The organism is Pseudomonas sp. P106(2024) (genome assembly GCF_057480815.1).
The window spans coordinates 56,554-112,702 of the sequence record NZ_JBLIYU010000012.1 but is presented as its reverse complement, the minus strand read 5'-3'; the positions used below and the strand labels follow the sequence as shown (position 1 = coordinate 112,702).

Here is a 56,149-nt window from a genome sequence, read left to right as displayed (position 1 = left end):
GGTAAAGCTGCATGAAGGTCAGGTCCAGCCAGCGCCCGAACTTCACCCCCACCTGCGGCATCTGCCCGGTGATGCTGAAGCCCAGGCGTTCGTGCAGGCGGATCGACGCGGCATTGCCGCTCTCGATGGCGGCGACCATCACATGTTTGTCGCAGTGGCGCGCGCGCTCGATCAGCGCGTCCATCAACACCGGGCCCAGGCCCTTGCCGCGTTGGTCGCCACGCACGTACACCGAATGCTCGACGGTGTGGCGAAAGCCCTCGAACGGCCGCCAGTCGCCAAATGAGGCATAGCCCAGCACGCCGCTGTCGTCCACCGCCACCAGGATCGGATAGCCCTGCTGCGCACGGGCCTCGAACCAGGCCTGGCGGTTGCCCAGGTCCACGGGGGTTTCGTTCCAGATCGCCGTGGTGTTGGCCACGGCGTCGTTGTAGATGTCGAGGATGCCCGGCATGTCGTCGATCAGGGCGTCGCGGATCTGGTAACTCATGACAGCGTCTCGCAAGGGAAGTGGCTGCAGATTAAATGGTAACCAGGCCGCGCACACCTTCGGCCTGCATGTTTTCACCCCGGCCGCGCTGGACGATCTCACCGCGGGCCATGACCAGGTATTGGTCGGCCAGCTCCTCGGCGAAGTCGTAGAACTGCTCCACCAGCAGGATGGCCATGTCGCCCCGGTCGGCGAGCGTACGAATCACCGCGCCGATTTCCTTGATCACCGACGGCTGGATGCCTTCGGTGGGCTCGTCGAGGATCAGCAGGCGCGGGCGGCTGGCCAGGGCGCGGCCGATGGCCAGCTGTTGCTGCTGGCCACCGGAGAGGTCGCCGCCACGGCGTTGCTTCATCTGCTCCAGCACCGGGAACAGTTCGTAGATGAAGGCTGGCACTTCCCGGGCCTCGCGGGCGGGGAACCGCGACAGGCCCATCAGCAGGTTTTCCTCGACGGTCAGGCGCGGGAAGATTTCGCGGCCCTGCGGCACGTAGCCGATGCCGGCCTGGACCCGTTGCTGGGGCTTGAGCGTGGTAATGGGTTTGCCTTCCCATTCCACGCGGCCCTCGCGGGCCGGCAGCAGGCCCATCAGGCAGCGCAGCAGGGTGGTCTTGCCCACGCCGTTGCGGCCCAGCAGGCAGGTGACCTCGCCGACCTTGGCCTCGAAGGACAGGCCGCGCAGGATGTGGCTGCCGCCGTAGTATTGGTGCAGGGTGTCGATTTTCAGCATGTTCTGCCCTTGAGTCGTTCAATTCGTGGGTGCGGGCCTATCTACCGAGATACACCTCGACCACCCGCTCATCCTCCTGCACCTGCGCCAGCGACCCTTCCGCCAGCACACTCCCCTGGTGCAGCACCGTCACATGGTCGGCAATGCTGCCGACGAAGCCCATGTCATGTTCCACCACCATCAGTGAATGCCTGCCCGCCAAGGAGCGGAACAGCTCGGCGGTGAACGCGGTCTCGGCATCGGTCATCCCCGCCACCGGCTCGTCGAGCAGCAGCAACCTCGGCTCCTGCACCAGCAGCATGCCGATTTCCAGGAACTGCTTCTGCCCGTGGGACAACAGCCCCGCCTGGCGCTGGGCCAGGGGCAGCAGGCGCAGGGTGGTCAGCACCTCCTCGATGCGCTGGCGCTGCTCGCCGGACAACCGCGCCACCAGGCTTGCCCACACCGACTTGTCGGCCTTGAGCGCCAGCTCCAGGTTCTCGAACACCGTCAGCGCCTCGAACACCGTGGGCTTCTGGAACTTGCGGCCGATGCCGGCCTGGGCGATCTGGCATTCGCTCATGCGGGTCAGGTCGAGGGTGTCGCCGAAAAACGCGGTCCCCGTGTCGGGCCGAGTCTTGCCGGTGATCACGTCCATCATCGTGGTCTTGCCGGCGCCGTTGGGGCCGATGATGCAGCGCAACTCACCCACGCCGATGTACAGGTTCAGATCGTTGAGCGCCTTGAAACCGTCGAAACTGACGCTGATGCCCTCCAGGCTCAGCACCGTGCCGTGGCGGGTGTCGAGCCCAGTCTCGCGGCGCCGACCGAGGCCGATCGCCTCGCGACCGCTGCCGATCTGGTCGAAGATCGGCTCCAGCATGAATTCCGGATGCACCGGGGGCACGCTTCTCATGGCTGGCTCCTTTTCTTCACAAGGCCGACCACGCCCTTGGGCAGGTACAGGGTGACGAGGATGAACAGCGCGCCGAGGAAGAACAGCCAGAACTCGGGGAACGCCACGGTGAACCAGCTCTTCATGCCATTGACCAGGCCGGCGCCGAGCAGAGGCCCGATCAACGTGCCGCGCCCGCCCAGGGCCACCCACACGGCGGCCTCGATGGAGTTGGTCGGCGACATCTCGCTGGGGTTGATGATGCCCACCTGCGGCACGTACAGCGCCCCGGCCAGGCCGCACAGCACGGCGCTGAGCACCCATACCAGCAGCTTGAAGCCACGCGGGTCGTAGCCGCAGAACATCAGGCGGTTCTCGGCGTCACGCACGGCAGTGAGCAGGCGCCCGAACTTGCTCTGGGTCAGGCGCCAGCACAGGAACAGGCTGCCCAGCAGCAGGCCGACCGTGAGCAGGAACAGCACGGCCCGGGTGCCCTGGGCGGCGATGTCGAAACCGACGATGGTGCGGAAGCTGGTGAAGCCGTTGTTGCCGCCAAAGCCTGTCTCGTTGCGGAAGAACAGCAGCATCCCGGCGAAGGTCAGGGCCTGGGTCATGATCGAGAAATACACGCCCTTGATCCGCGAGCGGAACGCGAAGAAGCCGAACACCAGCGCCAGCAGCCCCGGCGCCAGCACCACCAGGCACAGCGCCCAGGCGAAATGCTGGGTGCCGGCCCAGTACCAGGGCAGCTCGCTCCACGACAGGAAGGTCATGAACCCCGGCAGGCCGTCGCCGGCCGCCTGGCGCATCAGGTACATGCCCATGGCGTAGCCGCCCAGGGCGAAGAACAGGCCATGGCCGAGCGACAGCAACCCGGCGTAGCCCCAGACCAGATCCAGGGCCAGGGCGACGATGGCGTAGCAGAGGACCTTGCCGACCAGGGTCAGGGTGTAGGCCGAGACCTGCAAGGCGTGCCCGTCGGGCAGCAGCGACAGCAGCGGCAGGGCCAGCAGCACCAGGACGACAACGGCGCCGACGGCCATTGAAACCCGGGTGCCGGCCTTGCGCGTGGCAGTGACAATCAATGGCTGGTTCATCAGTCGATTACCCGTCCCTTGAGGGCGAACAGGCCTTGCGGGCGCTTCTGGATGAACAGAATGATCAGCGCAAGGATGAGGATCTTGCCCAGCACCGCACCGATCTGCGGCTCCAGCAGTTTGTTGGCGATGCCCAGTCCGAAGGCTGCCCACAGGCTGCCGGCCAGCTGGCCGACACCGCCGAGCACCACCACCAGGAACGAGTCGATGATGTAGCTCTGGCCCAGGTCCGGCCCCACGTTGCCGACCTGGCTCAAGGCCACGCCGCCGAGCCCGGCGATGCCGGAGCCGAGGCCGAAGGCGAGCATGTCGACGCGCCCGGTGGACACCCCGCAGCAGGCGGCCATGTTGCGGTTCTGGGTGACCGCGCGCACGTTCAGGCCCAGCCGCGTGCGGTTGAGCAGCAGCCAGGTAAGCAGCACCACCGCCAGGGCGAAGCCGATGATCACCAGGCGGTTGTACGGCAGCACCAGGTTGGGCAGCACCTGGATGCCGCCGGACAGCCAGGCCGGGTTGCTCACCTCGACGTTCTGCGCGCCGAAGATCAAGCGCACGGCCTGGATCAGGATCAGACTGATGCCCCAAGTGGCCAGCAGGGTTTCCAACGGCCGGCCATACAAGTGACGGATCACTGTGCGCTCCAGCGCCATGCCGACCCCCGCGCTGACGGCGAAGGCCACCGGCAAGGCGATCAACGGATAGAACTCGATGGCGCCGGGGGCATAGCGTTGCAGCAGCACCTGGACCATGTAGGTGCTGTAGGCGCCGAGCATCAGCATCTCGCCGTGGGCCATGTTGATCACCCCGAGCAGGCCGAAGGTGATCGCCAGACCCAAGGCCGCCAGCAGCAGGATCGAACCCAGCGACAAGCCGCTGAAGGCCTGGCCGAGCAATTCACCGACCAGCAGCTTGCGCTGTACCTGGGCCAGGCTGGTTTCGGCGGCGGTGCGCACGGCGGCGTCGGTTTCGGCGTCGGGTTGTAGTAGCGCTTCAAGGCGGGTGCGTGCCAGTGGGTCGCCGGTTTCGCCGAGCAGGCGCACGGCGGCCAGGCGGACCGCGGGCTCGCTGGCGCCCAGTTGCAGGTTGGCCAGGGCCAGGCCGAGTGCGGCGTGCACGGCGGCGTCGGGTTCGCTGGCGAAGCGGCGGTCGAGGAAGGCCATTTGCGCCGGTTGTGCGGTTTTTTGCAGTTGTTGGGCGGCGGCCAGGCGGATGCTGGCTTGGTCGCTGAATAGCCGATGGCTGGCCAGGGCGTTGTCGATCAGGCCGCGCAGGCGGTTGTTCAGGCGCAGTTTGCGGGTGTCGTTTTCGGCGATGCGGCCTTGGCGCAGGTTGTCCAGCAGCGGCAGGCGGGCGGCATCGGGTTGCGCGGCCCAGGTTTCGAGCAGGCGCGCCTGGTCGGCGGGCTTGGCGCTGAGGAAGAACTCGCCTTCGCTGGCGTGGCTGGCCAGGGGCAGTAACAACAAGAGGGTGAGCAGGAATCTGAGCATTAGTTATTCCTGTGTAGTCAGGGTAAGGCGAGGGCTTCGCCCTCGATCGCGACACAAGGCCGCTCCCACATGGGAACGCGATCTACCTGTGGGAGCGGCCTTGTGTCGCGAAAGGGCCGCAAAGCGGCCCCTGGTCACTCAATTACCTTTCACCGCATAATCCGGCCGCTTGTCATTCCCCGGAATGAACGGGCTCCAAGGCTGCGCCCGCAGCGGCTCCTCGGTCTGCCACACCACGCTGAACTGTCCGTCATCCTGGATTTCGCCGATCATCACCGGCTTGTGCAGGTGGTGGTTGGTCTTGTCCATGGTCAGGGTGAAGCCCGACGGCGCCTTGAAGCTCTGCCCGGCCAGTGCCTCACGCACTTTGTCCACATCGGTGGACTTGGCTTTTTCCACCGCTTGCGCCCACATGTGGATACCTACGTAGGTGGCCTCCATAGGGTCGTTGGTCACCGCCTTGTCGGCCCCCGGCAGGCCCTTGGCCTTGGCGTAGGCCTTCCAGTCGGCGACGAACTTCTGGTTCACCGGGTTATCCACGGACTCGAAGTAGTTCCACGCCGCCAGGTGCCCCACCAGCGGCTTGGTGTCGATGCCACGCAGCTCCTCTTCACCCACCGAGAAGGCCACCACCGGTACATCGGTGGCCTTCAGCCCCTGGTTGGCCAGCTCCTTGTAGAACGGCACGTTGGAGTCGCCATTGACCGTGGAGATGACCGCCGTCTTGCCGCCGGCGGAGAACTTCTTGATGTTGGCGACTATGGTCTGGTAATCGCTGTGGCCGAACGGCGTGTAGACCTCTTCGATGTCCTTGTCGGCCACGCCCTTGCTGTGCAGGAAGGCGCGCAGGATCTTGTTGGTGGTGCGCGGGTAGACGTAGTCGGTGCCCAGCAGGAAGAAGCGCTTGGCGCCGCCACCGTCCTCGCTCATCAGGTATTCCACGGCCGGGATTGCCTGCTGGTTAGGCGCGGCGCCGGTGTAGAACACGTTCGGCGACATCTCTTCACCCTCGTACTGCACGGGGTAGAACAGCAGCCCGTTGAGCTCCTCGAACACCGGCAGCACCGACTTGCGCGACACCGAGGTCCAGCAGCCGAACACCACCGCCACCTTGTCCTGTGTCAGCAGCTGGCGGCTCTTCTCGGCGAACAGCGGCCAGTTGGACGCCGGGTCCACCACCACCGCCTCGAGCTGCTTGCCGTTGACCCCGCCCTTGGCGTTGATCTCGTCGATGGTCATCAGCGCCATGTCCTTGAGCGAGGTCTCGGAAATCGCCATGGTCCCCGACAGCGAATGCAGGATGCCGACCTTGATGGTCTCGGCGGCCTGGATGCTCCAGCTCAGGCCCATCGCGGCGATCGATGCGCTGAGGGTGAAGGCCTTGATCAGACTGCGTCGCTTCATGTGCTCACTCCGATGTGATGGTAGGTGTTGGCCTAGTCGGAGATTGCAAAGGCTGTGCCGAGCGATGGAAGGTGCTTGGTAGAGCGGTTGTGCGACGAATCGGGGCGCGAGGAGGAGCCAGGATGGTGCTTGCAGGTTGGGCTTGCACAGGATTGGGTCGAAGGCGATGAACACTTTTGACACATAAGCGGTACTTGAGTACCGTGCCGCACCGCAGTAGTTTCTGCGGTTCGGGATTGGCGTCCCGCTGTCAGAACCGGGCACATCGCACCTGCGATAGCGTGTCCTGCATGGTTGCACCCGTTATGGGCGGAGCCGTGTGTGGGAGCCTTCGGGCTCACCGGACCTTCTGACCGGCAACGCCAACCCGCACGGCTCCGTCCACCCATATTGGCGTATGGGCACGGAGATACACTTCAGAAGGCTGCAAGGAGTCGCACCATGCTCAAGAAGATCGTTCCAGATCCACCGTTCGTATTTGTCGAGATCGCCACCTTTCATCGAGAGGTGCAGCCATGAACCAGGAATCGCTGGTCAACCTCACCCCGCGCAAATCACGTCCCGTCACCGCTTGTTCCCACTTTGGCACCTGCAATCACGCCCATGATCCGATTCTCTCGGTACGTGCTGGCGTTGATAGCGAGGATGCGCTGGTGTGCGCCGTGGCGGCGTTGAAGGCGGCGTATGAGACCAATGCTGCCGCGTTGGAGAAGGCGGGGGAGCCGTTGCGCAGTTTGCTGACGGCGACGGAGAACTCGCTGGAGAAAGGCCTGGCGCTGGCCGAAGCCGTGCTTGAAGGGTTGGAGCAAGGCTAGCGGGCCTCATCGCGGGGCAAGCCCGCTCCCACGCCGACCTCACACGGCAGGCGTGGGAGCGGGCTTGCCCCGCGATGGGTTCAGGATCAGTTGTTCGACGCCCCACGCACGGCGGTACGCGGCTGACGCCTGCTGCGTACGAACTGATAGGTCACCGCCAGAATCACGAACCAGATCGGCGTGACCACCAGCGCCGAGCGCGTATCCGCCTCCAGGCTCAACAGCACCAGAATGCCGGCAAAGAACACCAGGCACACGTAGCACATGAAACGCCCGCCGGGCATCTTGTAGGTGGACTGCTCATGCAGCGCCGCGCGCTGTTTGCGGTAGCTCAGGTACGACAGCAGGATCAGCGTCCACACGAACATGAACAGCACCGCCGACACCGTCGTCACCAGGGTGAAAGCTTCGATCACATTGGGTACCAGGTAGATCAGCACCGCGCCCAGCAGCAGGCAGGTGCAGGAGAAGTACAGGCCGTTGGCCGGCACCGCGCGGCGCGAGAGTTTCTCGAACGCCTTGGGCGCATCGCCCTCCTGGGCCAGGCCGAACAGCATGCGGCTGGTGGAGAACACGCCGCTGTTGGCCGACGAGGCCGCAGAAGTCAGCACCACGAAGTTGATGATGCTCGCCGCCGCCGGCAGGCCGGCCAGCACGAACAGCTCGACGAACGGGCTCTTGCCCGGCACCACGTCGCGCCATGGGGTGACGGCCATGATGGCGATCAGCGCCAGCACGTAGAACACGATGATGCGGACCGGGATCGAGTTGATCGCCCGCGGCAGGGTGCGCTCGGGGTTCTTCGCTTCGGCGGCTGTGGTGCCCACCAGTTCGATACCGACGAAGGCGAACACGGCGATCTGGAAGCCGGCGAAGAAACCGAGCAGGTCGTTGGGGAACATGCCGCCGTCATTCCACAGGTTGGCCAGGGTGGCGGTATGGCCGCTCGGCGACTGGAAGCCGGTGATAACCATGTACAGGCCGGTGGCGACCAGGCCCATGATGGCGATGATCTTGATCAGGGCGAACCAGAATTCCATTTCGCCGAACATCTTCACCGTCACCAGGTTCAGCGACAGCAACAAGGCCACGCAGCTCAGCGCCGGTATCCACTGCGGAAGGTCCGGGAACCAGAATTGCGTGTAGGCGGCGATCGCCACCACGTCGGCGATGCCGGTGACCACCCAGCAGAACCAGTAGGTCCAGCCGGTGAAGTAGCCGGCCCAGGGGCCGAGCAGGTCGGCGGAGAAATCGATGAACGACTTGTAGTTGAGGTTCGACAGCAGCAGCTCGCCCATGGCGCGCATGACGAAGAACAGCATGAAGCCGATGATCATGTAGACGAAGATGATCGACGGGCCGGCCAGGCTGATGGTCTTGCCCGAGCCCATGAACAGGCCGGTGCCGATGGCGCCGCCAATGGCGATGAGCTGGATGTGACGGTTGGTCAGGTTGCGTTGCAGGTGCTGCTCTTCGGAGGGTGTCTGGGAGGTCCGGGTCATAGGCTGCATTCCATTGAGGGTCAGTCTTTTTGTGAGCGAAAGCCGCGTAGGCTATCACGTCGCGTTCCAATCGCGGGTGTGGCAGATCGGCACGATCTTGGCGGTACAGCGCGGTGCTCGACATGACGGGAATCAATGGTTGTTGGTGCCGGCCTCATCGCGGGGCAAGCCCGCTCCCACGCTGATCTCACAGGGCAGGCGTGGGAGCGGGCTTGCCCCGCGATTGCGATATCAGGCCCTGACCATGATCTGGCGTCTCACCACCAGGCTATCCACCCCCCACATCACCACCATCGAAATCCCCACCAGCGGGAAGGCGACGCCCAGCACCACCATCACCCCTACTGCCGTCTTCCAGCGCGGCAGGTCATGACGCAGCGGCGGCACGCCCAATCCACCCGTGGGCTTGCGCTTCCACCACATCACCAGCCCGCTCACCGAGCCCAGCAGGATCATCAGGCACACCAGCAGGATGACGATTTGGTTCAGCGGCCCGAACATCTTGCCTTCGTGCAGCATCACCCCAAGCTCGGTGGCGCGTGCCACCGGGCTGTAGTCCTGCCAGCGCACATCGGCCAGCACCTTCCCGGTGTACTGGTCCACATGCAGGGTTGCGTCGTTGCGCGGATCGTCAGCGAATACCGCAATGGTGAAGACCCCGTCAGCACTGCTTGGCAGGGTGATGCTGTAGCCCGGCTCGACCTCGCGCAGATTGGCGATGTTCTCGACCTGCTGCAGGCTCACCTGCGGCGCCGCCGGGGCGTGATCCATCATGTGATGCCCGGCATGCTCGGCATGGGCGCCGGACACTGGCATCGGCGTGTTCTCCATCGCCCACGGCACGGTCTGGCGGTGGGCGCTGTTGAGGTCGCGGGCTTCTTTGTCGGACTTGGGCACGTCGTTCCACATGGCCGCCGGGAAGCGGTTCCACAGGTCGGCATACTGTTTGCCCCACAGCCCGGTCCAGGTCATGCCGCTGAGCAGCATCAACAGCAGCAGGGCCGAGCCCCAGAAACCGGTGACGGCATGCAGGTCGCGCCACAGCAAGCGGCCGCGCGCGCTGAAACGTGGCCACAGCACCCCGGCGCTGCTGCGCCCGCGTGGCCACCACAAATAGAGGCCGGACACGACCAGGACAATGCCCCAGCCGGCCGCCAGTTCCACCAGCCGGTCACCGACCGTGCCGACCATCAGTTCGCCATGCAAGGCGCGTGCGATGGCCTGCAGGTTCTGTTTGCCATCCTGGTCGCCCAGTACCTGGCCGCTGTACGGGTCGACGAAGACATTCAGCTCGCGCCCGCCGTCATGCACCACGAACTGTGCGCTGCGCTCGGCGCTCACCGGCGGCAGATACTGTCCCACCTGGCCTTGTGGATAAGCCTGGCGCACGTTGGCCAGCAGCGTGTCGGCGCCCTGTCGGTGATGGCCGGCCTCGACCACCATCAGCTCGCGGTACATCAACGGATCGAGTTGCGGCTTGAACAGGTAGATGATCCCGGTAAGCGCCAGCAGGACCATGAATGGCGCCACGAACAGTCCGGCATAGAAATGCCAGCGCCACGCAAGGTTGTAGAAGGAAACGTTTGGTTTGCTCATTAGAGCCTCCCGTAGACCTTAAGTGGGCGCGGTCAGGTCCCGCGCCCGTTTGTTGTTGTCAGAAGCTGAAGTCGACCTTGGTCCAGAAGGTCCTGCCTGGCTCGTTCACCGGGTCCGTGGCGCTGGCCGGGTAGCCGAACCCGGCGTTCCCGGCCAGGTTCAGGTGCTCGGCGTAGGCCTTGTCGAACAGGTTGTCGACGCCCGCGCTGAGCTTGAGGTTGTTGTTGACCTTGTAGGCGCCGTTGAGCGAGAACACGCCGAAGCCTGAGCTTGTGTCGTAGTCCTTGCCGACCACGTTGCCCTGGTTTTTGGCAATGCGGTTCTGCTCGGCGACCAGGCGCCACAGGGCACCGACGCTCCAGGTGTCGCGGCTGTAGGTCAGCCCCAGGCGGCTTTCCAGCGGTGGCATCTGTGGCAGGGCCTTGCCGTCGCTGCTGTTCTTGCCCCAGGCGTAGGCCAGGGTGGCGTCGGCCTTCCAGTTCTCGGTCAGTTTGTAGGCCGCGCCCAGTTCGCCGCCCATGATGCGGGCGTCGACGTTCTGCGCCTGGGAGGTGAGCGAGCCCATCATGTTGCGCTGGTAGTCGAACAGGATGTAGTCGCGGACCTGCCCGACATAACCCGAGGCCCAGGCCTCCAGGCGCTCGTCGCGGTACTGGATGCCGAAGTCGAGCTGGGTGGTCTTCTCCGGCTTGATGCCGTCGAAGGCGTTGACCGAGCCGGCCGGGGCGCGCTTGGGCGAGAACAGCTCCCAGTAGTCGGGGAAGCGCTGGGTGTGGCCGAGGCCGATGTAGGTGGTGGCCGGAATCGCCGCCAGGTCGTGCTCGTAGCGCACGAAGCCGCTGGGCAGGGTGTCGGCGCGGGTGTCGCCTTCGGTGGCGCTGCCCTTGCGGAAGTCGCGGGCCGAGGCACGGTCCAGGCGGGCGCCGGTGACCAGGCGATCCTCACCGGTCGCATACCAGGTGAGCTCGCCGAAGGCGCCGTAGTTGTGGAAGTCGGCGTCCTTGGTCCAGGGCTGGCCCTTGTGCGCGTTGACGCCCATGCCGCCGCGCTGGCGGTGTTCGTTGGTCTGCGCGTCGATGCCGCTGATCAGTTGCACGTCGGCCCAGCGCCAGGTGGCCTTGATCCGTGCGCCCATGGTACGGCGGTCGACGTTGCTGACCATGGGCATGCCCATCATGCCGGTGCCCGACGGAGTGCGCAGGGTGTAGTTGTCCATCACGTGGTCAGCGTAGTTGTAGTAGACCTGCGCCTCGACCTTGTCGAGCACCTCGCCCAGGTTGGACTTCTCGAAGCGCAGCCCCAGGCTCTCGCGCTTGAACTGCGAACCGTCCATGCCGCGTCCGGCGGAGCGAGCCTCGCCGTCGCCCTTGCCAGCGGTCAGTTCCAGCAAGGTGTCGGCGTCCGGGGTCCAGCCGAGGCTGACGTCGCCGTTCCACTTGTCCCAGCGCGACGGCACGGTATCGCCGTTGCCGTCCTCGAAGTCGTCCGAGTGCGACTGGTTACCGATGAAGCGCACGTAGCCGAGCTGGTTGCCGGCCGCGGCGTCGAGGACCTTGTCGAAGCGGCCGTTGGAGCCAGCCAGTACGCTGCCGTTGACCCGGCTACCCAACTCGCCGAACTTCTCCGGCTCACGCTCGAAGAGAATGGTGCCAGCCGAGCCGCCCGGCCCCCAGATCACGCTCTGCGGGCCCTTGATCACGGTGAGGCGGTCGTAGGTTTCCGGCGAGATGTACGAGGTTGGCGCGTCCATGCGGCCCGGGCAGGCGCCGAGCATCATGCCGCCGTTGGTGAGGATGTTCAGGCGCGAACCGAACATGCCGCGCAGCACCGGGTCGCCATTGGTGCCGCCAGCGCGGATCACCGAGAACCCGGGGATGGTCTTGAGGTAGTCACCGCCGTCGCTGGCCGGCACGGGCTGGCGCGGGTCCTTGGGGTTGGTGACCACGGTCAGCGGCGAGCTCGGGGCGATGGCGGTGATCACCGTCGGGCTCAGTTCGGCCGTGTTGTGGATGTGGCCTTCGTGGCCGGTTTCGGCGGCAAGGGCCAGTGGCGCGAGCAGCGAGCCGCAGAGCACGGCGATGGTGCCGCGCAGGGAAAGGGCAAAAACAGGGGTGCAGCCGGACATAATGATTCCAGTCGATCAGTCATGAGTCAGCGCGAAGCCTCCTGGCTTCGGGCGTTTAGCGTGTGGTGTTCAGGCGACGATCGATCGGGGCGGTGCGCGGCTGCGGGCGCCGGGGAATACAGCCTGCCGGGCATGGCCCTGGCGCGTGGCGACGGTGAGGTGGGTGGGTGGGGTGACGCTGCCCGCGCTGAGCGGGCTGAGGCTTTGGGGCAGGGCGGGGCAGTTGAACAGCAGGCTGCAGTAGCCACACTTCTCCCACATCACATGCAACTGGCCATCGTTGCCGTGGCCGTGGTGCTCGTCGTGACCGTGCGCCATCGGCATGCTCATGTCCATGGGCATGCCCATGGCGGCGTGGTGCTCCATCGGCATCGACTGGGAAACCAGCGGGCCGATGAAGATCATCCACATGGCGAACAGGCTCAGCCAGCCGCCACCGACGCGCCTGCGATCAGGGCGGGTAGTGCGGACGGAGCTGTAGCGCGGCAGGCTCATGGCGAGCGCCAGTCAGTCGATCAGGTCAGTGCGCGTGCTCGTGCGCGGCCTGCTCGGCCGGTGGCTGCTTCTGCACGGCGACTTCGACGGTGATGTCACCGGCCTTCTCGAAGTGCAGGGTCAGCGGGAAGCGCTTGCCGTCGGTCAGCAGGCTGCGATCCTTGGGCTGCATGATCATCACGTGGTAGGCGCTGGGGGCGAAGGTCAGGTCCTTGCCGGCGGGCACCACCACGCTTTGCACCTGTTGCATCTTCATGGCGCCGGCGGCGCTCATCGCATGCTCGTGCAGCTGGGCGTCGGCGCTGATCGGCGTGTCCGCCGAGAGCAGACGGTCGTCGGTCTTGCCGTTGTTGTGCACGACGAAATAGGCCGCGACGTTGGGCGCGTTCGGCGGCAGCTCCAGCGACCAGGGGTGGGCGATGTGCAGGTCGCCTTTGCTGTACTCGTGGGCGTTGGCATAGGCGCCGGGCAGCAGCAGGGCGGCCAGGACGAGGGCTTGCTTGAGCATGGGGGAGTCTCCGATCTATTGAGGTTCAGGCAGGCAGCGTAGTGAACTCAGGCTGGAGGAGAGGCTCGGGGATTGAGCGCGGGCCATAGCTGGCGCGGCGTGGGTTGGTAGTCGGCGAGTTGCGGCGAGTGCCCCGCTGGCAGCACGGGCGGGTTGTGCAACTGCGGCGGATAGCTGGGCAGGGCCAGCAAGGGCGCGGCACCCAGGCAGCACCAGCAGTTCATCATGCTGGCGCTGTCGTCGCTTTGCGTACCGAGGTCGATCTTGGCCAGGGCCTGGACATCGACCTTGGCCTTGTTGGCCATGCTGGAACAGAAAGCCCCCCACAGCAGCTGTTCGGCCGGGCCCTTGGGCGCGGCAGAAGACAGCGGCATGGCCAGCAGGTTGAACAGCACTGCGAAGCAGGCTATCCAGGCGATGTGCCGACGTGGGGGCATGGAGAGATCCGGTCAGGAATCGTGATGGCTATTGTACGGCGGAGTATAGGTAAAAAAGCTGGGGTGCGGTGAAGTGCCGCACCAGGGGCTGCTGCGCAGCCCATCGCGACACAAGGCCGCTCCCACAGGAGGATACGTTTCCCTGTGGGAGCAACTGTCTTGCTCACATGCTAAAAGCTGGCGCAATTACTGTGGGAGCGGCCTCGTGTCGCGAAAGGGGCGCAAAGCGCCCCGGCGTTATCAGACCTTGCCACGCCCCAGCAGTCCACGCACGGTTTCCTGCAGGTCAGCCGGCAGCACCACCACTTTCGAATTGTCGCTGCTCGCCAGGTTCTCCATCGCGCCAATGTAACGCTCACCCAGCAGGTACATGGCCGGCACGGTCTCGCTGCCCACCGCTTCCTTGACCAGGGTGATCGCCCGCGCCGATGCCTCGGCCAGGTTGACCTGGGCCTCGGCATCCAGCTTGGCCGCCTGCAGGCGCGCCTCGGCTTCGAGGATGGCAGCCTGCTTGTTGCCTTCGGCGCGGGTCACGTCGGCTTTACGCTCACGCTCGGCAGCCGCCTGGCGTTCCATGGCGGTCTGCATGCTCGGCGAGGGCTTGATGTCCTGGATCTCCACCGAGCGCACGGTCACGCCCCAGTCTTCGGTCTGCTCGGACATCGCCTCGCGCAGGCGCGCCTTGATCTGCTCGCGGCTGGACAGCGCCTCGTCCAGGTCCATGGCGCCGACGATGGCGCGCAGCGAGGTCATGGTCAGGCTGGTGACGGCGAACGAGAAGTTCTGTACGCCGTACGAGGCCTTCTGCGGGTCGACCACCTTGGCAAAGCACAGGGCGTTGGCGACGATCACCGCGTTGTCCTTGGTGATGATCTCCTGCTGCTGCACGTCGAGGATGATGTCCTTGGTCGGCAGGCGGTAGGCGACTACGTCCATGTACGGGATGACGATGTTCAGGCCCGGCTTGAGGGTGCTGTGGTAGCGGCCCAGGCGTTCGACGATCCACTCCTCGCCCTGAGGCACGATGCGCACTCCCTTGAACACGGTGATGAGAACGAATGCGGCGAGGGTGCCGACGACGATGAGGCTGGTCATGGTGCGAACTTCCTTTTAGTGCGGATTCAGGCCCGGGTGACCCGGGCGGTGTTGCCTTCGATGGCGGCCAGGCGCACGCGCTCGCCGGCGGGGATGTCGCTGTCGGCGACGCAGGTCCATTCCTCGTTGCCGAGGATCGGTTTCTGGAAGCGCACCCGGCCTTTCTGGAACTGCGACACGTTGGCGGTCAGCAGGCCGACCTCGCCGATCACGCTGTCGGCGGTCCAGCGCACGTCTGGCTTCTTGCGGCGGAACACCTTGAACCAGAGCACGGTGGTGATCGATGAGAACACCACCCACAGCAGGCCCTGCATATCGAGTTGCAGGCTGGGCGCGAGCAGCGAGACGAGCGACACCAGCACGGCGCCGATGCCGAACCAGAGGATGAAGAAGGTGGGGAGTACCAGTTCCAGCAGGATCAAGGCCACGCCGAAGACGAGCCAGATCCACCATTGCATTTCCATATGGGTGGAGCCTTCCAGAAGGGGAGAGGTGATTTTACGGCAGGATCAAGGCACAGGGCCATCTCGCGACCGTCAGCGTGGATGTGTCACCCAATCTTCCACACGCAGCCCCGGAACACGCTGGAACTCGCGCAGGTTGTTGGTCACCAGCGTGAGGCCGCGCGCGCGGGCGTGGCCGGCAATCATTCTGTCGTAGGGGCCGATGGGCGTGCCGGCCTTGGCCAGTTCCGCACGTAGCTGCGCGGTGTGAGCTGCGCCCTGAATGTCGTAGTCAAGCACATCGAGCCGTGCGGCGAACCCCTCGACAATGGCCAGATTACGCTCCGGCGCGGCGGACTTTTCCGCACCGTAGATCAACTCCATCAGGGTTACCGTGCTGATGGCCAACTGGCCGTGGTGCCGATTGAATGCCTCGCGCACCACTTGTGGCTTGTTCTTGATGGTGAAAATGCAGATGTTGGTATCGAGCATGTACCTGAGCATCAGAATCCTTCGCGCTCCTGGTCGGCTGGCTGTTCCCTGCTCGCCATGAAGTCCGAACTCACATCGTCACCCTCGAACCAGCTGTCCCAGCTTTCGCCGGCAGGCGAGATGATACGGGAACGGCCCACCGCGACGATGTCCACTCGGGTGACGTCTTCTGGAAGGGCGAGGGCTTTTGGCATGCGGATAGCCTGGCTGCGGTTGCTTTTGAAGACTGCACCTTGCTCCATGATGGGCCTCCTTGAAAGCGCAAATGTATGTCCGGAGTTTAATTCCAGGAGTGGATATGTCAATGGGATATACGTAGCATGATCAGGCCTTGAACAGGCCGAGTGCCTCTAGCAGCGACCCTGCATCGTGAAATGCCCGATCCACTTCCGGCAGCACCGGCCGCTCGAGCACCAGTACTGGAATCCCGCGCTCCCGCGCCACTTCCAGTTTCGGCTCGGTGGCCGTGCTGCCGCTGTTCTTGCTCACCAGCACGTCGATCTGCCGACGTTCGAACAGGGCACGTTCATCGTCGATGAGGAAGGGCCCGCGCGCACCGATCACTTCGCAGCGGTCATTGCCGGGGCACGCCTCGAGGGCGCGCAGGGTCCAGAACTGGTGTGGCGGGATTTCGTCCAGGTGTTGCAGGGGCTCTCGACCCAGGGTGAACAAGGGGCGTTCGAATGGGGCCAGCGCCGCGATCAGCCCGGCCCAGTCCTCGACTTCGCGCCAGTCATCACCGGGCTGCGCCTGCCATGCCGGACGGCGCAGGGCCCAGCAGGGAATGCCGGCGCAGTGTGCGGCGAGGGCGGCGTTGCGGCTGATCTGCGCGGCATAGGGATGGGTGGCGTCGATCAGCAGGTCGATGCCTTCGGCGCGCATGTACTCGGCCAGGCCTTCGGCGCCGCCATAGCCGCCGACTCGCACCTGGCAGGCCAGGTCCTGGGGAATGCGGCCGATGCCGGCGAGGCTGTAGACATGTTGCGGACCCAACTGGCGGGCGATGGCCAGGGCTTCGGTGACGCCGCCGAGGAGCAGGATGCGCCCGTTCATGCCACACCCGCCTTGCCGACGATGCCACCCTGGCGGTCGATGGCGAACACTTCCACCTGCACCTGGGCCGGCACCACGCTGCGGGCGAAGACCAGGGCGTGGCGGCACACCTCGTCACCCAGGGCGATGCCGGCGGCATGTGCCAGGGCGAGGGCCTGCTGGCTGGTGTTGGCGGCGACGATCGCCTGTTGCAGGGCCTGGTCCGCGCCAATGGCCGCCGCCCAGCCCGCCAGTTGCGGCAGGTCGATGCTCGAATGACGGCTGTGCAGGTCCATGTGCCCGGCGGCCAGCTTGCTGATCTTGCCGAAGCCGCCGCACAGCGTGAGGCGCGGCACGGGTACCTTGCGCAGGTGCTTGAGCACGGCACCGACGAAGTCGCCCATCTCGATCAGGGCGATCTCCGGCAGGTTGTAGACCCGGCGCATGGTGTCTTCGCTGGCGTTGCCGGTGCAGGCGGCGATATGGGTGTAGCCGTTGGTGTGGGCGACGTCGATGCCCTGGTGGATCGAGGCGATGTAGGCCGAGCAGGAGAACGGCCGGACGATGCCGCTGGTGCCCAGGATCGACAGCCCGCCGAGGATGCCCAGGCGTGGGTTCATGGTCTTGAGGGCCAGCTGTTCGCCGCCCTGCACGTTGACCGTCACCTCGAAACCGCCGTGGTAGCCGCAATCGCCCGCCAGTTGCAGCAGATGGTCGCTGATCATCTTGCGTGGCACCGGGTTGATGGCCGGTTCACCGACTGCCAGCACCAGCCCCGGGCGAGTCACGGTCCCCACGCCCGCGCCCGCGACGAAGCGAACGCCAGGTTCGGCGCACAAGCGCACCTGGCTGAAGAGCAGGGCGCCGTGGGTGACATCGGGGTCGTCGCCGGCATCCTTCAGGGTGCCGGCCTCGGCCAGGTCGCCCTTGAGGTGGCAGAACTCCAGGCGCATCTGCACCACCTTGCCCTTGGGCAGGGTGATCTCCACCGCGTCGTGCCGTTGCCCGGTCAGCAGCAGGCGCGCCGCCGCCAGGCTGGTGGCGGTGGCGCAACTGCCAGTGGTCAGGCCGCTGCGCAGTGGCGCGGGCTGTTCACGGGTTTCTTCACGCATCGAGAGGCTTCACCACGTCGAGCAGGGAGATCGGCAGGGCCTGGCGCCAGGTGTCGAAACTGCCCAGTGGCTGGGTATGGGCGATATGGATGCGGGTCAGCTCGCCGCCGTGCTGCTCGCGGAACTGCGCCAGGGCGACCTCGCTTTGCAGCGTGACGGCGTTGGCAACCAGGCGTCCGCCCGGCAGCAAGCGCTCCCAGCACAGGTCGAGCACGCCTTCGCGGGTGACGCCGCCGCCGATGAAGATCGCGTCGGGACGTTCCAGCCCGGCCAGCGCTTCGGGGGCCTTGCCGCGGATCAGTTGCAGGCCGGGCACGCCGAGGGTGTCGCGGTTGTGTTCGATGTAGCCCTGGCGGCCTTCGTCGGCCTCGATCGCAAGTGTGCGGCAGCTGGGATGGGCGCGCATCCACTCGATGCCGATGGAACCGCAGCCAGCGCCCACGTCCCACAGCAGTTCGCCGGGTTGCGGGGCGAGGCGGGCCAGGGTGATAGCGCGCACATCGCGCTTGGTCAACTGGCCGTCGTGACGGAAGGCGCCGTCGGGCAGGCCGGCTACTCTAGGCAGACGTGGGGTGTCGGGTGAGGCCTGGCATTCGATGGCGACCAGGTTGAGCGTGGCGATGTCGCCGTGTGGCCAGTCGTCGGCGGTGCCGCACAGCCTGCGCTCCTGTGGGCCGCCGAGGTGTTCGAACACCTGGAGACGACTGGGGCCGAAGCCATGGTCGCGCAGTTGCGCGGCGATGGATGCCGGGCTGCTTTCGTCGTTGCTCAGCACCAGCAGGCGCATGCCACTGTGCAGATGGGCATTGAGCGCGGTCAGCGGGCGGGCGACCACCGAGACCACCTGTACCTCCTGCAACGGCCAGCCCAGGCGGGCGGCGGCCAGGGCACAGGAGGAGGGCATCGACAGCACCTGCAGTTCGTCGGCGGGCAGCTGGCGCGCCAGGCTGGCGCCGACGCCGTAGAACATCGGGTCGCCGCTGGCCAGTACGCATACCGGCTCGCCGCGCAGGGCCAGGACCGGGGCCAGGGAGAAGGGGGTAGGCCAGTGCAATTGCTCGGCGGTCACGCAGCGGGGCAGCAGCGCCAACTGGCGTGGGGCACCGATGATTCGCGTGGCTGACAGCAGAGCGCGCCGGGCCTGTTTGCCCAGGCCGCTGAAGCCGTCTTCGCCGATGCCTATTACTGTCAGCCAGGGGGCCATCTGTTCCTCGTACCAATCATTGATCGCGGGGCAAGCCCGCTCCCACGAGGGGGCGTGGGAGCGGGCTTGCCCCGCGATTCGTCTAAGCGTTCGACCACCGGTTTTTCATGCCGCCGGACAAAGCAGGCATAATACCGCGCCTTCTACACTGAAGCGCACTTTCACGATTGCCGGATACCCCCTTGACGCAGCCCCCGTCCTCCGAAGTTTCGCCCCGTCCCTCGGCCTGCCCGGGGTTGTGGCGCATCGTCGCTGCGCGCGACGGTGGCATTTGCCGGATCAAGCTACCGGGCGGCCTGCTGCTGGCAGACCAGGCCGATGCCGTGGCCGACGCCGCCGAGCGCTTCGCCGGCGGGGTGATCGAGGCGACCAACCGAGCCAACTTGCAGATCCGTGGCATTGGCCAGGATCACGGTGGGCTGGTCGAGCATCTGCTGGCCGCCGGGCTCGGCCCGCGTGACGCGGCGGGCGATGATGTACGCAATCTCATGCTCAGCCCACTGGCCGGCCTCGATCCGGCCATGCTGTTCGACACCCGACCATTGGCCGGGCAGATCCTCGAGCTGCTGGAAAGCACACCCCGGTTTCACAAGCTGTCGGCCAAGTTCGCCGTGCAGCTCGATGGTGGCGAAGCGCTTGCGATGCTCGAACACGCCCATGATCTGTGGCTTTCGGCGATGCAGCGTGAAGGACGCATCTGGTTGCGGTTCGGCCTCGCAAGCAGCCTGTCGAATGGCCTGGCGCTGGGCGCGGTACCGGTGGAGCAGGGACTGGCGTTGGTGCGGGCAGTGCTGGAGCGCTTCCTTGACCTGGCGACACCTGAGCAGTCTCGCATGCGTCAATTGCTGCAGGTGTGCCCGGTGGAGCACTTCCGTGAAGGGCTGCCCCTCCAGATCGACACCACATTGATGGCCTGGCAGCGCTCGGCGACGACCAGCCCCTGGCTGGGCGTGCTGCTCCAGCGCCAGGGCGTGGCCTTGGGCGCCGCGCCGCCTCTCGGTCGTCTGACGCCCGCTATGTTGCGCAGTGCCGCACGCATCGCCCGGCATTTGGGCGATGGCAGCTTACGCCTGACGCCTTGGCAGAGCTTGGTGCTGACCTCCCTCGAACCGACCGAGCTGGAAAACGCACGCGCGCAACTGACGGCATCCGGCATGCTCTGCGACAACGAACATCCCCTGGCGCGGGTCGTCGCCTGCACCGGCTCCAGCGGTTGCGCCAAGGCCCAGGCCGACACCAAGGCCGATGCCATTGCCCTGGCCGCACTGCTGCACCACGGCGCCCCGGGAAGCGTGCACCTGTCCGCCTGTCCACGTTCCTGCGCCATGGCCCATGTGGCCCCGGCCACCCTGCTGGCCCGCGCCCCGGGCCGCTATGACCTTTACTTGCGCGACGCGCGCTTGCCGGGTTTCGGCAGGCTGCGCGGCGCCGACCTCACCCCAGAAGAAGCAGGCGCCATGCTCGACCTGCCGACGGAGCACCTTGATGATTGACTACATCCGCGATGGTCAGGAGATCTATCGCAATTCCTTCCGGATCATCCGCGAGGAAGCCCGGCTCGAGCGGATCCCCGCCGATCTCGAAAAGCTCGCCGTGCGCGTGATCCATGCCTGCGGCATGGTCGAGGCCATCGATGGCCTGCAGTTTTCCGAAGGTGCCGGTACCGCCGGCCGCGAGGCCCTGGCCAAGGGCGCGCCGATCCTCTGTGACGCGCACATGGTCGCCGAAGGCATCACCCGCGCCCGGCTGCCAGCGAACAACCCGGTGATCTGCACCCTGCGCGACCCGAGCGTGCCGGACCTGGCCAAGGCCGAAGGCAACACCCGCTCGGCGGTGGCCCTGGAACTGTGGCGCCCGCACCTGGAAGGCAGCGTGGTGGTGATCGGCAATGCACCGACCGCATTATTCTACCTGCTGGAAATGCTCGATGCCGGCGCGCCGAAACCGGCGCTGATCCTCGGCTTCCCGGTCGGCTTTGTCGGCGCCGCCGAATCCAAGGCGATGCTCGCCGCCGACAGCCGTGGCGTGCCGTTCGTGATCATGCAGGGCCGCCTGGGCGGCAGCGCGATGGCTGCCGCCGCGGTCAACGCCCTGGCCACGGAGGTGGAATGATGCACGCACGCGGACGACTGCTGGGCCTGGGCGTGGGCCCGGGCGATCCCGAACTGATCACGGTCAAGGCTCTGCGCCTGCTGCGCGAGGCCCCCGTGGTGGCGTACTTCGTGGCCAAGGGCAAGCGCGGCAATGCCTTCGGTATCATCGAGGCGCACCTGCAAGCTGAACAGATCCTGCTTCCCCTGGTATACCCGGTGACCACCGAGGCGCTGCCCGCGCCGCTCTCCTACGAGCAGGTGATCAGCGACTTCTACGACGAAGCCAGTCTGCAGGTTGCCGCGCACCTGGATGCCGGCCGCGATGTGGCGGTGATCTGCGAAGGGGACCCGTTCTTCTACGGCTCCTACATGTACCTGCACGATCGCCTGGCATCGCGCTACGAGGCCCAGGTGATTCCGGGCGTCTGCTCGATGCTCGGTGGCGCCTCGGTACTCGGTGCGCCGCTGGTGTATCGCAACCAGACCCTCACCGTGCTCTCCGGTGTGCTGCCCCCTGAAGAGCTCAAACAGCGCCTGGCCGCTGCCGACGCGGCAGTGATCATGAAGCTGGGGCGCAACTTCCCCAAAGTGCGCCAGGTGCTCGGCGAGCTGGGCCTGGATAGCCGTGCGCTGTACGTGGAGCGGGCGACCATGGCCAACCAGAAGATCGTCGCGCTGGATGAAGTCGACCCGCAGTCCTCGCCGTATTTCTCGCTGATCATCGTGCCGGGTGAGAAATGGCAGGGATGATCAAGGCACCGGCAATCGTCATTCTCGGCCCGGGCAGTTTGGCTACCGCGCAGCGAATCCAGCAGCGTTATCCACAGGCCGTGATCCATGGCCTGCAAGGGCGCGTGGAGGGTGCCGACCAATACTACGCAGTCTTCGGCGACACCCTGCGCGATCTGTATCAGCAAGACACGCCGATCATCGCCTTGTGCGCGGCGGGTATTGTCATTCGCACCCTGGCGCCGCTGTTGAGCGAAAAAGGCGTCGAGCCGCCGGTGCTGGCCGTGGCCGAGGACGGCAGCGCCGTGGTGCCGCTGCTCGGTGGCCTGGGCGGGGTCAATGTCATGGCCCGCGAAATCGGCGAGGCGCTGGGTGTCAGCGCGGCGATCACCACCAGTGGCGAGCTGCGCTTCGGCACTTGCCTGCTCAACCCGCCCGAGGGCTACGCACTGGCGGATCTGGAGCAGGGCAAGCGTTTCGTCTCCGACCTGCTGGCGGGCGAAACCGTGCGTGTCGAAGGCGACGCGCCGTGGCTCGAGCACGCGCAGTTGCCTGCAGGTGACGATGCGCGGCGCACCATCCATGTGGGGAGCGCACTGCGTCCGGCCAGTCGTGATGAACTGCTGATCCATGCGCGTTGCGTGGTGGTGGCGGTCACAGCCGGCAGCGCTGACCTGGCGCAACAGGTGCGGGAGGAACTGCTGCGAGCGAATATCGCCGAGCCCGCGTTGGCCTGCCTGCTGGCGAGCGAAGCCGAGATGGCGGAGCCGACCCTGCACGAGGCTGCCCAGGCGCTGAACGTCGCCCTGCGCTTCGCCCCGGCCGCCGAGAGCCTGGAGCGGATGCTGGCTGATGCATTGCCGCAAGCGCGTGTGGGTTCGTCCATGGGGCTCGCCCACGCCGTTGCCGCGGCACCGGTCGACATCGACCGCGTTGGCCGTCGCCGGGGGCGCCTGGCCGTGATCGGCCTGGGCCCTGGTGCCGCCGAGCTGATGGTGCCGGCGGTCAAGGCGGAGCTGGCGCGGGCGCAGGATGTGCTCGGCTACGAAACCTACGTGCGCATGGCCGGCCCCTTCCGCGACGATCAAGTGCTGCACTGCACCGACAACCGCGAAGAGATGCAGCGCGCCCGCCATGCCTTCGAGCTGGCGGCCCAGGGCCGTTCGGTGGTGGTGGTATCGTCCGGTGATCCGGGCGTATTCGCCATGGCCGCCGCAGTGCTCGAAGCGTTGCACGAGTCCAGCGACCCGGCCTGGCAGCGCGTCGAGTTGCAGATCCTGCCCGGCGTCTCGGCCTCGCTGGCCACCGCCGCGCAAGCGGGGGCACCGCTGGGGCACGATTTCTGCGTGATGTCGCTGTCGGACAACCTCAAGCCCTGGTCGATCATCGAAAAACGCCTCGACCTGGCCGCCCAGGCGGATCTGGTGCTGGCGTTCTACAACCCGATCTCCAAGGCCCGGCCTCATCAGTTGGGCGTGGCGCTGGAAGTGGTACGTCGCCATCGCGACGCAGGCACCCCCGTGGTGCTGGGCCGTGATATCGGCCGGCCGGGGCAGGCGCTGCGGGTGGTGACCCTGGGCGAGCTGCTGCCGGAGATGGTCGATATGCGCACCCTGGTGCTGGTCGGTTCCTCGACCACCTGCACCTTCCCCCGTGCCGGTGGCGGCCAGTGGGTGTACACGCCGCGCTGGTACCCCGCCAAGCCTTGAGCGAAGCCGGGGTCAGGGCAGCAGGTAGCCCTTGATCCCGGTGAAGATGATCTGCGCCGCCAGGGCGCAGACGAACAGTCCCATCAGGCGGCTGACGATCTGCAGGCCCTGGTCGCCGAGCAGCCGCTCGATACGGTGCGAGAGGTACAGCACCAGGCCGACGGTGAAGCTGGCCAGGGCGATGCTGACGATGGCCAGCAGCTTGTCGTCCCAGTGCGGCTGGCCCACCCCCATCACCAGCAGTGCACCGATGGTGCCCGGGCCGACGGTGAGCGGAATGGTCAGCGGCACGATGGTCACGTCCTGCTGCACGTTGTCAGTCTGCACAGCCGACTTGCCCTGGGCCATGCCCAGCGCCGAGATGAACAGCACCGAGCCCGCGCCGATGCGGAAGGCGTCGGCGGTGATGCCGAATACCCCGAAGATCACCCGCCCGAACAAGTACAGCAGCACGCTGGCGACCAGCGTGGCAATGGCCACCCGCCAGGCCAGTTGCTTGCGTTCCTTGCTGGAGTGGCCGCGGGTCAGGCCGATGAAACATGAGAGCACGAAGAACGGGCTGTAGAGCACGAGCATCTTCAGGTAGACGCTGAACAACTCATGGAGCATGGGGGCGGGTCCGCGACGGGATAGGTGGCACCTGTATAGCACGGAACCTGCGGGATGGGCGCGGGCTTCTCTCAGGCCAGCGGGTCAGACACTACCTGACGCTGCCCCGCCCAGAACTGGATCAGCTCACGCAATTGCGACAGCTCCACCGGCTTGGCCATGTGCCCATCCATGCCGGCCAAGCGCGCCCGCTCCTTGTGTTCGTTGAGAATGTGCGCGGTCAGCGCCACCACCGGGGTGCGCGGACGCTGGTTGGCGGTTTCCCAGGCACGCAGCTGCTGGGTGGCTGAGAAGCCGTCGAGTACCGGCATCTCGCAGTCCATCAGCACCAGGTCGTAGTGCCTGGCCTTCATCGCCTGCAGGGCTTCCTCGCCGTTGCTGGCGGTGTCCGGCTCGAGGTTGAGCTTGCCGAGCATGCCGCGGATGACCTTGGTCGAGATGCTGTTGTCCTCGGCCACCAGGATGCGGAAGTCGCCGGGCAGGTCCAATGGCACCGGGCTGCCGGCCGGCAGCGGCGGCGCGGCCTGCTCGCGGCCGCGCAGGGCGAGCTCCTCGGCGAGGGTGGTCTTGAGCGTGTAGCCGGCCACCGGCTTGGCGAGGATGCGCTTGACCCCGGCGTTGCGGGCGATGATCTTGCTCGGCGCATTGCTGATGCCGGTAAGCATGACCACCAGGATATCGTGGTTCAGGCTCGGGTCTTCCTTGATCTTGGCCGCCAGCTGCATGCCGGTCATGCCGGGCATGTTCTGGTCCAGCAGCACCGCGTCGAAGTAGTCGCGCAGGTGCGCCTTGGTACGCAGCAACGCCAGCGCTTCCTTGCCCGACGGCACCGCGCTGACGTTCATGCCCCAGGCGCTGCACTGCTGCACCAGTACCTTGCGGCAGGTATCGTTGTCGTCGACCACCAGCACCCGCGCATCGCGCAAAGGGCTGTCGAGGTCGGTGGCCGGCTGCTCCAGGCGCAGCGGGTCCAGCGGCAGGGTCAGCCACAGGGTGTTGCCCATGCTGGTGCTGGTCTTGATGCCGAACTCGCCTTGCATCAGGCCGATCAGCTGCTTGGCGATCACCAGGCCCAAGTGGCCGCCGAGCTTGTTGCTGGAGAGGAAGTGGCGGCTGTGCAGTTCGGCCTGTAGCAGGGCATCGCGCTCGGCGGGCGGCATGGGCTCGCCGCTGTCCTGCACGGCAATGCGCAAGCGCGGGCTGTCGCCGCGTTGGTCGAGGGCCACCACCAGCAGGATCTCGCCCTGGGTGGTGTTTTTCAGGGCGTTGTCCAGCAGACTCGACAGGGCCTGGCGCAGGCGTGTCGGGTCGCCGCTGACGACCCTGGGCACCTGAGGCTGGGTGAAGCTGATCAACTCGATGTTCTGCTGCTCGGCCTTGGCCCGGAAGATGTTCAGGCAATCCTCGATCAGGGCATTGAGGTCGAACTGCACATCGTCCAGTTCGATCTGCCGCGACTCGAGCTTGGAGATGTCGAGGATTTCGTTGATCAGGGTGAGCAGTTCGTTGCCGGCGCTGTGGATGGTTTGTACGTAGTCGCGCTGTTTAACCGACAGCGGCGTGCCCAGCAGCAGCTCGGTCATGCCCAGCACACCGTTCATGGGGGTGCGGATCTCGTGGCTGATCTTGGCCAGGAACTCGGCCTTGGCGTTGATCTCGGCATCGCTGGCGGCCAGGGCGCGGCTGGCGCGGAAACGCTCCTCGCTGATCCGGCGCAGGCGCTCGCTGACCGCGAGGTTGAGCAACAGGCCGCTGACCACCGTCAGCGCCATGAGGATGCACAGCAGCCAGGGCGTGGGGGTGCGGGTCAGGCCCAGCAGGGCCGGCAGCAGCACCAGGCCGCCGAGGTTGAATACCAGCATCGCCACGGTGAACAACCGCGCCGGACCGTAGCCCTTGTACCAGTGATAGCTGCTGACCAGCAGCATGCTCAGGCTGCCCAGTGCGAGCAGGGCGTAGGTCATCAGGTTCAGCGGCAGCGTGTCGACGAACAGCAGCACCATGCCGCTGACCGCTGCCACCACCATTTCCATGTGCAGCAGGCGGTTGAGCCGCGCCGAACTGCAGGGAGAGAAGAAATGCAGGGTGAAGTACAGCCCGGCCAGGCCCGCCAGCACCAGGGTCAGGTAGGCCGCCGGCGTTTGCGCGCTGTGCCACAGCTGACTCCACGGGCCAGTGAGATTGAGCAGGATCAGCGCGCTGAGCAGCATCAGGCCGTGGTACAGCGCCAGGACCAGCGTGGTGCTGGAGCGTGAATAGGCGAAGCGGATCAGGTTGTGCAGGATCAGCATCACCAGCCCGCCGAACAGCAGGCCGAACAGCAGCGACTGGCGCTGGTCGGCGGCGGCGTGGGCGGTGGACTCGACGCTGATGGCAGGGCGCAACTGGTGTTCGGAGACCAGTCGCAGGTAGATGTCCAGTGGCTGGCTGCTGTGCGGCAGCGGCAGCACATGGTCCCGGCCGCGCTGGGTCGGGCTCAGGCCATCGCCCTGGCGCCCATGGTGCAACTGGCGCAGCAGCTTGCCGCCTTCGAGGGCGTAGAGGTCCAGGCGCGACAAGTCGGGGGCGAAGATGCGGACCAGTTGCTCCTGGTCGTGCGGTTCCAGGCGATAGTGCAGCCAGAGTGCCTGGTCGGGGAGGGCGGCATCCAGTTCGTCGAGGGCCAGGGGGCTGAACTGGTTGCGGTAACGCTCGGAGCGTACATCGGACAATTGCAGGTTGCCCTGTTCATCGAGCAGCGCCGACCAGCCTGCGGCCTGTTCGGCGTGTGCCGGGAGCAGGCAGAGCAGGGTCAGCAGGCTGACGATCAGGGCTATGGCAATCCGAAGCCGACGCACGACGAAATCCCTTCTTAGCTAATGTGCCGGATAACAACTATGCGCGGCGCGCCAAGGCGAAGGCAAGGCCCCGGCGGGGCCTTGACGACGAGCCGAAGGCCGCGTGCGCGGAGCGCCACGGCCGTTCGGTACCTTTTTACTGCTGGTACTCACCGCGCTCGCGGGCGATGGCCCGGTAGCCGATGTCGGTGCGGTAGAAGCTGGCGTCCCACTTGACCTGTTCGGCCAGGCGGTAGGCCTGCTGCTGGGCGGCCTCGACGGTGTCGCCCATGGCGGTGGCGCAGAGCACGCGGCCGCCAGCGGTGACCACCTGGCCGTTCTTCAACGCGGTACCGGCGTGGAACACCTTGCCTTCAAGCTTGGCGGCGGCATCCAGGCCGCTGATCGCGGCGCCCTTGGCGTAGTCGCCCGGGTAGCCGCCAGCCGCCAGCACCACGCCCAGGCTCGGACGCGGGTCCCACTGGGCCTCGACCTTGTCCAGGGCCTTGGCGAAGGCGGCTTCGACCAGCAGTACCAGGCTCGACTCCAGGCGCAGCATGACCGGCTGGGTCTCCGGGTCGCCGAAGCGGCAGTTGAACTCGATGACCTTGGGGTTGCCCGCCTTGTCGATCATCAGGCCGGCATACAGGAAGCCGGTGTAGACATTGCCTTCCTCGGCCATGCCGCGCACGGTCGGCCAGATTACCTGGTCCATCACGCGCTGGTGCACGTCGGCGGTGACCACCGGGGCAGGGGAGTAGGCGCCCATGCCACCGGTGTTCGGGCCGGTGTCCTGGTTGCCGACGCGCTTGTGGTCCTGGCTGGTGGCCATGGGCAGCACGTTGTGGCCGTCGACCATGACGATGAAGCTGGCTTCCTCGCCGTCGAGGAACTCTTCGATCACCACCCGCGAACCGGCTTCGCCGAAGGCATTGCCGGCGAGCATGTCGCGCACGGCGTCTTCGGCTTCCTGCAGGGTCATGGCGACGATCACGCCCTTGCCGGCGGCCAGGCCGTCGGCCTTGATCACGATCGGCGCGCCTTTCTCACGCAGGTAGGCCAGGGCCGGCTCGATCTCGGTGAAGTTCTGGTAGTCGGCGGTCGGGATCTTGTGACGGGCCAGGAAGTCCTTGGTGAAGGCCTTGGAGCCTTCCAGCTGGGCCGCGCCCTTGGTCGGACCGAAGCAGTCCAGGTTGCGGCTGCGGAACAGGTCGACGACGCCGAGCACCAGCGGCGCTTCCGGGCCGACGATGGTCAGGTCGACGTTGTTCTCGGCGAAGTCGGCCAGTTGCTCCAGGGCGGTGACGTCGATGGCGACGTTCTCGCACTTGGCTTCGGTGGCGGTGCCGGCGTTGCCCGGGGCAACGAAGACTTTCTCGACGCGTGGGTCCTGGGCGACTTTCCAGGCCAGGGCGTGTTCACGACCGCCGCTGCCGATGATCAAAACTTTCATGTCAAAACCTCGAATTCTTTCGGACGGGAGGCAAGGCCTCACGCTGTACGAGGTCGCAATGAAGCAGGTAGATGCAAGGCGGGGCCGGTTCCGATGAGCGGAGTTGCCTTCTGGCAATGAGCATCAGCGGAACCGGCCCCAACGCAGCAGATGCCTGCTTCAGTGCGGCCGATTGCCGTAAATCAGTGGCGGAAGTGGCGCATGCCGGTGAACACCATCGCAATGCCGGCTTCGTCGGCAGCGGCGATGACTTCGGCATCACGCATCGAGCCACCCGGCTGGATCACGGCGCTGATACCCACTTTAGCCGCATTGTCGATGCCGTCGCGGAACGGGAAGAACGCGTCCGAGGCCATCACCGCGCCCTGCACCTGCAGACCGGCGTGTTCGGCCTTGATCGCGGCGATGCGCGCGGAATTGACACGGCTCATCTGGCCGGCGCCGACGCCGATGGTCTGGCGGTTCTTGGCGTAGACGATGGCGTTGGACTTGACGAACTTGGCCACTTTCCAGGCGAAGACCAGGTCGTGGACCTCCTGCTCGGTCGGTGCGCGCTGGGTGACGATCTTCAGGTCGTCGGCGCTGATCATGCCGATATCGCGGCTCTGCACCAGCAGGCCACCGTTGACGCGCTTGAAGTCCCAACCGGCGGCGCGTTCGGCTGGCCACTCGCCGCACTCCAGCAGGCGTACGTTCTGCTTGGCGGCCACGACTTCGCGGGCGGCCTGGGAGATTGTCGGGGCGATGATCACTTCGACGAACTGACGTTCGACGATAGCTTTGGCGGTTTCGCCGTCCAGTTCGCGGTTGAAGGCGATGATGCCGCCGAAGGCCGATTCGGTATCGGTGGCGTAGGCCAGGTCATAGGCCTTGCGGATGCCGCCTTCATCTTCAGGCACCACGGCCACGCCGCATGGGTTGGCGTGCTTGACGATGACGCAGGCCGGCTTGACGAAGCTCTTCACGCACTCCAGCGCGGCGTCGGTGTCGGCCACGTTGTTGAACGACAGCTCCTTGCCTTGCAGCTGGGTCGCGGTGGAGATGCTGGCCTCGCCCTTCTTGGCCTCGACGTAGAACGCCGCGCTCTGGTGCGGGTTCTCGCCGTAGCGCATTTCCTGGGCTTTGACGAACTGACTGTTGAAGGTGCGCGGGAATTCGCTGCGGCCTTCGGTCGACAGGGTCTGCTTGGCCTGGTCGATGGTGCCCATGTAGTTGGCGATCATGCCGTCGTAGGCGGCAGTGTGCTCGAACGCCTTGAGCATCAGGTCGAAGCGCTGGGCGTAGGTCAGGCCACCGGCCTTGAGACCCTCGACGATACCGGCGTAGTCACCAGTGTTGACCACGATGGCCACGTCTTTGTGGTTTTTCGCTGCCGAACGGACCATGGTCGGGCCGCCAATGTCGATGTTCTCGATGGCGGTCGGCAGGTCGCAGCCCGGCTTGCTGATGGTGGCTTCGAACGGGTACAGGTTGACCGCGACCAGGTCGATCGGCTTGATGCCGTGCTCGTTCATGATGGCGTCGTCGGTGCCGCGACGGCCGAGGATGCCGCCGTGGATCTTCGGATGCAGGGTCTTGACCCGGCCGTCCATCATTTCGGCGAAGCCGGTGTAATCGGCCACTTCCACCGCGCTCACGCCATTGTCCTTGAGCAGCTTGTAGGTGCCGCCGGTGGACAGGATCTCGACACCGAGCTGTTGCAGCTCACGGGCGAATTCGAGGATACCGGTCTTGTCGGAGACGCTGATCAGGGCGCGGCGGATCGGCAGGCGGGTAGTCTGGTCGGTCATTTCAGATTCCATAACGCGGTGGAGTCAGCAAAAAAGGCGCCTCTTTGCATGAGCGCCTTTTCTGGTTGGGGTTCTGGCCTTACAACAGATCGTACTGCTTGAGCTTCTTGCGCAGCGTGCCTCGGTTGAGTCCGAGCATCTCGCTGGCCTTGGTCTGGTTGCCCTTGACGTAGTTCATCACGCATTCGAGCAAGGGCGCCTCGACTTCCGAGAGCACCAGGTTGTACACGTCCGTGACGGTAGCGCCTTCCAGGTGGGCGAAGTAGTTGTGCAGCGCCTTCTCGACGCTGTCGCGCAGGGTCTGGCCCTCCTCGCTCGGCGTGTTCAGGTGCTGCTTGAGGTTGGCGTTGTCGCTCACGGGCGTTGTTCCACTCACTAATGTCTCGGTCATCATCGTCATGCGGCCACCCCTTGTTCGTCCTCTGTCCCAAGGCTCTGTCGACGTTCGGCGAAAAACGCCTGAACGTTGGCGCACTGCGCTTGTGTGTCTTCCAAAGCGTTGAACCGGCTGCGGAACTCCTTGCCGCCGGGTCGGGTCGCCAGGTACCAGCCCACGTGCTTGCGGGCGATACGCACGCCCATCACATCGCCGTAGAAGGCGTGCAGCGCAGCCAGGTGCTCCAGCAGAATGCGTTCCACTTCGTCCAGCGCCGGTGCGGGCAAATGCTCGCCCGTGCGCAGGTAATGCTCGATCTCGCGGAAAATCCACGGCCGCCCTTGGGCGGCACGGCCGATCAGCAGGCCGTCGGCACCGGTGGCGTGCAGCACCGCCCGGGCCTTTTCCGGCGAGGTGATGTCGCCGTTGGCAAATACCGGGATCGACACCGCCTGCTTGATCGCGGCGATGGTGTCGTACTCGGCGTCACCGGTGTACAGGTCGGCGCGTGTGCGGCCATGCACCGCCAGCGCCTGGATGCCGGCCTGTTCGGCGATCTTCGCCACATTCAGGCCGTTCTTGCTCGCCCGGTCCCAGCCGGTGCGGATCTTCAGCGTCACCGGGACATCCACGGCGCCGACGACGGCGTGGAGGATCTCGGTGACCAAGGCTTCATCTCTCAATAAAGCAGAGCCTGCGGCCTTGTTGCAGACTTTTTTCGCCGGGCAACCCATGTTGATGTCGATGATCTGGGCGCCGGCCTCGACGTTTGCCCGGGCCGCCTCGGCCATCATCTGCGCGTCGCCGCCGGCGATCTGCACCGAGCGCGGCTCGGGATCACCTTCGTGGATGCGGCGCAGGCTCGACTTGCGGCTGTTCCACAGGCGCATGTCGCTGGAGACCATCTCCGAGACCACCATGCCCGCCCCGAGGCGTTTGCACAGGGTGCGAAAAGGCTGGTCCGTGACGCCGGCCATGGGAGCCAGGATCAGGTTGTTCTGCAGTGTGTAAGGGCCGATGCGTACCGCCGACATAGGTGTTCCCTGTTGTGGGGCCGAATCATTGGAGTTCGAAAAAGGGATGGCATGATACCCGCTCTCGATGACCGGATAAAGATGAATCTGGATAAAATCTGAACAGTTGCGGCGTTATGACCGATGCCGCGGGTACTGGAAATTCAGCACGTTGCGCTGAACCTGGGGCCGCTTTGCGGCCCGTTCGCAACGCTGGCAAGCCAGTAGGGGGGCTTGCAGCCGGTCGCTTATTCCGGCGAGCGGAAGCTCAGGCTGTAGTTCACCGCCTTCGGCCCCGGGTCGAGGATGTCCAGGGCGATATGGATCGGCGTTTGGCTGGGCATCTCGCCGCGGCCGGCCAGTTCGCCCGACAGGTATTCGCTGGGCTTGAAGCGCCGGCTGGCGATCAGCTGGCCGTTGAGGTCGGCGAAGCGCAGTTCCAGCAAGGGGAAGGGCTGGGCGAAGGGGGCACGGTTGTAGATGATCGCGTCGACGATCAGCGCGCCCTTGAAGTCCGGGTGGCTGCGCACCACCAGATTGCTGCTCTTGATCCGCGAGATGTCCACGCGGGTCGGCACCTGGCAGCCGAGCGCCGGACACAGTTGCTGGAACCAGGGGCGGTACTGGTCCTGGCGGGCCATCTCGTCGAAGTGGAACCAGACGTACTGGAACGCCAGCAGGGCGGCGGCCAGCAGCGTCAGGAAGCTCCACAGCAGGCGCTTGCCCCAGTTCGGCGCGGGCTTTTCCCAGTCCAGCTGCAACGGATCGTCGACCACATTGACCAGCGGCTCCTTGCGCGTGCGCTCGGGCTTGATCGCCAGGCTCGGCTCCAGGCGCTGCCCGTGCTGTTCATCGGGCTCCTCGTCGCGGGCCGAGAGCGGCTCGCTGCGGACCTCGTCGTCCAGCGCCGACAGCCCCTTTTGCGGAACCGGCTCGTCGTTGACGGACAACCGCTCCAGTGGCTCGTCGAGGTCGTCGGCCGGTGGCTGGTGGCGCACCGGCGGTTCGTCGTCCAGGTCGAGATCGGCGTTGCCGAGCGTCGGTTCGGTGCGTTCGTCGGCCGCGGCTTCCAGGTCCAGCGGTTCCTGTTCGACCAGTACCGGCGCTTCCTCGCGCACCTGTGCGGGCGTCAGGTCGTCATCGGTGGCCGTGCCGAACAGTTCATCGCCATGTCCATCGCCGACTTGCTCATCGCGACGGGCTTGCAGCACGCTCTGCGCCGCGCCGCGCCGGTCACCCGGGCTGCGTCGTTCAAGGCGCGCCAGTTCCTGGTCGAGGTCGAGGGCGTCCAGTTCCTCGGCCGTGACGCTCCAGTTGTCGTCGCCCGGTGCCGGGGTTTCGGCCGCCGGCTCGGCTGCCGTGGCCACCGGTGCGACCGGCTCGGCCATGGCGGGCGGTGCCTCGGCGCGGCCTTCGGCGGTGGCGGCGCGGTTCTGCTCCAGCAGCTGTTTCGCCGCGTTGAACACCTGCAGGCAATGGCCGCAACGCACCACGCCGCGGGCCACGCTCAACTGGTGATGGGTGACGCGAAAGCTGGTCTGGCAATGCGGGCACTGGGTGACGAAACTGTCGGTCATGCGGCTGTCCGGGGAGCTGTGCAGGAAATGAGTCTAGGCGCGCTTAGCGGCGGCGACCACTGATACGTACCCAGCCGTCGCGCACGACGATCGGGTCCAGGTCGAAGTCGGCCGTATAGGCGGCGGCCACTTCCTCGCCTTGTTCGGCAAGGATGCCCGACAGCGCCAGCAGGCCTCCGGGCCGCACCAGGCCGGACAGTTGCGGCGCCAGCGAGACCAGCGGGCCGGCCAGGATATTGGCCACCAGCACGTCGGCCTGCATGGCCGGCATCTGCTCGGGCAGGTGCAGGGCGAACCGCGCGTCGGCGATACCGTTGCGCTGGGCATTGTCGCGGGAGGCTTCCAGCGCCTGCACGTCGATGTCGGTGCCGACCGCCTCGCGGGCGCCCAGCAGCAGCGCGGCGATGGCGAGGATGCCCGAGCCGCAGCCGAAGTCCAGCACCTGCGTGCCTTCCAGTTGCTGGCCGTCAAGCCATTCCAGGCACAGCGCGGTGGTTGGGTGGGTGCCGGTGCCGAACGCCAGGCCCGGGTCGAGCAGCAGGTTGACGGCGTCCTTTTCAGGTGCTTCGTGCCAGCTCGGCACGATCCACAGGCGCTGGCCGAAGCGCATGGGCTGGAAGTTGTCCATCCAGCTGCGTTCCCAGTCCTGGTCCTCGATCACCTCGGCGTGGTGCTCGGGCAGCTCGGCGCCGGTCAGCAGGTGCAGGTGGGCGAACACCTGCTCGGGCTCGGCATCGGCCTCGAACAGCGCCAGCAGGTGCGTGTGCGACCACAGCGGGGTGGTGTTGAGGTCCGGTTCGAAGATCGGTTGGTCTTCGGCGTCCATGAAAGTCACCGAGACGGCGCCTACTTCGAGCAGGGCATCTTCGTAGGTTTCGGCTTGTTCCGGGCTGATGGCCAGGCGTACTTGCAGCCAGGGCATGGCGGGCACCTTTGGTAAATCGACAGGGGCAGCCCGAGGCTGCGCGAAAAGGCCGCCAGTTTACTTGAGTGCGGGGGCTTTGTGCAGGACGCAGTTGTGGGGCCGCAATTAACCGGTGCCATCGCCGGGCTAGCCCGCTCCCACGGGAGAGCGCGGGGCAGCCCTGCGGTTCAGAGGCTTCGCGCGCGGGTAACCCGGTCGACCAGGTACACCAGGCCGTGATAGTCGATGCCGCTGTGGCTCGACAGGCCGATTTCGCAGGTGCGGCTGGTGGAGATCCCTTCGCTGCAATACTGCACGGCGTCCTTGAGTGTGCGCAGGGAGTGGGCGTTGAGCTCCGGGGTGGTGAAGCCCTTGTCGCCGGCGAAGCCGCAGCAATGGATGCCCTCGGGGATCACCACCTGCCGGCTGCAGCGGCGCGCCAGGTCGATCAGCGCCTGGCTTTCACCCAGGTGCTGGGTGCTGCAGGTCACGTGCACCGCCACCGGCTCGTCCTGGGGGGTGAACTCCAGCCTGTCGACCAGGTGGGTGCGGATGAAGCGCACCGGGTCGTACAGGTCCAGCCGCGACTCGCCCAGGTCCTGCACCAGGCGCAGGGTGCAGGGACTGGTGTCGCAGTAGATCGGGTCGAGGCCGCCGCGGCTGGCGTGCAGCAGGGCGTTGATCAACTGCTGGCGCTTGTGCTCGGCCTGCTCGGGATAGCCCTTGGAGGCGAACGGCTGGCCGCAGCACAGGCTGTCGGCGTTGTCCGGGAATACCACCTGGTAGCCGGCCTTTTCCAGCAGGGCGCAGGTCTTGTCCAGCAGCGAGCTCTGTTCGCGGTCGGCGTAGGCCGGGCCCATCACTCGCGACACGCAGGCGGCCAGGTAGACGACCCGTGGTCGGGCATCGTGGCTCGGCGCGGGGAAGTCGATGGCGCGCAGCGGCTGCGGCATGGCGGGCGTCCACTGCGGCAGGCGGCCCTTGCTGGCCCTGCTCAGGCTGGCGCTGAGGCGGCTCATGCGTGGAGCGCCGAGCAGCTTGCGCGCGCCATTGGCGGCGGCCAGGGTGAAGCGGGCGCCGCGCAGGGTGGTGTGGAAATGCTCGGCCAGCCAGTCGGCGGCCTTGCCGTGCTCAGCGGCCTGGCCGCGCAGCTTCTTCACCAGCTCGCCGGTATTGATGCCCACCGGGCAACGCTGGGCGCACAGGCCCGTGGCGGCGCAGGTGTCGATACCTTGGTACTGATAGGTGCGCAGCAGTTCGCGGGTGTCGACGCCGGCGCGCTTCCTCGCCTGGATGTCGCGCCACATGACGATGCGCTGGCGTGGGCTCAAGGTCAGCCCTTTCGATGGGCACACCGGCTCGCAGAACCCGCACTCGATGCATTTGTCGACGATCTCGTCGGCGGCCGGCAGCGGCTTGAGGTTCTTCAGGTGGATGTCAGGATCCTGACTCAGCACCACATCGGGGTTGAGGATGCCGTTCGGGTCGAGCAGGCGCTTGAGCTGCCACATCAGCTGGTAGGCGTCGTTGCCCCATTCCAGCTCGACGAACGGCGCCATGTTGCGCCCGGTGCCGTGCTCGGCCTTGAGTGAGCCGCCGAACTCCACCGCCACCAATTGCGCCACATCGTCCATGAACGCCTGGTAGCGCGCCACTTCTTCGGCATTGTTGAAACCCTGGGTGAAGACGAAGTGCAGGTTGCCTTCCAGGGCGTGACCGAAAATGATCGCCTCGTCGTACCGGTGCTTGTCGAACAGCTGGATCAGGCGGTTGACGCCTTCGGCCAGTTGCTCGATGGGGAAGGTAACGTCCTCGATGATCACCGTGGTGCCGGTCTGGCGCACGGCACCGACGGCGGGGAAGGTGTCTTTGCGAATCTTCCACAGCTGGTTGTACACCGCCGGGTCTTCGCTGAAGGCGACCTTCTGCTCCAGCGGGAACTCGGCGATGGCTGCCATCACCTGGTCGAGCTGCTCGTGCAGCAGGCTCTGGCTGGCGGCGCGGGACTCGATCAGCAGGGCGCAGGCGTTGTCGGAAAGGCCTCTCACCCATGCCGGCATGCCAGGCATCTCTTGCACCGAACGCAGGCTGCGGCGGTCGAGCAGCTCCACGGCGGACACCGGTTGCGGCTTGAGCAGGGTCACCGCTCGGCAGCAGCTTTCGACGCTCGGAAACACCAGCAGCGCGCTGGCCTTGTGCGGATGGTCGGGCACGGTGTCGTAGGTGACGGCGCTGATGAAACCGAGGGTGCCTTCGGAGCCCACCAGCAGATGCTGCAGGATGTCGAGCGGCTGGTCGTAGTCCACCAGCGCGTTGAGCGACAGGCCCGTGGTGTTCTTCAATCGGTACTTGTGGCGGATGCGATCGGCCAGCTCGGTGTTGGCGCGGGTCTCGCGACCAAGGCGCGCGAGTTCATCCAGCAGGCCGGCGTGGCTTTGCTCGAACGCGGCAACACTGGCCGGGTCCTCGCTGTCCAGGCGGGTGCCGTCGGCCAGCACCAGGCGCAGGCCGGCAAGGGTGTGGTAGGTGTTCTGCGCGGTGCCGCAGCACATGCCGCTGGCGTTGTTGGCGACGATGCCGCCGATCTTGCAGGCGTTGATCGAGGCCGGGTCCGGGCCGATCTTGCGCCCGAAGGGTGCGAGCCAGGCGTTGGCCTGGGCACCGATTACCCCGGGCTGCAGACGGATCTGCGTGCCCTGGCCGCGAATCTCCCGGCCGTTCCAGTTGTCGCCGAGCACGATCAGCACCGAGTCGCTGATGGCCTGGCCCGACAGGCTGGTGCCGGCGGCGCGGAACGTCACGGGTACCCGGTCACGCTGGGCCAACTGGAGCAGGGCGACCACTTCGTCCTCGGATTCCACGCGCACCACCAGCTTGGGAATCAGTCGATAGAAACTGGCGTCGGTACCGAACGCCAAGGTCGAGGTCGGGTCGTCGAAGCGGCGTTCGGCAGGGATCAGGCGCTCGGCATCACGCAGGAACGCGGCGGGCAGGCTCATGCAGTCTCCTCGCGGGGCCGCGGCGTCTTGTGCGCGGCGTGCCCCGGGTAATCAGGCGTTGGCGGGCGCGCTCAGGCGCCCAGTTCGCGGACCAGCGAGTCGCGGGTGATCTCGCCGATGGACTTGGCGCCAGTCAGCACCATGGCCACGCGCATTTCTTTCTCGAACAGCGCCAGCAGGTTCTTTACGCCCGCTTCGCCATGGGTGGCCAGGGCATAAAGGAAGGCGCGGCCGATCAGCACGGTATCGGCGCCCAGGGCGACCATGCGCACTACGTCCAGGCCGTTGCGGATTCCGGAGTCGGCGAGGATCTTGATGTCGCCCTTCACCGCGTCGGCGATCGCCGGCAGGGCGCGGGCGCTGGACAGCACGCCGTCGAGCTGGCGGCCACCGTGGTTGGAGACGACGATGCCGTCGGCGCCGAACTTGACCGCGTCGCGGGCGTCATCGGCGTCGAGTATGCCTTTGATGATCATCGGGCCGTCCCAGAATTCGCGGATCCACTCCAGGTCTTTCCAGGAGATGGACGGGTCGAAATTGTTGCCCAGCCAGCCGATGTAGTCGGCCAGGCCCGTGGGGTTGCCCCGGTATTTCGAGATGTTGCCCAGGTCATGGGGGCGGCCGAGCAGGCCGACATCCAGCGCCCACTGCGGGTGAGTCATGGCCTGCCACATGCGGCGCAGCGGCGCGTTCGGGCCGCTCATGCCGGAGTGGGCATCTCGGTAGCGGGCGCCGGGCACGGGCATGTCGACGGTGAACACCAGGGTCTTCACGCCGGCCGCCTTGGCGCGCTCCAGGGCGTTGCGCATGAAGCCACGGTCTTTCAGTACATACAGCTGGAACCACATCGGCCGGTCGATGGCCGGGGCCACCTCTTCGATCGGGCACACCGATACCGTGGACATGGTGAATGGGATGCCGTGGGCCGCCGCCGCGCGCGCCGCCTGCACTTCGCCACGGCGGGCGTACATGCCGGTGAGGCCGACCGGGGCCAGGGCCACAGGCATGCTCAGGGTTTCGTCGAACAGCCGGGTCTCCAGGCTCAGGTCCGACATGTTCTTCAGCACGCGCTGACGCAGGGCGATGCTGGCCAGGTCCGAGACGTTGTGGCGCAGTGTGTGCTCGGCGTAGGCGCCGCCGTCGGCGTAGTGGAAGAGGAAGGGGGGCAGCTTGCGTTGGGCCGCGGCGCGATAGTCGGTGGAGGCGGAAATGATCATGGATTCTCGCAGCGTGGGTTGAAGGAGGTGCCGGGCGCTGGTCGGCGCCCGGGCCCTTTCACTTTAGTGATGAACCAGCATGCCGGTCAGCCAATAGGCCTGGATCAGGGTGATCAGGCCGACGATGGTGGCGAAGAACAGGCTGTGCTTGACGGTGAAGCGGAACAGGTCGGATTCCTTGCCGACCAGGCCGGTGGCGGCGCAGGCCACGGCGATCGACTGCGGCGAGATCATCTTGCCGGTCACGCCGCCGCTGGTGTTGGCCGCCACCAGCAGGGTGTCGTTGACCCCGATCTGGTGCGCGGTGGTGGCCTGCAACGAGCTGAACAGGGCGTTGGACGAGGTGTCGGAACCGGTCAGGAACACGCCCAGCCAGCCCAGGAACGGCGAGAAGAACGGGAACGCGGCGCCCGTGCCGGCCAGCACCAGAGCCATGGTCGAAGACATGCCCGAGTAGTTGGTGACGAAGGCGAAGGCCAGCACCATGCCGATCGACAGGATTGGCCAGCGCAGTTCCCAGAAGGTCTCCTTGAAAGTGGTCAGACCAGTTTTGAAGTTGATCTTCAATACCCACATCGAGATCAGCGCCGAGAGGAAGATCGCGGTGCCGGTGGCGGAGATCGGGTCGAGCTTGAACACCGCCGGCATGGCGGTCGGCGCGGTGACGATCGGCGCGGTCTTGATCACCAACTGGTCGAGGTGCGGGATGGCGAAGTTGAACACGAAGTTGTACATCGCGCCGCCCGGGGCGAAGGCCGCCTTGAACGGCTTCAGGGTCCAGATCGTGACCAGCACGGTCAGGATCAGGAACGGCGACCAGGCCTTGAAGATCTCGCCGAAGCTGTACGGCGAAGGCTGGCTGCCACCCGATTGCACGACGGCGGCGCCGACGCTGCCCTTGGCTTCGGCGAACGAGCGCTTGGGCTGCCAGACCTTGAGGAACAGGGTCAGGGCGATCAGGCTGGCCAGGGCAGAGGTGATGTCCGGCAGCTCCGGGCCGATGAAGTTGGAGGTGAAGTACTGGGTGACGGCGAAGCTCAGGCCGGCCACCAGGGCGGCGGGCCAGGTCTCTTTCACGCCGCGCACGCCGTCCATCATGAACACCAGCCAGAACGGCACGAACAGCGACAGCAGCGGCAGCTGGCGGCCAGTCATGGCGCCGATGTGGAAGGCGTCGATACCGGTCACTTGCCCGGCGACGATGATCGGGATGCCCAGGGCGCCGAAGGCCACTGGCGCGGTGTTGGCGATCAGGCACAGGCCGGCGGCGTACAGCGGGTTGAAGCCCAGGCCCACCAGCAGCGCGGCGGTGATGGCCACCGGGGCGCCGAAGCCGGCCGCGCCTTCGAGGAAGGCACCGAAGCAGAAGCCGATCAGCAGCACTTGCAGACGCTGGTCGTCGGTGATCGACAGCACCGAGCTGCGAATCACCTCGAACTGGCCGCTCTTGACCGTGAGCTTGTAGAGGAATACCGCAGCGACGATGATCCAGGCAATCGGCCACAGGCCGTAGAGGAAGCCATAACCCGCGGCGGCCAGGGCCATGTCGACAGGCATCTGGAAGGCGAAGATCGCCACCAGGATCGACAGCGCGAGGGTGATGCTGCCGGCGACGTGGCCCTTGAGGCGGAACACGGCAAGGGCGAGGAAGAAGAATACGATGGGGATGACCGCCGCCAGCGCGGACAGGCCTAGGCTACCAAGCGGAGTATAGAGTTGTTGCCAGGTTTGCATATGGGGTGGCCCCTAATTGTTGTTGGTCAAGGCTCTGGCATTGGATAATTGGTAATACCAATTTACAATGGCTGGGCGCTAGGTTAAGAGCGCCGCGCAGGGTGTGTCAATTTGTCCTGTGGAAAACTTTGGTCGGATGCCGATGAGCGGGCATCTGAGCGGCAGGGAAAATCGCCGCCTGATGGGTGTCGGCGCCGGCCGGATAGGCGCAGAATAGGCGCCCCCGGATTCGCATCCCCGGGGTTCGTGGAGAGCAAGCAATGGTTTTTGATCAGGTCCGTCAGCGGCGCCTGTCCGACGACATCGTCGACCGGTTGGAAGGGATGATTCTCGAGGGCACGCTGACTTCGGGGCAGCGCCTTCCCGCCGAGCGCGTCCTGGCCGAGCAGTTCGGCGTGTCTCGTCCGTCACTGCGCGAGGCCATCCAGAAGCTGGTCGCAAAGGGGCTGCTGGTCAGCCGTCAGGGTGGCGGCAACTATGTGGCCGAAGCCCTGGGTTCCACCTTCAGCGACCCGCTGTTGCAGCTGTTGGAGCGCAATCCGGAGGCTCAGCGCGACTTGCTGGAGTTCCGTCATACCTTGGAGGCGTCATGCGCCTACTACGCGGCCCAGCGTGCTACCGAGCCTGATCGCGAGCGTTTGAAGACGGCGTTCGATGCGCTGCAGGATTGCTACAGCCGTGTCGGCGAGGTGGACCGGGTGGAGGAGGGCGCGGCCGATGCGCGTTTCCACCTGGCCATTGCCGAAGCCAGTCACAACGCTGTGCTGCTGCATACCATCCGCGGCTTGTTCGACCTGCTCAAGCGCAACGTGGTGACCAACATCGGCGGCATGTACCAGCAGCGCACGGAGACCCGCGACATGCTGATCAGTCAGCATCGCGAGTTGTACCTGGCGATTGTCGAGGGGCGGGCGGACGATGCGCGGGAGGTGTCGAGCCGGCACATCCTGTATGTGCAGGAGGTGCTGCAGGAGGCGCAGCAGGAGGCCCAGCGGGTGGCCCGGGCGGAGCGGCGCAGCGGGCGCTGAGAGGCGGCGTACGCGGTTCTTGTGGGAGCGGCCACCACTCAAGATCGTCGGGGCTGCTTCGCAGTCCTATCGCGACACGAGGCCGCCCCTACAGTGACCGAGCAGGGCAGGAATTATTCTTCCTTGCCCTTGTTGCGCATCGTGCGTTGCAGCTCGCGGTTGGAGTCGCGTTCGCGCACGGTGTCGCGCTTGTCGAACTCCTTCTTGCCCTTGCCGAGCGCGATTTCGCACTTGATCAGGTGCTTGCTCCAGTACAGCGACATCGCCACGCAGGTGTAGCCCTTCTGCGCCACGGCCGCTTCCAGGCGCTCCAGCTCGCGCTTGTTCAGCAGCAGCTTGCGGGTGCGGATCGGGTCGGCGATGACGTGGGTGCTGGCGGTTGTCAGCGGGGTGATGTGGCTGCCGAACAGCCAGGCTTCGCCATCCTTGAGCAGCACGTAGCTGTCGGTCAGGTGCGCCTTGCCGGCCCGCAGGCTCTTTACTTCCCAGCCGGACAGGACCAGCCCGGCCTCGAACTTGTGTTCGATGAAGTAATCGTGTCGCGCCTTCTTGTTCTGCGCGATGGTCCCGGTCGGATGTTTCTTTTGCTTAGCCATAGGGGCGGCATTATAGGGAGAGTCCGCGTCCTCGGCTATGGGGTTTAGGTGCGCTTGAGCCAGTTGTGTGAATCCCGGACAATACAGGCCTCGTTCTGCCACACAGAACCGTATTCGAGGCGCTGCGACGCGCCGCCGCCCAGATTGGAAGTGACGCCTGGATGACTACCCATATTCAACGCTCCGCCCTGCTGCCGTTCCCTGCCCAGGCGCTCTACGACCTGGTCAATGATGTGGCCAGCTACCCGGAGTTCCTGCCCTGGTGCTCGGCTTCCACCGTGCTCGAGGCCAGCGACACGCACATGCGGGCCAGGCTGGAAGTGGCCAAGGGCGGTATGAGCCAGCAGTTCACCACGCGCAATGTGCTGGTGCCGGGCCAGTCGATCGAAATGAACCTGGAAGATGGGCCGTTCACCCAGCTGCACGGTTTGTGGGTGTTCAAGCCGCTGGGCGAGAAGGCCTGCAAGATCAGCCTCGACCTGTCGTTCGATTATGCCGGCGCCCTGGTGCGGGCGACACTGGGGCCATTGTTCAATCAGGCGGCCAATACCATGGTCGATGCGTTTTGCCAGCGTGCCAAGCAGATCAATGGCTGATTAGGGCTCGTGGTCTGATCCGCAGGCTTTTCGACAGCGCAATTAAAAGCCCGGACTGGATCCGGGCTTTTTAGTGTCGGCGCATTTACTGCGGCGAGGTTTCCAGCGGTGCTGGCGTCGGGACCGGGGTGGTCTCGATGTTGTCGATTTCTTTTTGCAGTGTGTCTTCCAGCGAGCCTGGCTTGGCCGGCTTTTCGGATTGGCTGGGCTGCTTGACCGGGCTGACCGTGGTGTCGCCGCTGCCGCCGAGGATTTCCTGGTCGCGGCTGACGCCCGGCATGAAGTCGCCGGAGAGGCTGACCAGTTGGTCGCTCTCGTTGAAGAAGATGCTCATGCGCTCTTGCTGGCGCTGGCCGCCGCCGGGCTGCAGGCTGTACAGGTAGTCCCAGCGGTTGGTGTGGAAAGTGTCCTGCAGCAGCGGGTTGCCCATGATAAACCTTACTTGCCGGCGGGTCATTCCCGGACGCAATTGGTCTATCATGTCCTGCGTGACGACATTGCCCTGCTGGATGTCGATTTTGTAAACCCCGGGAAACGAGCAACCGGCGAGTGCGAGCAGTCCCACTAGGGTGAGGCTGGTTAGCAAGAGCTTGGTGTTTTGCATCGGTGGGCGACTTCCACTATCTTGGCTGGACAACGTAAACCCCGATCATACCCGTATTAAGAGAAGCTGCGAAGCAGCATCGGCGAGAAAGCTGACCATGGTTGAAAATAGCGAATTGCGCAAAGCGGGCCTCAAGGTTACCCTGCCTCGAGTCAAGATTCTTCAGATGCTCGACTCCGCCGAGCAGCGTCACATGAGTGCCGAGGATGTCTACAAGGCGCTGATGGAAGCTGGCGAGGATGTCGGTCTGGCGACCGTGTACCGCGTACTGACCCAATTCGAAGCGGCGGGCCTGGTGGAGCGCCACAACTTTGATGGCGGCCACGCGGTGTTCGAGCTGGCGGATGGCAAGCACCACGATCACATGGTCAACGTGGACAGCGGTGAAGTCATTGAATTCTTCGATGCCGAAATCGAGAAGCGCCAGAAAGAGATCGTTGCCGAGCATGGCTTCGAGCTGGTGGACCACAATCTGGTTCTGTATGTGCGTAAAAAGAAGTAACGATTTAGATCGTTATTGATGACAAAGGCGACCTTCGGGTCGCCTTTGTGCTTTGTGGTGTCTCAAGTCTTGCGCGATTTCTGGAGCGCGAAGGCTCAGGCCTTGCTGCTCACTACCATCTTGCGCGCATGGGCCAGCGACTCCTTGGTCAGGTCGATCCCACCCAGCATCCGCGCCACTTCCTCGACCCGCTCGCGCTTGCCCAGGCTGGCCACGGCGGTGTGCGTGGTGTCGCTGTTGCGCACCTTGTGCACGAACAGGTGGTGATGGCCCTGCGCTGCCACCTGGGGCAGGTGGGTCACGGTCAGGACCTGGCCGCGCTCGCCTAGGCGGCGAAGCAGTTGGCCGACGATCTCTGCCGTCGGGCCGCCGATCCCCACGTCCACTTCGTCGAACACCAGGGTCGGAATGCGCGAGGTCTGCGCGGTGATCACCTGGATCGCCAGGCTGATACGCGACAGCTCACCGCCCGAGGCGACCTTGGCCAGGCCCTTAAGTGGCTGGCCGGGGTTGGCGCTGACCAGCAGTTCGATCTGCTCCAGGCCATGGGGCGAAAGGTCGCCGTTGTCGAAGGGCGTAAGTTCGATGCAGAAGCGCCCGCCGGGCATGCCCAGGCGCTGGATTTCCTGCTCGACGGCGGTGGCCAGTTGCTTGGCGGCCTGCTGGCGCAGCGCGCTCAGCTCGCTGGCTTTCTCTTTATAGTGCTGGGCGTAGGCGGCCAGCTCCTCGCCCAGGCGCTCAACCGACTCGTCGCTGGCGTTAAGTCCCTCGAGCTCCTCCATCAGGCGTTGTTGCAGGTGCGGTAGCTCGGTAGGGTGTACACGGTGTTTGCGGGCGAGGGTATAGATGGTGTCCAGGCGCTCTTCCAAGGCCTGAAGGCGCATCGGGTCGGCGTCGAAGTTGTCGAGGAAGCGGTTGAGTTCGCCAACGGCCTCCTCTACCTGGATCTGCGCGCTGGCGATCAGGTTGACCGCCTCGTCCAGCGCCTTTGGGCCGTTGACGACTGCGGTGAGCCGGTTGAGGCTGACAGTCAGGGCGCTCAGCACGTTGCCCGAGTCGCTTTCGCTGCACTGCTCGATGACCTGGCGGCAGATGCCGAACAGCGCCTCGGCGTTGGTCAGGTTCTTGTGTTCCTGTTCCAGCTGTTCCAGCTCGTTCTCGCCAAGGCCGAGGTTGTCCAGTTCTTCCAGTTGGTAGCTGAGCAGTTGATGGCGCGCCCGTTGCTCGTCTCCGGAATTGCTCAGGCGCTCCAGCTCCTGGCGTGTCTGGTTCCAGCGCTTGGCGGCCAGTTGGACCTGGCGGGCCAGGTCGCTGGCGCCGGCGTATTCGTCAACCAGTCGGCGGTGGGTGTCGGTCTTGAGCAGTGACTGGTGTTCATGCTGGCTGTGAATGTCGATCAGCAGTTCGCCCAGGGCCTTGAGGTCGCCCAGTGGGCAGGGGGTGCCGTTGATGTAGCCTCGGCTGCGGCCCTCGGCGGTAATCACCCGGCGCAGGATGCACGGCCCGTCGCTTTCCAGGTCGCGCTCGGCGAGCCAGGCGTGGGCCTCGGGGATGTCGATCAGGTCGAAGGTGGCGAGGATGTCTGCCTTGTCGGTGCCCGGGCGCACCACGCCGCTGTCGGCGCGGTCGCCCAGGGCCAGGCCGAGGGCGTCGAGCATGATCGACTTGCCAGCCCCGGTCTCGCCGGTGATCACGGACATGCCGCGGGCGATTTCGAGGTCGAGGTGTTCGACGATGGCGTAGTTGTGAATGGACAGGTGCACCAGCATGGGGCGGCTCCCGGAAGGTCGTGTCTGGATATTTATACAGTGCTTTTCGCGAGTCTGCCAATAGCCGGTCGACGAATGTGGAAAAGCACCTTCCCCCTTGAACCTGGTTTTTCCGACCCCATATAGCCGGCAAGACATGGCGAGCCTGGCTCGCACGACAGAAATCGTGGAGGAGAAACCCAATGGCTGACGAACAGCTGGATGAGAAGAACCTGAATTCCGAAGAAGCAGGCGCCGCGAATGCCGATGCCCGTGTCCTGGAGCTCGAGGAGCAGCTGGCCGCCGCCAAGGACCAGTCCCTGCGCGCCGCCGCCGACCTGCAGAACATCCGCCGCCGTGCCGAGCAGGATGTCGAGAAGGCCCACAAGTTCGCCCTGGAGAAGTTCGCCGGCGACCTGCTGCCGATCATCGACAGCCTGGAGCGTGGCCTGGAACTGTCCAATGCCGACGACGAGACCATCAAGCCGATGCGCGAAGGCATCGAGCTGACCCTGAAGATGTTCCAGGACACCCTCAAGCGCTACAACCTCGAGGCCATCGATCCGCACGGCCAGCCATTCAACGCCGAGCACCACCAGGCGATGGCCATGCAGGAAAGCGCCGAGGTCGAGCCGAACAGCGTGCTGAACGTGTTCCAGAAAGGCTACCTGCTCAACGGCCGCCTGCTGCGCCCCGCCATGGTGGTGGTCAGCAAGGCGCCGAGCGCTGCGCAGCCTTCGATCAATGAAAAGGCTTGAAATCTTTCCGGGCACCCCCATCTAGGTGTCAAGCCTTCAAGTATTAGTGCAGTGGGCCAAGGCAGTCGCTGCTATCAAATTCAAGTTTCGGGAGAATCAACATGGGTAAAATCATCGGTATCGACCTGGGGACCACCAACTCCTGCGTCTCCGTGCTGGAAAACGGCACCGCCAAGGTCATCGAGAACGCTGAAGGCGCGCGTACCACGCCTTCGATCATCGCCTACGCAAACGACGGCGAAATCCTGGTCGGTCAGTCGGCCAAGCGCCAGGCGGTCACCAACCCGCACAACACCCTGTTCGCTGTGAAGCGCCTGATCGGCCGCCGTTTCGAAGAAGATGTCGTGCAGAAAGACATCAAGCTGGTGCCTTACAAGATCGTCAAGGCCAGCAACGGTGACGCTTGGGTCGAGGCCTCCGGCAAGGAAATGGCTCCGCCGCAGATCAGCGCCGAAGTCCTGAAGAAGATGAAGAAGACTGCCGAAGATTACCTCGGCGAGCCGGTCACCGAAGCGGTCATCACCGTGCCGGCCTACTTCAACGACAGCCAGCGTCAGGCCACCAAGGATGCCGGTCGCATCGCCGGTCTGGACGTAAAACGCATCATCAACGAACCGACCGCCGCTGCGCTGGCGTACGGCATGGACAAGGCCAAGGGCGACCACACCGTCATCGTTTATGACCTCGGTGGTGGTACCTTCGACGTTTCGGTCATCGAAATCGCCGAAGTCGACGGTGAGCACCAGTTCGAAGTACTGGCCACCAACGGCGACACCTTCCTGGGTGGCGAAGACTTCGACATGCGCCTGATCGACTACCTCGTCGACGAGTTCAAGAAAGAGTCCGGCATGGATCTGAAGAACGATCCCCTGGCCCTGCAGCGCCTGAAAGAAGCCGCTGAAAAGGCCAAGATCGAGCTGTCCTCGAGCCAGCAGACCGATGTCAACCTGCCGTACATCACCGCAGATGCGACCGGGCCGAAACACTTGAATGTGAAGATTTCCCGCTCCAAGCTGGAGTCGCTGGTCGAAGACCTGGTCAACCGTACCATCGAGCCATGCCGCATCGCCCTGAAGGACGCCGGCATCGACGCCAGCAAGATCGACGACGTGATCCTGGTCGGTGGCCAGACCCGTATGCCGATGGTGCAGAAAGCCGTTGCCGACTTCTTCGGTAAAGAAGCGCGCAAGGACGTCAACCCAGACGAAGCCGTTGCCATGGGTGCCGCCATCCAGGGTGCTGTTCTGGCTGGTGACGTCAAGGACGTGCTGCTGCTGGACGTCAGCCCGCTGACCCTGGGTATCGAAACCATGGGCGGCGTGATGACCGCGCTGATCGAGAAGAACACCACCATCCCGACCAAGAAGTCGCAGGTGTTCTCGACCGCCGATGACAACCAGGGCGCCGTGACCATCCACGTGCTGCAGGGTGAGCGCAAGCAAGCTTCGCAGAACAAGTCGCTGGGCAAGTTCGACCTGGCCGACATCCCGCCAGCTCCGCGCGGCGTGCCGCAGATCGAAGTGACCTTCGACATCGACGCCAACGGCATCCTGCACGTCGGCGCGAAGGACAAGGCCACCGGCAAGGCGCAGTCGATCGTGATCAAGGCCAACTCCGGCCTGTCCGACGAAGAAATCGAGAAAATGGTGCGTGACGCCGAGGCCAACGCCGAGGAAGATCGCAAGTTCGAAGAACTGGCCGCCGCCCGTAACCAGGGTGACGCGCTGGTTCACTCGACCCGCAAGATGGTCGCTGAAGCCGGTGACAAGGTCACCGCTGAAGAGAAGACCGCCATCGAGGCCGCCGTGGTCGCCCTGGAAGCCGCCGTCAAAGGCGACGACAAGGCCGCCATCGACGCCAAGGTCGAGGAGCTGTCCAAGGTCTCGGCGCCTGTTGCCCAGAAGATGTACGCCGAGCAGCAGGCCGAGCAGCCACAGGGCGGCGCCCAGCAGGCCGAGCCGGAAGCCAAGCACGACGACGTGGTTGATGCCGAGTTCGAAGAAGTGAAAGACAACAACAAGCAGTAATTCCTGCATGTTGTCGGCCGGTTCACCGTCGTTTGCTGGTGAACTGGTAGGATGTCGCCGCGCGGGAGCTTGCTCCCGCGTTGGCGTGTCTGGAACACGAGAATTATTTACGGCATCTGTCGCGGCGCATTCGTCCATGACGGCAGGTGCTGGTGGCATGGCGCACGATGCGCCGAGGTATGCCGAACGCCCCCAAGAGTGCAAATGACCTATGGCAAAGCGTGATTTTTATGAGGTCCTGGGTGTCGAGCGTGGCGCCAGTGAAGGTGATCTCAAGAAGGCCTACCGCCGTCTGGCGATGAAGTACCACCCGGATCGCAACCCGGGCGACAAGGAGTCGGAAGACCTGTTCAAGGAGGCCAACGAGGCCTACGAGGTGCTGTCCGATGCCAGCAAGCGCGCGGCATACGATCAGTATGGCCACGCCGGTGTTGACCCGAGCATGGGTGGCGGCGGTGCCGGTTTCGGTGGTGCCAACTTCTCCGACATCTTTGGCGATGTCTTCAGCGACTTCTTCGGCGGCGGCCGCGGAGGCGGTCGTGGTGGTGCCCAGCGCGGCAGCGACCTGCGCTACACCCTCGAGCTCAACCTCGAAGAGGCGGTGCGCGGCACCACGGTCAACATTCGTGTGCCCACGCTGGTCAACTGCAAGCCGTGCGACGGCTCCGGCGCCAAGAAGGGCTCGACACCGTCGACCTGCCCGACCTGCGGCGGTATCGGCCAGGTGCGCATGCAGCAGGGCTTCTTCGCCGTGCAGCAGACCTGTCCGCGTTGCCATGGCCAGGGCAAGATCATCACCGACCCTTGCGGTTCGTGCCACGGCGAAGGTCGTGTAGAGGAGTACAAGACGCTGTCGGTCAAGGTTCCGGCCGGTGTCGATACCGGTGATCGCATTCGCCTGTCCGGCGAAGGCGAGGCGGGCGCCCATGGTGGTCCTACCGGTGACCTGTATGTGGTCGTCAATGTGCGCGAGCACCCGATCTTCCAGCGCGACGGCAAGCACCTCTACTGCGAAGTGCCGATCAGCTATACCGATGCCGCCCTGGGTGGCGAGCTGGAAGTGCCGACCCTCGATGGTCGCGTGAAGCTGAAGATCCCCGAAGGCACCCAGACCGGCAAGCAGTTCCGCTTGCGCGGCAAGGGCGTGGCGCCGGTGCGCGGTGGCGCGGCAGGCGACCTGCTGTGCCGGGTGGCGGTGGAAACGCCGGTCAACCTCAGTCGTCGCCAGCGCGAGCTGCTCGAAGAGCTGCGCGATTCGCTGGAAGGCGACAGCTCCCATTCGCCCAAGGCCAGCGGCTGGTTCGAGGGTGTGAAGCGCTTCTTCGGCGATCTCTGAGAAGGAACAGGCTATGCGACGTATTGCGGTAATGGGCGCGGCGGGGCGGATGGGCAAGACCCTCGTCGAGGCTGTGCAGCAGCAGGCGCCCCAGGCCGGGCTGACAGCGGCGATCGATCGCCCGGACAGCTCGCTGGTCGGGGCCGATGCCGGTGAGCTGGCGGCCCTGGGGCGTATCGGCGTGCTGATCTGCGATGACCTGGCCAAGGTCGCCGACGAGTTCGATGTGCTGATCGATTTCACGCATCCTTCGGTGACCCTGAAGAACCTGGCGTTCTGCCGCAAGGTGGGCAAGGCCATGGTCATCGGCACCACCGGTTTCACGCCGGAAGAGAAAGGGTTGCTGGCGGAGGCGGGCAAGGAGATTCCGATCGTCTTCGCCGCGAACTTCAGCGTGGGCGTGAACCTCAGCCTCAAGCTGCTGGACATGGCGGCCCGGGTGCTGGGCGATGATGTGGATATCGAGATCATCGAAGCTCATCACCGGCACAAGGTCGACGCGCCGTCGGGGACCGCTCTGCGCATGGGTGAAGTGGTTGCCAATGCGTTGGGGCGCGACTTGCAGGAAGTGGCCGTTTATGGCCGTGAGGGCCAGACTGGCGCCCGTGATCGCAAGACCATCGGTTTCGCTACTGTACGTGCCGGTGATGTGGTCGGTGACCACACCGTGCTGTTCGCCGCCGAAGGCGAGCGCCTGGAGATCACCCACAAGGCCTCCAGCCGCATGACGTTCGCCAAGGGCGCCGTACGCGCTGCGCTGTGGCTGGAAGGGCGTGAGCCTGGCCTGTACGACATGCAGGACGTGCTTGAGCTGCGTTGATGTCGCGGGGCTGCCTGGCAGCCCCTTGTCGCATTAGTGTGGTTTAGAGACACATCTACGGTAGACCCAAAACGCACTTTTCTGTAAGCTACAGCTTTAGTGTGTCCACTAAAAGCGCGCAGCGAATTGAATTCAGCACTTAAAAGCGGGGTGACGTGTCCATACGTCACTCCGCTTTTTTGCAACCTGCGATCGCCCTTTCATGCTTGATTTACGGGAGGTCTTCTTGACAAAGCCAGCCATACTCGCCCTTGCCGACGGCAGTATTTTTCGCGGTGAAGCCATTGGTGCCGACGGTCAGACCGTTGGCGAGGTGGTATTCAACACCGCTATGACCGGCTACCAGGAAATCCTTACAGACCCTTCCTACTCGCAGCAAATCGTCACCCTGACCTACCCGCACATCGGCAATACCGGCACCACCCCGGAAGACGCCGAATCCAACCGCGTCTGGTCCGCCGGCCTGGTCATCCGCGACCTGCCGCTGTTGGCCAGCAACTGGCGCAATACCCAGTCGCTGCCTGAGTACCTCAAGGCCAACAATGTTGTCGCCATCGCCGGTATCGATACCCGTCGCCTGACCCGTATCCTGCGTGAAAAAGGCGCCCAGAATGGTTGCATCCTCGCCGGTGACAACATCACCGAAGAGCAGGCCATCGCCGCTGCCCGTGCCTTCCCGGGCCTGAAGGGCATGGACCTGGCCAAGGTCGTTTCCACCAAGGAGCGCTACGAGTGGCGTTCCAGCGTCTGGGAACTGAAGACCGACAGCCACCCGACCATCGACGCTGCCGACCTGCCGTACCACGTAGTTGCCTTCGACTACGGCGTCAAGTTGAACATCCTGCGCATGCTGGTCGCGCGTGGTTGCCGCGTGACCGTGGTGCCTGCCCAGACCCCGGCCAGCGAAGTGCTCGCGCTCAACCCCGATGGTGTGTTCCTGTCCAACGGCCCTGGTGATCCGGAGCCATGCGACTACGCCATCCAGGCGATCAAGGAAATCCTCGAGACCGAGATTCCGGTCTTCGGCATCTGCCTCGGCCACCAACTGCTGGCCTTGGCCTCCGGCGCCAAGACCGTGAAGATGGGTCATGGCCACCACGGTGCCAACCACCCGGTCCAGGATCTGGACACCGGCGTGGTCATGATCACCAGCCAGAACCACGGCTTTGCCGTCGATGAAGCCACCTTGCCGGCTAACGTACGCGCCATTCACAAGTCGCTGTTCGACGGTACCCTGCAGGGTATCGAGCGCACCGACAAGAGCGCGTTCAGCTTCCAGGGTCACCCTGAAGCGAGCCCAGGCCCGACCGACGTCGCGCCACTGTTCGATCGTTTCACCGATGCCATGGCCAAGCGCCGCTGAGCATCCTGCTTCAAGGCCCCGGGCCGGCTCGCGCCGCGCCCGGCAGTGCCTGACCCAGATTGTTCAAAGCGGCTTGCCGACTGACCCCGGATTTGAGTGATAACCATGCCAAAACGTACAGACATCAAAAGCATCCTGATTCTCGGCGCTGGCCCGATCGTGATCGGCCAGGCCTGCGAATTCGACTACTCCGGCGCCCAGGCCTGCAAGGCCCTGCGCGAGGAAGGTTTCCGTGTCATCCTGGTGAACTCCAACCCGGCCACCATCATGACCGACCCGGCCATGGCCGACGCCACCTACATCGAGCCGATCAAGTGGCAGTCGGTGGCCAAGATCATCGAGAAAGAGCGCCCTGACGCCGTCCTGCCGACCATGGGTGGCCAGACCGCGCTGAACTGCGCCCTGGACCTGGAGCGCCATGGCGTCCTGGAGAAGTTCGGCGTAGAGATGATCGGCGCCAACGCCGACACCATCGACAAGGCTGAAGACCGTTCGCGCTTCGACAAGGCGATGAAGGACATCGGCCTGGAGTGCCCGCGCTCCGGTATCGCCCACAGCATGGAAGAGGCCAACGCGGTCCTCGAGAAGCTCGGCTTCCCATGCATCATCCGCCCATCGTTCACCATGGGCGGCACGGGCGGTGGTATCGCCTACAACCGTGAAGAGTTCGAAGAAATCTGCACCCGTGGTCTGGACCTGTCGCCGACCAAGGAGCTGCTGATCGACGAATCGCTGATCGGCTGGAAGGAATACGAGATGGAGGTGGTCCGCGACAAGAAGGACAACTGCATCATCGTCTGCTCGATCGAGAACTTCGACCCGATGGGCGTGCACACCGGTGACTCGATCACCGTTGCTCCGGCACAGACCCTGACCGACAAGGAATACCAGATCATGCGCAACGCCTCGCTGGCGGTGCTGCGTGAAATCGGTGTCGAGACCGGCGGCTCCAACGTGCAGTTCGGTATCTGCCCGAACACTGGCCGCATGGTCGTGATCGAGATGAACCCGCGGGTTTCCCGTTCCTCGGCCCTGGCTTCCAAGGCCACCGGCTTCCCGATCGCCAAGATCGCCGCCAAGCTGGCCATCGGCTACACCCTCGACGAGCTGCAGAACGACATCACCGGTGGCCGCACCCCGGCGTCCTTCGAGCCGTCGATCGACTACGTCGTCACCAAGCTGCCACGCTTCGCCTTCGAAAAATTCCCGAAAGCCGACGCCCGCCTGACCACCCAGATGAAATCCGTGGGTGAAGTCATGGCCATCGGCCGCACCTTCCAGGAATCCCTGCAGAAAGCCCTGCGCGGCCTGGAAGTCGGTGCCTGCGGCCTCGACCCGAAAGTCGACCTGGCCAGCCCGGAAGCGGCCAGCATCCTCAAGCGCGAGCTGACCGTGCCGGGCGCCGAGCGTATCTGGTACGTCGCCGACGCGATGCGTTCGGGCATGACCATCGAGGAAATCTTTGCCCTGACCGGCATCGACCTGTGGTTCCTGGTACAGATGGAAGACCTGATCAAGGAAGAAGAAAAGGTCAAGACCCTGGCCCTGTCGTCGATCGACAAGGACTACATGCTGCGCCTCAAGCGCAAGGGCTTCTCGGACCAGCGCCTGGCCAAGCTGCTCGGCATCACCGACAAGAACCTGCGCCGTCACCGCCACAAGCTGGAAGTGTTCCCGGTGTACAAGCGCGTCGACACCTGCGCCGCCGAGTTCGCCACCGATACCGCCTACCTGTACTCGACCTACGAGGAAGAGTGCGAGGCCAACCCGTCGACCCGTGACAAGATCATGATCCTGGGTGGCGGCCCGAACCGTATCGGCCAGGGCATCGAGTTCGACTACTGCTGTGTGCACGCCGCGCTGGCCCTGCGTGAAGACGGTTACGAGACCATCATGGTCAACTGCAACCCTGAGACCGTCTCCACCGACTACGACACCTCCGACCGCCTGTACTTCGAGCCGCTGACCCTGGAAGACGTGCTGGAAGTCTGCCGCGTCGAGAAGCCGAAGGGCGTGATCGTCCACTACGGCGGCCAGACCCCGCTGAAACTGGCGCGTGCCCTGGAAGAAGCCGGCGTACCGATCATCGGTACCAGCCCGGACGCCATCGACCGCGCCGAAGACCGCGAGCGCTTCCAGCAGATGGTTCAGCGCCTGAACCTGCTGCAGCCGCCAAACGCCACCGTTCGCAGCGAAGACGAAGCCATCGCTGCCGCTGGCAAGATCGGTTACCCGCTGGTGGTTCGCCCGTCCTACGTGCTGGGCGGCCGCGCCATGGAGATCGTCTACGAACTGGACGAGCTCAAGCGCTACCTGCGTGAAGCGGTGCAGGTCTCCAACGACAGCCCGGTGCTGCTCGACCACTTCCTCAACTGCGCCATCGAGATGGACGTGGACGCGGTCTGCGACGGCACCGACGTGGTGATCGGCGCGATCATGCAACACATCGAGCAGGCCGGCGTTCACTCCGGCGACTCGGCGTGCTCGCTGCCGCCTTACTCGCTGAGCAAGGAAGTACAGGACGAAGTCCGCGTCCAGGTCAAGAAAATGGCCCTGGAGCTGGGCGTGGTCGGCCTGATGAACGTGCAGCTGGCCCTGCAGGGCGACAAGATCTACGTGATCGAGGTCAACCCACGCGCCTCGCGTACCGTGCCATTCGTCTCCAAGTGCATCGGCACTTCCCTGGCGATGATCGCGGCCCGCGTCATGGCCGGCAAGACCCTGAAAGAGCTGGGCTTCACCCAGGAAATCATCCCGAACTTCTACAGCGTCAAGGAAGCCGTCTTCCCGTTCGCCAAGTTCCCGGGGGTTGACCCGATCCTCGGCCCTGAGATGAAATCGACCGGTGAAGTCATGGGCGTCGGCGACAGCTTCGGCGAAGCCTTCGCCAAGGCCCAGATGGGCGCCAGCGAAGTGCTGCCGACCGGTGGTACCGCGTTCATCAGTGTGCGTGACGACGACAAGCCGCAAGTGGCTGGCGTTGCCCGCGACCTGATCGCCCTGGGCTTCGAAGTGGTCGCCACTGCCGGCACCGCCAAGGTAATCGAAGCGGCCGGCCTGAAAGTGCGTCGCGTGAACAAGGTGACCGAGGGGCGTCCGCACGTGGTCGACATGATCAAGAACGACGAAGTGTCGCTGATCATCAACACCACCGAAGGTCGCCAGTCGATCGCTGACTCCTACTCGATTCGTCGCAATGCGTTGCAGCACAAGATCTACTGCACCACCACCATTGCGGCCGGTGAAGCCATCTGCGAGGCGCTGAAATTCGGTCCGGAAAAGACCGTTCGTCGCCTGCAGGATCTGCATGCAGGACTCAAAGCATGAGCATTACCAAATACCCGATGACCGTCCAGGGCGCTCGCGCCCTGGAGGAAGAGCATCTGTTCCTGAGCAAGACCGAGCGCCCACGCCTGAGCCAGGCGATCGGCGAGGCTCGCGAGCTGGGCGATCTCAAGGAAAACGCCGAATACCACGCCGCCCGTGAGGAGCAGGGCATGGTCGAGGCGCGTATCCGCGATATCGAAGGCCGTCTGCAGAACTCGGTGGTGATCGACGTCACCACCATCGCCCACACCGGCAAGGTGATTTTCGGCACCACCGTGGTGCTGGCGAACACCGAGACCGATGAAGAGGTGACCTACCAGATCGTCGGCGAAGACGAAGCCGACGTGAAGCAGGGCAAGCTCTCCAGCGGTGCGCCGATCGCCCGCGCCATCATCGGCAAGGAAGAAGGTGATACTGTCGTCGTCAAGACGCCAAGTGGCACGGTCGAGTACGAGATTGTCGAAGTCAAGCACATCTGACCGGCGCCTGCGGGCGCCATCCCTCGAGGGGATCCTCTGGCAGCTGGCCCAGGTGTTCTGGGTCGGCGGCCTGTGGGTGTTCCACGTGGGGCTGGTGCCGGCGCTCAAGGTCAGTGGCCTGGCGCCTTTGCTGGTGCACGACGTGGCTGCGCAGATCGACCGCTGGTTGATTGGCGTGGCCATGCTCGGGTTGTTGACCCAGTTGGCAGTGCTGGCGAGGGTGGATGGCCTGGCGGCCTGGTGGCGGCAGTTCCGCGGCCAGATGCTGCTGCTCGGCTTCGGCGCCTGCGTCAGCTACTACACGCTGCGCTACGGGATCTCCGTGGGCGAGCGTTGGCAGATGTTCTGCTTCCTGGTGCTGGGCTTCTCCGGCATCGTGCTGGTGGCCCAGCCGGTCCCGGTCAGGGCGCGGCGGTAAGCGACTCAATATCGCCGGGGCCGCTTTGCGGCCCTTTCGCGATGCAAGGCCGCTCCCGCAGGGATTGCGCTGCGCCGGAGGTCGGTGCGGCCCCCTGTGGGAGCGGCCTTGTGTCGCGAAAGGGCTGCGCAGCAGCCCTGCTACCGTTACTTGTAACGGTGGATGTTGGACAGCTGCTTGTTCGGCTGTGGGTTCTTGCGGTAGATCAGCGCTTTCTTGCCGATGGTCTGCACCAGTTCGGCGCGGCCGGCCTTGCACAGTTCGGCGATGGTCTCGGCGCGTTCCTCGCGATCTTCCGAGCGAATCTCGACCTTGATCAGCTCATGGTCGACCAGGGCGCGCTCCAGTTCGGCGATCACGCCTTCATTCAAACCGTTGCCAGCAACGATCAGGACCGGCTTCAGGTCGTGACCAATGGACTTGTATTGCTTCTTCTGCTCGTTATTGAGCGGCATAATCTGACCCTTTTCGTCTGATTCTGTAAAATTGACGGGCATTTTACCCGAGGGCCTGTGGCTCCGCCCAGTCAAACACGACGCATATCATCGAGGTGCCCCGTGGTACAACGTTCCAAAAGCAGCGCAAACTGG

51 protein-coding genes (2 of these 51 running past the window's edge) are annotated in these 56,149 nt (G+C 65.1%); 17 read left to right on the top strand and 34 right to left on the bottom strand.

What is annotated here, in order from left to right; translation table 11 throughout:
* The 6 genes from AC25M7_RS18950 to urtA form a co-directional block, all read right to left on the bottom strand.
* Positions 1–490 carry the 5' portion of a GNAT family N-acetyltransferase gene (locus AC25M7_RS18950; protein WP_028691303.1) on the bottom strand. The gene continues 35 nt to the left of window position 1, outside the view, so the window shows 490 of its 525 coding nt (coding positions 1–490); the start codon lies at positions 488–490; the stop codon falls past the left edge of the window.
* Positions 491–521: 31 nt separating this feature from the next.
* Entirely contained in the window at positions 522–1,220 is a 699-nt protein-coding gene (gene urtE, locus AC25M7_RS18945; RefSeq protein ID WP_028691302.1) for an urea ABC transporter ATP-binding subunit UrtE, read from the bottom strand.
* A gap of 37 nt (positions 1,221–1,257) precedes the next feature.
* Positions 1,258–2,115: an urea ABC transporter ATP-binding protein UrtD gene (gene urtD, locus AC25M7_RS18940; protein WP_028691301.1), complete on the bottom strand. Its 858-nt coding sequence runs from the start codon at positions 2,113–2,115 to the stop codon at positions 1,258–1,260.
* Positions 2,112–3,191, bottom strand: coding sequence for an urea ABC transporter permease subunit UrtC (gene urtC, locus AC25M7_RS18935; protein ID WP_062572703.1), 1,080 nt, complete (start codon positions 3,189–3,191; stop codon positions 2,112–2,114). The genes urtD and urtC overlap by 4 nt, the downstream gene beginning before the upstream one ends.
* The gene (gene urtB, locus AC25M7_RS18930; RefSeq protein WP_028691299.1) at positions 3,191–4,678 is read right to left on the bottom strand and encodes an urea ABC transporter permease subunit UrtB; all 1,488 of its coding nucleotides are present in this window, start codon (positions 4,676–4,678) and stop codon (positions 3,191–3,193) included. The genes urtC and urtB overlap by 1 nt, the downstream gene beginning before the upstream one ends.
* A gap of 138 nt (positions 4,679–4,816) precedes the next feature.
* A complete protein-coding gene (gene urtA / locus AC25M7_RS18925) occupies positions 4,817–6,082 on the bottom strand; it encodes an urea ABC transporter substrate-binding protein (RefSeq protein ID WP_028691298.1) in 1,266 nt (421 codons plus the stop codon).
* A gap of 515 nt (positions 6,083–6,597) precedes the next feature.
* On the opposite strand from urtA, the gene AC25M7_RS18920 reads away from it, so the two are divergent.
* The gene (locus AC25M7_RS18920) at positions 6,598–6,897 is read left to right on the top strand and encodes a hypothetical protein (protein WP_028691297.1); all 300 of its coding nucleotides are present in this window, start codon (positions 6,598–6,600) and stop codon (positions 6,895–6,897) included.
* Between the two features lie 86 nt (positions 6,898–6,983).
* Here the strand turns inward: AC25M7_RS18920 and cycA are convergent, their stop codons facing one another.
* The 13 genes from cycA to AC25M7_RS18855 form a co-directional block, all read right to left on the bottom strand.
* Positions 6,984–8,399 (bottom strand): D-serine/D-alanine/glycine transporter, encoded by a 1,416-nt coding sequence (gene cycA / locus AC25M7_RS18915; RefSeq protein WP_486971361.1) that lies wholly within the window; start codon positions 8,397–8,399, stop codon positions 6,984–6,986.
* Between the two features lie 231 nt (positions 8,400–8,630).
* The gene (locus tag AC25M7_RS18910; protein ID WP_186596618.1) at positions 8,631–9,995 is read right to left on the bottom strand and encodes a PepSY-associated TM helix domain-containing protein; all 1,365 of its coding nucleotides are present in this window, start codon (positions 9,993–9,995) and stop codon (positions 8,631–8,633) included.
* 58 nt (positions 9,996–10,053) lie between these two features.
* Positions 10,054–12,120: a TonB-dependent copper receptor gene (locus AC25M7_RS18905; RefSeq protein WP_486971360.1), complete on the bottom strand. Its 2,067-nt coding sequence runs from the start codon at positions 12,118–12,120 to the stop codon at positions 10,054–10,056.
* Positions 12,121–12,189: 69 nt separating this feature from the next.
* On the bottom strand, positions 12,190–12,615 hold the full coding sequence (locus AC25M7_RS18900) for a DUF2946 domain-containing protein (RefSeq protein WP_088852334.1): 426 nt from the start codon (positions 12,613–12,615) through the stop codon (positions 12,190–12,192).
* A gap of 25 nt (positions 12,616–12,640) precedes the next feature.
* Entirely contained in the window at positions 12,641–13,123 is a 483-nt protein-coding gene (locus AC25M7_RS18895; protein ID WP_028691292.1) for a copper chaperone PCu(A)C, read from the bottom strand.
* A 47-nt stretch (positions 13,124–13,170) separates the two neighbouring features.
* Positions 13,171–13,560, bottom strand: a complete 390-nt coding sequence (locus AC25M7_RS18890) for a DUF2946 domain-containing protein (RefSeq protein ID WP_062360885.1) — start codon at positions 13,558–13,560, stop codon at positions 13,171–13,173.
* A 240-nt stretch (positions 13,561–13,800) separates the two neighbouring features.
* Complete coding sequence (locus tag AC25M7_RS18885; RefSeq protein ID WP_028691290.1) at positions 13,801–14,655, bottom strand: SPFH domain-containing protein; 855 nt, start codon at positions 14,653–14,655, stop codon at positions 13,801–13,803.
* Positions 14,656–14,681: 26 nt separating this feature from the next.
* Complete coding sequence (locus AC25M7_RS18880; RefSeq protein WP_088852331.1) at positions 14,682–15,119, bottom strand: NfeD family protein; 438 nt, start codon at positions 15,117–15,119, stop codon at positions 14,682–14,684.
* Between the two features lie 72 nt (positions 15,120–15,191).
* A complete protein-coding gene (gene vapC, locus AC25M7_RS18875) occupies positions 15,192–15,602 on the bottom strand; it encodes a type II toxin-antitoxin system tRNA(fMet)-specific endonuclease VapC (RefSeq protein ID WP_028691288.1) in 411 nt (136 codons plus the stop codon).
* Positions 15,602–15,832 (bottom strand): type II toxin-antitoxin system VapB family antitoxin, encoded by a 231-nt coding sequence (vapB, locus tag AC25M7_RS18870; protein ID WP_036986184.1) that lies wholly within the window; start codon positions 15,830–15,832, stop codon positions 15,602–15,604. The genes vapC and vapB overlap by 1 nt, the downstream gene beginning before the upstream one ends.
* Before the next feature lie 82 nt (positions 15,833–15,914).
* Positions 15,915–16,643 carry a cobalt-precorrin-6A reductase gene (locus AC25M7_RS18865; RefSeq protein ID WP_028691287.1) on the bottom strand — a complete coding sequence of 243 codons (729 nt, stop codon included), beginning with the start codon at positions 16,641–16,643 and terminating at the stop codon, positions 15,915–15,917.
* Entirely contained in the window at positions 16,640–17,734 is a 1,095-nt protein-coding gene (locus AC25M7_RS18860; protein WP_069016473.1) for a cobalt-precorrin-5B (C(1))-methyltransferase, read from the bottom strand. Before AC25M7_RS18860 ends, AC25M7_RS18865 begins: the two co-directional genes overlap by 4 nt.
* Positions 17,727–18,938 carry a bifunctional cobalt-precorrin-7 (C(5))-methyltransferase/cobalt-precorrin-6B (C(15))-methyltransferase gene (locus tag AC25M7_RS18855; protein ID WP_028691285.1) on the bottom strand — a complete coding sequence of 404 codons (1,212 nt, stop codon included), beginning with the start codon at positions 18,936–18,938 and terminating at the stop codon, positions 17,727–17,729. Before AC25M7_RS18855 ends, AC25M7_RS18860 begins: the two co-directional genes overlap by 8 nt.
* Before the next feature lie 167 nt (positions 18,939–19,105).
* On the opposite strand from AC25M7_RS18855, the gene cobG reads away from it, so the two are divergent.
* From cobG to cobJ, 4 genes are read left to right on the top strand one after another with little or no spacing between them, the layout of a single operon-like run.
* Positions 19,106–20,431: a precorrin-3B synthase gene (cobG, locus tag AC25M7_RS18850; protein WP_486971359.1), complete on the top strand. Its 1,326-nt coding sequence runs from the start codon at positions 19,106–19,108 to the stop codon at positions 20,429–20,431.
* Entirely contained in the window at positions 20,424–21,050 is a 627-nt protein-coding gene (locus tag AC25M7_RS18845; RefSeq protein WP_011535884.1) for a precorrin-8X methylmutase, read from the top strand. The genes cobG and AC25M7_RS18845 overlap by 8 nt, the downstream gene beginning before the upstream one ends.
* Positions 21,047–21,781 carry a precorrin-2 C(20)-methyltransferase gene (locus AC25M7_RS18840; protein ID WP_241411196.1) on the top strand — a complete coding sequence of 245 codons (735 nt, stop codon included), beginning with the start codon at positions 21,047–21,049 and terminating at the stop codon, positions 21,779–21,781. Before AC25M7_RS18845 ends, AC25M7_RS18840 begins: the two co-directional genes overlap by 4 nt.
* Positions 21,769–23,469, top strand: a complete 1,701-nt coding sequence (gene cobJ / locus AC25M7_RS18835) for a precorrin-3B C(17)-methyltransferase (protein WP_486971358.1) — start codon at positions 21,769–21,771, stop codon at positions 23,467–23,469. The genes AC25M7_RS18840 and cobJ overlap by 13 nt, the downstream gene beginning before the upstream one ends.
* Before the next feature lie 12 nt (positions 23,470–23,481).
* Here cobJ and AC25M7_RS18830 read toward each other — a convergent pair whose 3' ends face one another.
* The 11 genes from AC25M7_RS18830 to AC25M7_RS18780 form a co-directional block, all read right to left on the bottom strand.
* On the bottom strand, positions 23,482–24,078 hold the full coding sequence (locus tag AC25M7_RS18830) for a MarC family protein (protein ID WP_028691281.1): 597 nt from the start codon (positions 24,076–24,078) through the stop codon (positions 23,482–23,484).
* Between the two features lie 71 nt (positions 24,079–24,149).
* Positions 24,150–26,915, bottom strand: coding sequence for a hybrid sensor histidine kinase/response regulator (locus AC25M7_RS18825; RefSeq protein ID WP_069016470.1), 2,766 nt, complete (start codon positions 26,913–26,915; stop codon positions 24,150–24,152).
* 136 nt (positions 26,916–27,051) lie between these two features.
* Positions 27,052–28,347: a phosphoribosylamine--glycine ligase gene (gene purD, locus AC25M7_RS18820; RefSeq protein WP_486971357.1), complete on the bottom strand. Its 1,296-nt coding sequence runs from the start codon at positions 28,345–28,347 to the stop codon at positions 27,052–27,054.
* Positions 28,348–28,529: 182 nt separating this feature from the next.
* Positions 28,530–30,137, bottom strand: coding sequence for a bifunctional phosphoribosylaminoimidazolecarboxamide formyltransferase/IMP cyclohydrolase (gene purH, locus AC25M7_RS18815; protein WP_486971356.1), 1,608 nt, complete (start codon positions 30,135–30,137; stop codon positions 28,530–28,532).
* Between the two features lie 79 nt (positions 30,138–30,216).
* On the bottom strand, positions 30,217–30,537 hold the full coding sequence (gene fis, locus AC25M7_RS18810) for a DNA-binding transcriptional regulator Fis (RefSeq protein WP_011535876.1): 321 nt from the start codon (positions 30,535–30,537) through the stop codon (positions 30,217–30,219).
* On the bottom strand, positions 30,534–31,547 hold the full coding sequence (gene dusB, locus AC25M7_RS18805) for a tRNA dihydrouridine synthase DusB (protein ID WP_028691277.1): 1,014 nt from the start codon (positions 31,545–31,547) through the stop codon (positions 30,534–30,536). The genes fis and dusB overlap by 4 nt, the downstream gene beginning before the upstream one ends.
* Positions 31,548–31,774: 227 nt before the next feature.
* The gene (locus AC25M7_RS18800; protein ID WP_486971355.1) at positions 31,775–33,103 is read right to left on the bottom strand and encodes a DUF3426 domain-containing protein; all 1,329 of its coding nucleotides are present in this window, start codon (positions 33,101–33,103) and stop codon (positions 31,775–31,777) included.
* Positions 33,104–33,146: 43 nt separating this feature from the next.
* Positions 33,147–34,025 carry a 50S ribosomal protein L11 methyltransferase gene (gene prmA / locus AC25M7_RS18795; protein WP_088851432.1) on the bottom strand — a complete coding sequence of 293 codons (879 nt, stop codon included), beginning with the start codon at positions 34,023–34,025 and terminating at the stop codon, positions 33,147–33,149.
* Between the two features lie 170 nt (positions 34,026–34,195).
* Entirely contained in the window at positions 34,196–37,006 is a 2,811-nt protein-coding gene (locus tag AC25M7_RS18790; protein WP_236179479.1) for an FAD-binding and (Fe-S)-binding domain-containing protein, read from the bottom strand.
* Positions 37,007–37,077: 71 nt separating this feature from the next.
* Positions 37,078–38,223 carry an FMN-dependent L-lactate dehydrogenase LldD gene (gene lldD, locus AC25M7_RS18785; protein WP_028691273.1) on the bottom strand — a complete coding sequence of 382 codons (1,146 nt, stop codon included), beginning with the start codon at positions 38,221–38,223 and terminating at the stop codon, positions 37,078–37,080.
* A 63-nt stretch (positions 38,224–38,286) separates the two neighbouring features.
* Positions 38,287–39,957, bottom strand: coding sequence for a lactate permease LctP family transporter (locus tag AC25M7_RS18780; RefSeq protein WP_028691272.1), 1,671 nt, complete (start codon positions 39,955–39,957; stop codon positions 38,287–38,289).
* Between the two features lie 260 nt (positions 39,958–40,217).
* Between AC25M7_RS18780 and AC25M7_RS18775 the strand changes: the two genes are divergently transcribed.
* Entirely contained in the window at positions 40,218–40,985 is a 768-nt protein-coding gene (locus AC25M7_RS18775; protein WP_028691271.1) for an FCD domain-containing protein, read from the top strand.
* 113 nt (positions 40,986–41,098) lie between these two features.
* On the opposite strand, the gene smpB is transcribed toward AC25M7_RS18775, so the two are convergent.
* Complete coding sequence (gene smpB, locus AC25M7_RS18770; RefSeq protein ID WP_011532120.1) at positions 41,099–41,581, bottom strand: SsrA-binding protein SmpB; 483 nt, start codon at positions 41,579–41,581, stop codon at positions 41,099–41,101.
* 161 nt (positions 41,582–41,742) lie between these two features.
* On the opposite strand from smpB, the gene AC25M7_RS18765 reads away from it, so the two are divergent.
* On the top strand, positions 41,743–42,177 hold the full coding sequence (locus AC25M7_RS18765; protein WP_028691270.1) for a type II toxin-antitoxin system RatA family toxin: 435 nt from the start codon (positions 41,743–41,745) through the stop codon (positions 42,175–42,177).
* Between the two features lie 85 nt (positions 42,178–42,262).
* On the opposite strand, the gene AC25M7_RS18760 is transcribed toward AC25M7_RS18765, so the two are convergent.
* Positions 42,263–42,781, bottom strand: a complete 519-nt coding sequence (locus tag AC25M7_RS18760; protein ID WP_028691269.1) for an outer membrane protein assembly factor BamE — start codon at positions 42,779–42,781, stop codon at positions 42,263–42,265.
* Positions 42,782–42,878: 97 nt separating this feature from the next.
* On the opposite strand from AC25M7_RS18760, the gene fur reads away from it, so the two are divergent.
* Positions 42,879–43,283: a ferric iron uptake transcriptional regulator gene (gene fur / locus AC25M7_RS18755; RefSeq protein ID WP_028691268.1), complete on the top strand. Its 405-nt coding sequence runs from the start codon at positions 42,879–42,881 to the stop codon at positions 43,281–43,283.
* A gap of 95 nt (positions 43,284–43,378) precedes the next feature.
* Here the strand turns inward: fur and recN are convergent, their stop codons facing one another.
* On the bottom strand, positions 43,379–45,052 hold the full coding sequence (gene recN, locus AC25M7_RS18750) for a DNA repair protein RecN (protein WP_028691267.1): 1,674 nt from the start codon (positions 45,050–45,052) through the stop codon (positions 43,379–43,381).
* A gap of 182 nt (positions 45,053–45,234) precedes the next feature.
* On the opposite strand from recN, the gene grpE reads away from it, so the two are divergent.
* The 8 genes from grpE (at position 45,235) to AC25M7_RS18710 (ending at position 55,559) form a co-directional block, all read left to right on the top strand.
* Positions 45,235–45,789, top strand: a complete 555-nt coding sequence (grpE, locus tag AC25M7_RS18745) for a nucleotide exchange factor GrpE (RefSeq protein ID WP_028691266.1) — start codon at positions 45,235–45,237, stop codon at positions 45,787–45,789.
* A 101-nt stretch (positions 45,790–45,890) separates the two neighbouring features.
* Positions 45,891–47,816 carry a molecular chaperone DnaK gene (dnaK, locus tag AC25M7_RS18740; RefSeq protein ID WP_028691265.1) on the top strand — a complete coding sequence of 642 codons (1,926 nt, stop codon included), beginning with the start codon at positions 45,891–45,893 and terminating at the stop codon, positions 47,814–47,816.
* Positions 47,817–48,027: 211 nt separating this feature from the next.
* On the top strand, positions 48,028–49,152 hold the full coding sequence (gene dnaJ / locus AC25M7_RS18735) for a molecular chaperone DnaJ (protein ID WP_028691264.1): 1,125 nt from the start codon (positions 48,028–48,030) through the stop codon (positions 49,150–49,152).
* Between the two features lie 13 nt (positions 49,153–49,165).
* Complete coding sequence (gene dapB, locus AC25M7_RS18730) at positions 49,166–49,972, top strand: 4-hydroxy-tetrahydrodipicolinate reductase (RefSeq protein WP_486971354.1); 807 nt, start codon at positions 49,166–49,168, stop codon at positions 49,970–49,972.
* Between the two features lie 226 nt (positions 49,973–50,198).
* Positions 50,199–51,335 (top strand): glutamine-hydrolyzing carbamoyl-phosphate synthase small subunit, encoded by a 1,137-nt coding sequence (gene carA, locus AC25M7_RS18725; RefSeq protein WP_023629348.1) that lies wholly within the window; start codon positions 50,199–50,201, stop codon positions 51,333–51,335.
* Positions 51,336–51,440: 105 nt separating this feature from the next.
* Positions 51,441–54,662 (top strand): carbamoyl-phosphate synthase large subunit, encoded by a 3,222-nt coding sequence (gene carB / locus AC25M7_RS18720; RefSeq protein WP_028691262.1) that lies wholly within the window; start codon positions 51,441–51,443, stop codon positions 54,660–54,662.
* Positions 54,659–55,141 (top strand): transcription elongation factor GreA, encoded by a 483-nt coding sequence (greA, locus tag AC25M7_RS18715; RefSeq protein ID WP_011532131.1) that lies wholly within the window; start codon positions 54,659–54,661, stop codon positions 55,139–55,141. Before carB ends, greA begins: the two co-directional genes overlap by 4 nt.
* Complete coding sequence (locus AC25M7_RS18710; protein ID WP_011532132.1) at positions 55,119–55,559, top strand: hypothetical protein; 441 nt, start codon at positions 55,119–55,121, stop codon at positions 55,557–55,559. The genes greA and AC25M7_RS18710 overlap by 23 nt, the downstream gene beginning before the upstream one ends.
* Positions 55,560–55,705: 146 nt before the next feature.
* Here the strand turns inward: AC25M7_RS18710 and yhbY are convergent, their stop codons facing one another.
* Positions 55,706–56,014 (bottom strand): ribosome assembly RNA-binding protein YhbY, encoded by a 309-nt coding sequence (gene yhbY / locus AC25M7_RS18705; protein WP_003249945.1) that lies wholly within the window; start codon positions 56,012–56,014, stop codon positions 55,706–55,708.
* A 102-nt stretch (positions 56,015–56,116) separates the two neighbouring features.
* Between yhbY and rlmE the strand changes: the two genes are divergently transcribed.
* Positions 56,117–56,149, top strand: the 5' end (the start) of a protein-coding gene (rlmE, locus tag AC25M7_RS18700) for a 23S rRNA (uridine(2552)-2'-O)-methyltransferase RlmE (RefSeq protein ID WP_011532133.1). The gene runs 594 nt beyond the window's last position; only the first 33 of its 627 coding nucleotides appear in the window; its start codon is at positions 56,117–56,119; its stop codon lies beyond the right edge, outside the window.

Excerpts from the sequence above, each read along its gene's own strand:
- urtE (WP_028691302.1), bottom strand. The coding sequence starts at position 1,220 with ATGCTGAAAATCGACACCCTGCACCAATACTACGGCGGCAGCCACATC.
- urtD (WP_028691301.1), bottom strand. The coding sequence starts at position 2,115 with ATGAGAAGCGTGCCCCCGGTGCATCCGGAATTCATGCTGGAGCCGATC.
- urtC (WP_062572703.1), bottom strand. The coding sequence starts at position 3,191 with ATGAACCAGCCATTGATTGTCACTGCCACGCGCAAGGCCGGCACCCGG.
- urtB (WP_028691299.1), bottom strand. The coding sequence starts at position 4,678 with ATGCTCAGATTCCTGCTCACCCTCTTGTTGTTACTGCCCCTGGCCAGC.
- urtA (WP_028691298.1), bottom strand. The coding sequence starts at position 6,082 with ATGAAGCGACGCAGTCTGATCAAGGCCTTCACCCTCAGCGCATCGATC.
- AC25M7_RS18920 (WP_028691297.1), top strand. The coding sequence starts at position 6,598 with ATGAACCAGGAATCGCTGGTCAACCTCACCCCGCGCAAATCACGTCCC.
- cycA (WP_486971361.1), bottom strand. The coding sequence starts at position 8,399 with ATGACCCGGACCTCCCAGACACCCTCCGAAGAGCAGCACCTGCAACGC.
- AC25M7_RS18910 (WP_186596618.1), bottom strand. The coding sequence starts at position 9,995 with ATGAGCAAACCAAACGTTTCCTTCTACAACCTTGCGTGGCGCTGGCAT.
- AC25M7_RS18905 (WP_486971360.1), bottom strand. The coding sequence starts at position 12,120 with ATGTCCGGCTGCACCCCTGTTTTTGCCCTTTCCCTGCGCGGCACCATC.
- AC25M7_RS18900 (WP_088852334.1), bottom strand. The coding sequence starts at position 12,615 with ATGAGCCTGCCGCGCTACAGCTCCGTCCGCACTACCCGCCCTGATCGC.
- AC25M7_RS18895 (WP_028691292.1), bottom strand. The coding sequence starts at position 13,123 with ATGCTCAAGCAAGCCCTCGTCCTGGCCGCCCTGCTGCTGCCCGGCGCC.
- AC25M7_RS18890 (WP_062360885.1), bottom strand. The coding sequence starts at position 13,560 with ATGCCCCCACGTCGGCACATCGCCTGGATAGCCTGCTTCGCAGTGCTG.
- AC25M7_RS18885 (WP_028691290.1), bottom strand. The coding sequence starts at position 14,655 with ATGACCAGCCTCATCGTCGTCGGCACCCTCGCCGCATTCGTTCTCATC.
- AC25M7_RS18880 (WP_088852331.1), bottom strand. The coding sequence starts at position 15,119 with ATGGAAATGCAATGGTGGATCTGGCTCGTCTTCGGCGTGGCCTTGATC.
- vapC (WP_028691288.1), bottom strand. The coding sequence starts at position 15,602 with ATGCTCAGGTACATGCTCGATACCAACATCTGCATTTTCACCATCAAG.
- vapB (WP_036986184.1), bottom strand. The coding sequence starts at position 15,832 with ATGGAGCAAGGTGCAGTCTTCAAAAGCAACCGCAGCCAGGCTATCCGC.
- AC25M7_RS18865 (WP_028691287.1), bottom strand. The coding sequence starts at position 16,643 with ATGAACGGGCGCATCCTGCTCCTCGGCGGCGTCACCGAAGCCCTGGCC.
- AC25M7_RS18860 (WP_069016473.1), bottom strand. The coding sequence starts at position 17,734 with ATGCGTGAAGAAACCCGTGAACAGCCCGCGCCACTGCGCAGCGGCCTG.
- AC25M7_RS18855 (WP_028691285.1), bottom strand. The coding sequence starts at position 18,938 with ATGGCCCCCTGGCTGACAGTAATAGGCATCGGCGAAGACGGCTTCAGC.
- AC25M7_RS18845 (WP_011535884.1), top strand. The coding sequence starts at position 20,424 with ATGATTGACTACATCCGCGATGGTCAGGAGATCTATCGCAATTCCTTC.
- AC25M7_RS18840 (WP_241411196.1), top strand. The coding sequence starts at position 21,047 with ATGATGCACGCACGCGGACGACTGCTGGGCCTGGGCGTGGGCCCGGGC.
- cobJ (WP_486971358.1), top strand. The coding sequence starts at position 21,769 with ATGGCAGGGATGATCAAGGCACCGGCAATCGTCATTCTCGGCCCGGGC.
- AC25M7_RS18830 (WP_028691281.1), bottom strand. The coding sequence starts at position 24,078 with ATGCTCCATGAGTTGTTCAGCGTCTACCTGAAGATGCTCGTGCTCTAC.
- purD (WP_486971357.1), bottom strand. The coding sequence starts at position 28,347 with ATGAAAGTTTTGATCATCGGCAGCGGCGGTCGTGAACACGCCCTGGCC.
- purH (WP_486971356.1), bottom strand. The coding sequence starts at position 30,137 with ATGACCGACCAGACTACCCGCCTGCCGATCCGCCGCGCCCTGATCAGC.
- fis (WP_011535876.1), bottom strand. The coding sequence starts at position 30,537 with ATGACGATGATGACCGAGACATTAGTGAGTGGAACAACGCCCGTGAGC.
- dusB (WP_028691277.1), bottom strand. The coding sequence starts at position 31,547 with ATGTCGGCGGTACGCATCGGCCCTTACACACTGCAGAACAACCTGATC.
- AC25M7_RS18800 (WP_486971355.1), bottom strand. The coding sequence starts at position 33,103 with ATGACCGACAGTTTCGTCACCCAGTGCCCGCATTGCCAGACCAGCTTT.
- prmA (WP_088851432.1), bottom strand. The coding sequence starts at position 34,025 with ATGCCCTGGCTGCAAGTACGCCTGGCCATCAGCCCGGAACAAGCCGAA.
- AC25M7_RS18790 (WP_236179479.1), bottom strand. The coding sequence starts at position 37,006 with ATGAGCCTGCCCGCCGCGTTCCTGCGTGATGCCGAGCGCCTGATCCCT.
- lldD (WP_028691273.1), bottom strand. The coding sequence starts at position 38,223 with ATGATCATTTCCGCCTCCACCGACTATCGCGCCGCGGCCCAACGCAAG.
- AC25M7_RS18780 (WP_028691272.1), bottom strand. The coding sequence starts at position 39,957 with ATGCAAACCTGGCAACAACTCTATACTCCGCTTGGTAGCCTAGGCCTG.
- AC25M7_RS18775 (WP_028691271.1), top strand. The coding sequence starts at position 40,218 with ATGGTTTTTGATCAGGTCCGTCAGCGGCGCCTGTCCGACGACATCGTC.
- smpB (WP_011532120.1), bottom strand. The coding sequence starts at position 41,581 with ATGGCTAAGCAAAAGAAACATCCGACCGGGACCATCGCGCAGAACAAG.
- AC25M7_RS18765 (WP_028691270.1), top strand. The coding sequence starts at position 41,743 with ATGACTACCCATATTCAACGCTCCGCCCTGCTGCCGTTCCCTGCCCAG.
- AC25M7_RS18760 (WP_028691269.1), bottom strand. The coding sequence starts at position 42,781 with ATGCAAAACACCAAGCTCTTGCTAACCAGCCTCACCCTAGTGGGACTG.
- fur (WP_028691268.1), top strand. The coding sequence starts at position 42,879 with ATGGTTGAAAATAGCGAATTGCGCAAAGCGGGCCTCAAGGTTACCCTG.
- recN (WP_028691267.1), bottom strand. The coding sequence starts at position 45,052 with ATGCTGGTGCACCTGTCCATTCACAACTACGCCATCGTCGAACACCTC.
- grpE (WP_028691266.1), top strand. The coding sequence starts at position 45,235 with ATGGCTGACGAACAGCTGGATGAGAAGAACCTGAATTCCGAAGAAGCA.
- dnaK (WP_028691265.1), top strand. The coding sequence starts at position 45,891 with ATGGGTAAAATCATCGGTATCGACCTGGGGACCACCAACTCCTGCGTC.
- dnaJ (WP_028691264.1), top strand. The coding sequence starts at position 48,028 with ATGGCAAAGCGTGATTTTTATGAGGTCCTGGGTGTCGAGCGTGGCGCC.
- dapB (WP_486971354.1), top strand. The coding sequence starts at position 49,166 with ATGCGACGTATTGCGGTAATGGGCGCGGCGGGGCGGATGGGCAAGACC.
- carB (WP_028691262.1), top strand. The coding sequence starts at position 51,441 with ATGCCAAAACGTACAGACATCAAAAGCATCCTGATTCTCGGCGCTGGC.
- greA (WP_011532131.1), top strand. The coding sequence starts at position 54,659 with ATGAGCATTACCAAATACCCGATGACCGTCCAGGGCGCTCGCGCCCTG.
- yhbY (WP_003249945.1), bottom strand. The coding sequence starts at position 56,014 with ATGCCGCTCAATAACGAGCAGAAGAAGCAATACAAGTCCATTGGTCAC.